Annotated in this window: 56 protein-coding genes (1 of these 56 cut by a window edge); 40 read left to right on the top strand and 16 right to left on the bottom strand. The window is 64.3% G+C overall.

The annotated features are described in order from the left end of the window. Nucleotides 1-3010: the 3' portion of an FtsX-like permease family protein gene (locus QZY67_RS02035; protein WP_295368306.1), read on the top strand. It extends 971 nt beyond the left edge of the window; the window shows 3010 of its 3981 coding nt (coding positions 972-3981); the start codon falls outside the window, past its left edge; the stop codon is at nt 3008-3010. Nucleotides 3011-3139: 129 nt separating this feature from the next. Here the strand turns inward: QZY67_RS02035 and QZY67_RS02030 are convergent, their stop codons facing one another. The 4 genes from QZY67_RS02030 to QZY67_RS02015 form a co-directional block, all read right to left on the bottom strand. Continuing rightward, the gene (locus QZY67_RS02030; RefSeq protein WP_295368305.1) at nt 3140-4489 is read right to left on the bottom strand and encodes an acetyl-CoA hydrolase/transferase C-terminal domain-containing protein; all 1350 of its coding nucleotides are present in this window, start codon (nt 4487-4489) and stop codon (nt 3140-3142) included. Nucleotides 4490-4535: 46 nt separating this feature from the next. After that, nucleotides 4536-5420, bottom strand: coding sequence for a YitT family protein (locus QZY67_RS02025; protein WP_295368304.1), 885 nt, complete (start codon nt 5418-5420; stop codon nt 4536-4538). Nucleotides 5421-5498: 78 nt separating this feature from the next. Further along, nucleotides 5499-5951, bottom strand: coding sequence for a GNAT family N-acetyltransferase (locus QZY67_RS02020; RefSeq protein WP_295368303.1), 453 nt, complete (start codon nt 5949-5951; stop codon nt 5499-5501). Between the two features lie 6 nt (nt 5952-5957). After that, nucleotides 5958-7595 (bottom strand): S-layer homology domain-containing protein, encoded by a 1638-nt coding sequence (locus QZY67_RS02015; RefSeq protein WP_295368301.1) that lies wholly within the window; start codon nt 7593-7595, stop codon nt 5958-5960. Between the two features lie 241 nt (nt 7596-7836). On the opposite strand from QZY67_RS02015, the gene QZY67_RS02010 reads away from it, so the two are divergent. The 19 genes from QZY67_RS02010 to ricT all read left to right on the top strand — a co-directional run bounded on the left by QZY67_RS02010 (nt 7837) and on the right by ricT (nt 28699). Continuing rightward, complete coding sequence (locus tag QZY67_RS02010; RefSeq protein ID WP_295368300.1) at nt 7837-8643, top strand: ParB/RepB/Spo0J family partition protein; 807 nt, start codon at nt 7837-7839, stop codon at nt 8641-8643. 345 nt (nt 8644-8988) lie between these two features. Beyond that, nucleotides 8989-9750 carry a ParA family protein gene (locus QZY67_RS02005; RefSeq protein ID WP_294533096.1) on the top strand — a complete coding sequence of 254 codons (762 nt, stop codon included), beginning with the start codon at nt 8989-8991 and terminating at the stop codon, nt 9748-9750. Between the two features lie 36 nt (nt 9751-9786). Then, on the top strand, nt 9787-10677 hold the full coding sequence (locus QZY67_RS02000) for a ParB/RepB/Spo0J family partition protein (protein WP_294533135.1): 891 nt from the start codon (nt 9787-9789) through the stop codon (nt 10675-10677). Continuing rightward, nucleotides 10674-11258 carry a hypothetical protein gene (locus QZY67_RS01995; protein ID WP_295368298.1) on the top strand — a complete coding sequence of 195 codons (585 nt, stop codon included), beginning with the start codon at nt 10674-10676 and terminating at the stop codon, nt 11256-11258. Before QZY67_RS02000 ends, QZY67_RS01995 begins: the two co-directional genes overlap by 4 nt. 79 nt (nt 11259-11337) lie before the next feature. Next, on the top strand, nt 11338-12639 hold the full coding sequence (gene serS, locus QZY67_RS01990; protein WP_295368297.1) for a serine--tRNA ligase: 1302 nt from the start codon (nt 11338-11340) through the stop codon (nt 12637-12639). A 104-nt stretch (nt 12640-12743) separates the two neighbouring features. Then, entirely contained in the window at nt 12744-13136 is a 393-nt protein-coding gene (mscL, locus tag QZY67_RS01985; RefSeq protein ID WP_366448926.1) for a large-conductance mechanosensitive channel protein MscL, read from the top strand. 10 nt (nt 13137-13146) lie between these two features. Beyond that, a complete protein-coding gene (locus QZY67_RS01980) occupies nt 13147-13518 on the top strand; it encodes a hypothetical protein (protein ID WP_295368295.1) in 372 nt (123 codons plus the stop codon). 4 nt (nt 13519-13522) lie between these two features. After that, on the top strand, nt 13523-14239 hold the full coding sequence (gene rsmG / locus QZY67_RS01975; protein ID WP_295368294.1) for a 16S rRNA (guanine(527)-N(7))-methyltransferase RsmG: 717 nt from the start codon (nt 13523-13525) through the stop codon (nt 14237-14239). A gap of 99 nt (nt 14240-14338) precedes the next feature. After that, nucleotides 14339-15076: a septum site-determining protein MinD gene (gene minD / locus QZY67_RS01970; RefSeq protein ID WP_295368293.1), complete on the top strand. Its 738-nt coding sequence runs from the start codon at nt 14339-14341 to the stop codon at nt 15074-15076. Between the two features lie 94 nt (nt 15077-15170). Next, complete coding sequence (locus tag QZY67_RS01965) at nt 15171-15767, top strand: zinc-ribbon domain-containing protein (RefSeq protein WP_295368292.1); 597 nt, start codon at nt 15171-15173, stop codon at nt 15765-15767. A 16-nt stretch (nt 15768-15783) separates the two neighbouring features. After that, nucleotides 15784-16200, top strand: a complete 417-nt coding sequence (locus QZY67_RS01960) for a methylglyoxal synthase (protein WP_294533082.1) — start codon at nt 15784-15786, stop codon at nt 16198-16200. A gap of 1435 nt (nt 16201-17635) precedes the next feature. Continuing rightward, a complete protein-coding gene (gene hisS / locus QZY67_RS01955) occupies nt 17636-19036 on the top strand; it encodes a histidine--tRNA ligase (RefSeq protein WP_295368291.1) in 1401 nt (466 codons plus the stop codon). 112 nt (nt 19037-19148) lie between these two features. Then, nucleotides 19149-20558: an S-layer homology domain-containing protein gene (locus QZY67_RS01950; RefSeq protein ID WP_295368290.1), complete on the top strand. Its 1410-nt coding sequence runs from the start codon at nt 19149-19151 to the stop codon at nt 20556-20558. 57 nt (nt 20559-20615) lie between these two features. Then, a complete protein-coding gene (gene aspS / locus QZY67_RS01945; RefSeq protein ID WP_295368289.1) occupies nt 20616-22409 on the top strand; it encodes an aspartate--tRNA ligase in 1794 nt (597 codons plus the stop codon). Between the two features lie 494 nt (nt 22410-22903). After that, nucleotides 22904-23725: a tyrosine-protein phosphatase gene (locus tag QZY67_RS01940; RefSeq protein ID WP_295368288.1), complete on the top strand. Its 822-nt coding sequence runs from the start codon at nt 22904-22906 to the stop codon at nt 23723-23725. A 791-nt stretch (nt 23726-24516) separates the two neighbouring features. After that, nucleotides 24517-25851, top strand: coding sequence for an aminotransferase class V-fold PLP-dependent enzyme (locus QZY67_RS01935; protein ID WP_295368287.1), 1335 nt, complete (start codon nt 24517-24519; stop codon nt 25849-25851). 55 nt (nt 25852-25906) lie between these two features. Further along, entirely contained in the window at nt 25907-26230 is a 324-nt protein-coding gene (locus tag QZY67_RS01930) for a cyclic-di-AMP receptor (RefSeq protein ID WP_294534899.1), read from the top strand. After that, on the top strand, nt 26230-27225 hold the full coding sequence (locus QZY67_RS01925) for a DNA polymerase III subunit (protein ID WP_295368285.1): 996 nt from the start codon (nt 26230-26232) through the stop codon (nt 27223-27225). Before QZY67_RS01930 ends, QZY67_RS01925 begins: the two co-directional genes overlap by 1 nt. A gap of 88 nt (nt 27226-27313) precedes the next feature. Next, on the top strand, nt 27314-28699 hold the full coding sequence (ricT, locus tag QZY67_RS01920; RefSeq protein ID WP_295368284.1) for a regulatory iron-sulfur-containing complex subunit RicT: 1386 nt from the start codon (nt 27314-27316) through the stop codon (nt 28697-28699). Nucleotides 28700-28753: 54 nt separating this feature from the next. Here the strand turns inward: ricT and QZY67_RS01915 are convergent, their stop codons facing one another. The 6 genes from QZY67_RS01915 to rpmH all read right to left on the bottom strand — a co-directional run bounded on the left by QZY67_RS01915 (nt 28754) and on the right by rpmH (nt 33120). Continuing rightward, complete coding sequence (locus tag QZY67_RS01915; RefSeq protein ID WP_294534890.1) at nt 28754-29524, bottom strand: AIM24 family protein; 771 nt, start codon at nt 29522-29524, stop codon at nt 28754-28756. 379 nt (nt 29525-29903) lie between these two features. Next, on the bottom strand, nt 29904-30710 hold the full coding sequence (gene jag, locus QZY67_RS01910) for an RNA-binding cell elongation regulator Jag/EloR (RefSeq protein ID WP_295368283.1): 807 nt from the start codon (nt 30708-30710) through the stop codon (nt 29904-29906). A 32-nt stretch (nt 30711-30742) separates the two neighbouring features. Next, nucleotides 30743-32164, bottom strand: coding sequence for a YidC/Oxa1 family membrane protein insertase (locus QZY67_RS01905; protein ID WP_295368282.1), 1422 nt, complete (start codon nt 32162-32164; stop codon nt 30743-30745). Between the two features lie 97 nt (nt 32165-32261). Further along, the gene (yidD, locus tag QZY67_RS01900) at nt 32262-32480 is read right to left on the bottom strand and encodes a membrane protein insertion efficiency factor YidD (RefSeq protein ID WP_294534881.1); all 219 of its coding nucleotides are present in this window, start codon (nt 32478-32480) and stop codon (nt 32262-32264) included. Beyond that, the gene (gene rnpA, locus QZY67_RS01895) at nt 32477-32824 is read right to left on the bottom strand and encodes a ribonuclease P protein component (protein ID WP_294534879.1); all 348 of its coding nucleotides are present in this window, start codon (nt 32822-32824) and stop codon (nt 32477-32479) included. The genes yidD and rnpA overlap by 4 nt, the downstream gene beginning before the upstream one ends. A 161-nt stretch (nt 32825-32985) precedes the next feature. Then, nucleotides 32986-33120: a 50S ribosomal protein L34 gene (rpmH, locus tag QZY67_RS01890; RefSeq protein ID WP_006570963.1), complete on the bottom strand. Its 135-nt coding sequence runs from the start codon at nt 33118-33120 to the stop codon at nt 32986-32988. Between the two features lie 344 nt (nt 33121-33464). Between rpmH and dnaA the strand changes: the two genes are divergently transcribed. The 12 genes from dnaA to gyrA all read left to right on the top strand — a co-directional run bounded on the left by dnaA (nt 33465) and on the right by gyrA (nt 45445). Then, complete coding sequence (gene dnaA, locus QZY67_RS01885) at nt 33465-34787, top strand: chromosomal replication initiator protein DnaA (protein ID WP_295368280.1); 1323 nt, start codon at nt 33465-33467, stop codon at nt 34785-34787. Nucleotides 34788-35124: 337 nt separating this feature from the next. Next, on the top strand, nt 35125-36237 hold the full coding sequence (dnaN, locus tag QZY67_RS01880) for a DNA polymerase III subunit beta (RefSeq protein WP_295368279.1): 1113 nt from the start codon (nt 35125-35127) through the stop codon (nt 36235-36237). 11 nt (nt 36238-36248) lie between these two features. Beyond that, nucleotides 36249-36701, top strand: a complete 453-nt coding sequence (locus QZY67_RS01875; protein WP_295368322.1) for an acyl-CoA thioesterase — start codon at nt 36249-36251, stop codon at nt 36699-36701. Beyond that, a complete protein-coding gene (locus tag QZY67_RS01870; protein ID WP_295368277.1) occupies nt 36688-36900 on the top strand; it encodes an RNA-binding S4 domain-containing protein in 213 nt (70 codons plus the stop codon). Before QZY67_RS01875 ends, QZY67_RS01870 begins: the two co-directional genes overlap by 14 nt. Beyond that, complete coding sequence (gene recF, locus QZY67_RS01865; RefSeq protein WP_295368276.1) at nt 36897-38000, top strand: DNA replication/repair protein RecF; 1104 nt, start codon at nt 36897-36899, stop codon at nt 37998-38000. Before QZY67_RS01870 ends, recF begins: the two co-directional genes overlap by 4 nt. Nucleotides 38001-38419: 419 nt before the next feature. Then, nucleotides 38420-38767, top strand: a complete 348-nt coding sequence (locus tag QZY67_RS01860) for a hypothetical protein (RefSeq protein ID WP_295368275.1) — start codon at nt 38420-38422, stop codon at nt 38765-38767. A 9-nt stretch (nt 38768-38776) separates the two neighbouring features. Further along, nucleotides 38777-39088, top strand: coding sequence for a Tat pathway signal protein (locus QZY67_RS01855; protein WP_295368274.1), 312 nt, complete (start codon nt 38777-38779; stop codon nt 39086-39088). A gap of 3 nt (nt 39089-39091) precedes the next feature. Further along, nucleotides 39092-39355, top strand: coding sequence for an extracellular matrix regulator RemB (gene remB / locus QZY67_RS01850; protein ID WP_294534857.1), 264 nt, complete (start codon nt 39092-39094; stop codon nt 39353-39355). A 43-nt stretch (nt 39356-39398) separates the two neighbouring features. Continuing rightward, on the top strand, nt 39399-39815 hold the full coding sequence (locus QZY67_RS01845; protein WP_294534854.1) for a PH domain-containing protein: 417 nt from the start codon (nt 39399-39401) through the stop codon (nt 39813-39815). Nucleotides 39816-39857: 42 nt separating this feature from the next. After that, the gene (locus QZY67_RS01840; RefSeq protein ID WP_295368273.1) at nt 39858-40655 is read left to right on the top strand and encodes an RsiV family protein; all 798 of its coding nucleotides are present in this window, start codon (nt 39858-39860) and stop codon (nt 40653-40655) included. A gap of 105 nt (nt 40656-40760) precedes the next feature. Continuing rightward, the gene (gyrB, locus tag QZY67_RS01835; RefSeq protein WP_295368271.1) at nt 40761-42710 is read left to right on the top strand and encodes a DNA topoisomerase (ATP-hydrolyzing) subunit B; all 1950 of its coding nucleotides are present in this window, start codon (nt 40761-40763) and stop codon (nt 42708-42710) included. A gap of 182 nt (nt 42711-42892) precedes the next feature. After that, nucleotides 42893-45445, top strand: a complete 2553-nt coding sequence (gyrA, locus tag QZY67_RS01830) for a DNA gyrase subunit A (protein WP_295368270.1) — start codon at nt 42893-42895, stop codon at nt 45443-45445. Nucleotides 45446-45555: 110 nt separating this feature from the next. Here gyrA and QZY67_RS01825 read toward each other — a convergent pair whose 3' ends face one another. Beyond that, on the bottom strand, nt 45556-45996 hold the full coding sequence (locus tag QZY67_RS01825) for a hypothetical protein (protein WP_295368269.1): 441 nt from the start codon (nt 45994-45996) through the stop codon (nt 45556-45558). On the opposite strand from QZY67_RS01825, the gene QZY67_RS01820 reads away from it, so the two are divergent. The 3 genes from QZY67_RS01820 (at nt 45971) to QZY67_RS01810 (ending at nt 47499) form a co-directional block, all read left to right on the top strand. Then, nucleotides 45971-46378: an SHOCT domain-containing protein gene (locus tag QZY67_RS01820; protein WP_295368268.1), complete on the top strand. Its 408-nt coding sequence runs from the start codon at nt 45971-45973 to the stop codon at nt 46376-46378. The genes QZY67_RS01825 and QZY67_RS01820 overlap by 26 nt on opposite strands. Before the next feature lie 372 nt (nt 46379-46750). Continuing rightward, complete coding sequence (gene rnhA / locus QZY67_RS01815) at nt 46751-47191, top strand: ribonuclease HI (protein WP_295368267.1); 441 nt, start codon at nt 46751-46753, stop codon at nt 47189-47191. A 149-nt stretch (nt 47192-47340) separates the two neighbouring features. Then, nucleotides 47341-47499 (top strand): hypothetical protein, encoded by a 159-nt coding sequence (locus QZY67_RS01810; protein ID WP_295368266.1) that lies wholly within the window; start codon nt 47341-47343, stop codon nt 47497-47499. A 52-nt stretch (nt 47500-47551) separates the two neighbouring features. Here QZY67_RS01810 and QZY67_RS01805 read toward each other — a convergent pair whose 3' ends face one another. From QZY67_RS01805 to rpsT, 5 genes are all read right to left on the bottom strand, one after another. Next, the gene (locus QZY67_RS01805; protein WP_295368265.1) at nt 47552-47755 is read right to left on the bottom strand and encodes a helix-turn-helix transcriptional regulator; all 204 of its coding nucleotides are present in this window, start codon (nt 47753-47755) and stop codon (nt 47552-47554) included. Further along, nucleotides 47755-48126, bottom strand: a complete 372-nt coding sequence (locus QZY67_RS01800) for a hypothetical protein (RefSeq protein ID WP_295368264.1) — start codon at nt 48124-48126, stop codon at nt 47755-47757. Before QZY67_RS01800 ends, QZY67_RS01805 begins: the two co-directional genes overlap by 1 nt. A gap of 175 nt (nt 48127-48301) precedes the next feature. Next, entirely contained in the window at nt 48302-48949 is a 648-nt protein-coding gene (locus QZY67_RS01795; RefSeq protein ID WP_295368262.1) for a pentapeptide repeat-containing protein, read from the bottom strand. Nucleotides 48950-49099: 150 nt separating this feature from the next. Next, nucleotides 49100-49987, bottom strand: a complete 888-nt coding sequence (locus QZY67_RS01790; protein WP_294536815.1) for a YihY/virulence factor BrkB family protein — start codon at nt 49985-49987, stop codon at nt 49100-49102. A 166-nt stretch (nt 49988-50153) separates the two neighbouring features. Further along, nucleotides 50154-50417: a 30S ribosomal protein S20 gene (rpsT, locus tag QZY67_RS01785; protein WP_366448924.1), complete on the bottom strand. Its 264-nt coding sequence runs from the start codon at nt 50415-50417 to the stop codon at nt 50154-50156. Between the two features lie 231 nt (nt 50418-50648). On the opposite strand from rpsT, the gene gpr reads away from it, so the two are divergent. The 5 genes from gpr (at nt 50649) to QZY67_RS01760 (ending at nt 56249) form a co-directional block, all read left to right on the top strand. Further along, complete coding sequence (gpr, locus tag QZY67_RS01780; protein WP_295368261.1) at nt 50649-51551, top strand: GPR endopeptidase; 903 nt, start codon at nt 50649-50651, stop codon at nt 51549-51551. A gap of 243 nt (nt 51552-51794) precedes the next feature. Next, the gene (locus QZY67_RS01775) at nt 51795-52556 is read left to right on the top strand and encodes a zinc ribbon domain-containing protein (RefSeq protein WP_294536632.1); all 762 of its coding nucleotides are present in this window, start codon (nt 51795-51797) and stop codon (nt 52554-52556) included. After that, nucleotides 52553-53119 carry a hypothetical protein gene (locus QZY67_RS01770; RefSeq protein ID WP_295368260.1) on the top strand — a complete coding sequence of 189 codons (567 nt, stop codon included), beginning with the start codon at nt 52553-52555 and terminating at the stop codon, nt 53117-53119. The genes QZY67_RS01775 and QZY67_RS01770 overlap by 4 nt, the downstream gene beginning before the upstream one ends. 15 nt (nt 53120-53134) lie before the next feature. Continuing rightward, nucleotides 53135-53647: a shikimate kinase gene (locus QZY67_RS01765; RefSeq protein ID WP_294536636.1), complete on the top strand. Its 513-nt coding sequence runs from the start codon at nt 53135-53137 to the stop codon at nt 53645-53647. A 673-nt stretch (nt 53648-54320) separates the two neighbouring features. Continuing rightward, nucleotides 54321-56249, top strand: coding sequence for a DEAD/DEAH box helicase (locus QZY67_RS01760; RefSeq protein ID WP_295368259.1), 1929 nt, complete (start codon nt 54321-54323; stop codon nt 56247-56249). The last annotated feature ends 263 nt before the right edge of the window (nt 56250-56512 follow it).

The following is a 56512-nucleotide window of genomic DNA, read 5'->3' as shown; positions in this document are numbered from 1 at the left end:
CGAGGCCCTGAAGGAGCTGGAGGACGGCGAGAAGGAGTACGCCGACGGCGTGCAGGAGCTCGCCGACGGCAAGGCCAAGTACTGGGACGGCTTAAAGGAGTGGCAGGACGGCAAGGCCGAGTACGACCAGGGCTATCAGGACCTGCTGGACGGCGAGGCCGAGTACAGCGAGAACTACAAGACTCTCTCCGACGCCCAGAAGGAGTATGACGAGGGCTGGCAGGAGTACCAGGACGGCCTGGTGGCCCTGGAGGACGGCGGCGGTCAGCTGATGGCCGCCGAGGCGGAGCTGGACGCGGCCCGGCGGGCGCTGGAGGCGGGCGCGGCGCAGATTTCCGCCGGTCAGGCCCAGCTGGAGGCGGGCAGGGCCGCCCTCTCAAAGGCAAAAGAGGATCTGAACACACAGCTGGGCACCCTGGCCCAGGTGCTGCCCGTGTTCAGCCCCGGCACCGCCCTCACCAGCGCCGAGGCCATCCTCAGCCCGGAGACCCCCTGGACCGCGGCCGACGGCCAGGCCATTGTCACGCTGCTGAACCTGGCCGGGGGCAGCGGCGCGCTTACCGGCCAGATCCAGGACATGGTGGACCAGGGCCTTATGACCCAGGAGCAGGCCGATGGCCTCATCGCCCAGCTGGACGCCGCACTGGCGGCGGCGGGCGGCACGGATGAGGCGGGCGCCCCGATCTCCCCCGACCCGGAGCCGCTGAAGGCCTTTTTCAGCCAGAGCATTCCAGGGCTCTTTGCCGCCGGCGAGGCCCAGATGGCGGACGCCGAAGCCCAGCTCTCCTCCGCCTCCGCCCAGCTCTCCTCCGGATGGAGCCAGTACAACGAGGGCAAAAAGGCCGTGGACGAGGCCCGGGCTGAGTTTGAGGCCGGCGTGAAGCAGTCCCAGGAGGCGGAACAGACCCTGTTTGAGGCCCGGACAGAGCTGGAGGACGGCTGGAAGCAGCTTGCCGACGGCCGGAAGGAACTGGACGACGGCTGGAGAGAGCTGGCTGACGCCCAGCAGGAGATCTCCGACGGCTGGGCCGAGCTGGAGGACGCCCGGCAGGAAATTCTGGACGGCGAGGCCGAGCTGGCAGACGGCCGGGCCGAGCTGGACGACGGCTGGAAGCAGTACTACGACGGCGTAGCCGATCTGGAAGAGGCCAAGGCCACCCTGCCCGGCGAGCTCTCCGACGCCAAGCAGGAGCTGGACGACGCCTATCAGGAGCTGCTGGACGGCGAGGCCGAGTACGCCGACGGCAGGGCCGAGGCGGAGCAGAAGCTGTCCGACGCCCGGCAGGAGCTCAACGACGCCCGCCGGGAGGTGGCCGAGATTGAGGACTGCCAGTGGTACATCCTGGACCGGGACACCAACGTGGGCTACGTGTCCTACCAGCAGGATGCGGAGCGGATGGGCAACCTGGCCAGCGTGTTCCCCCTGATTTTCTTCCTGGTGGCGGCCCTGGTGTGCCTGACCACCATGACCCGCATGGTGGAGGACCAGCGGGTGGAGATCGGCGGCCTGAAGGCCCTGGGGTACAGCCGCAGCGCCATCGCCCTGAAGTATGTGGGGTACGGTTTCCTCTCCTCCTTCCTTGGGGGCGTGCTGGGCCTGGCTGTGGGCGTCACCGTTATCCCCACTATTATCTTCAACGCCTGGAAGGTGCTCTACACCGTGGGGGACATGGAGCTGTTCCTCCTTCCCGATGTGGCGCTGCTCTCCGTGGGCGCGGCGGTGCTGTGCGTCACCGGTACGGCCTTTGCCACCTGCTTCGCCGCTCTCACCGCGGTGCCCGCCCAGCTCATGAGGCCCAAGAGCCCCAAGCCCGGCCGCCGGGTGCTGCTGGAGCGGATTCGCCCGTTGTGGAAGCGGATGTCCTTTACCTGGAAGGTGACCATACGCAACCTGTTCCGGTACAAGAAGCGGTTCTGGATGACGGTCATCGGCATCGGCGGCTGTACCGCCCTGATTATCACCGGCTTCGGCATCCGCAACTCCCTGTACGACGTGTTTGACAAGCAGTACGACGAGATTACCCCGTACAGCGCCCAGATCAGCCTGATGGACAACATCACCGAAGACGAGCTGACTGAGATCGCCGCCGTGCTGGACGGCAGCGAGCTGGTGTCCGAGTGGATGTCCGTGTCCAACCAGCCCGTCACCGCCGAGAGCGACAGCCGCAGCCTGGACAGCAACGTGTACCTGTTCACCGTGGCCGACCAGGAGCGGTTCAGCGACTTTGTCCACCTGCGCCACCGGCAGGACAACGCGGAAGTGAGCCTGTCCCAGGACGGCGCGGTGATCACCGAGAAGCTGGCCGACATGCTGGACGTGGGCGTGGGCGACACCATCACCCTGGTGGACGGGGACAGCCGCCGGGCGGAGGTCACCATCACCGACCTGACGGAAAACTATGTGTTCCACTACCTCTACATCACCGAGGAATGCTACGAGTCCCTCTTCGGCCAGGCCTCCGAGATCAACAGCCTGATGGTCACCTACACCGACGACACGGAGGAAAACTCCGACGCGGTGGCCGAGCAGCTCATTCCTCTGTCCGGCGTGTCATCGGTCAGCCGCATCGAGAACACCAAGAACACCTTCATCGAGGGCATGAAGGGCGTGGACTACGCGGTGGTAATCATCACCGTGTCCGCCGCCGCCCTGGCCTTTGTGGTGCTCTTCAACCTGACCAATATCAACATCACCGAGCGCATGCGGGAGCTGGCCACCCTGAAGGTGCTGGGCTTCTACACCGGCGAGCTCAACGCCTACATCTACCGGGAGAACATCTTCCTCACCATCTTCGGCATCCTGTTGGGCCTGGTGCTGGGCAAATTCCTCCACCAGTGGCTCATCATCACTGTGGAGATCGATATGGTCATGTTCGGCCGGGACGCGGGGGTTATGAGCTATGTGTACGCCGCAGTCCTGACCGCCCTGTTCTCCTTCCTGGTCAACGTTATCTCACGGAAGAAACTGAAAAAAATCGACATGGTGGAGTCCCTCAAAACAGTGGACTAAGGCCCGGCGGGAGAACGGTCTCTGCGTTTTGTCCTGGTCTCTGGTTACAGAAAAAACAGCCCCGGAGCACGGGCGGCCGTGCTCCGGGGCTGTTCCATTATCCACATATTGCGCCGCCTTTGTGGAAACTCAGCGGCGGTTGGACCGCCGCCAGATGTGCATCTCCTCCGCCGCGGCGATGAGTTCCTCCCGGAAGTCCGGGTGGGCGATGGAGATAATCCCCTCGGCCCGCTGCCAGGCCGACAGGCCCTTCAGGTTCACCATGCCGTACTCGGTGACCAGGTAGTGGATGTTGGTGCGGGTGGTGGTGACTACGCTGCCCGGGGCGATGGTGGGCACCAGGCGGCTGTGGGCCCTGCCCTGCCGGTCCGTGTAGACCGACGAGCAGCAGATAAAGCTCTTGCCCCCCTTGGACCGGTAGGCCCCCAGAACAAAGTCCTGCTGCCCGCCGGAGCCGCTGATGTGCCGGGTGCCCATGGTCTCGGCGGACACCTGGCCGAACAGGTCCACCTCCATGGTATTGTTGATGGAAATCATGTTGTCGTGGGCGGAGATGACGTGGATGTCGTTGACGTAGTCCACCGGGGACACCATGAAGGTGGGGTTGCGGTCAATAAAGTCGTACAGCCTCCGGCTGCCGGCGGCAAAGGTGAACACGGCGCTGCCCCGGTCCAGATTCTTGTTCCGGCCGGTGAGCTTGCCAGCCTCGGCCAGGTCCACCACGCAGTCGGTGAGCATCTCGGTGTGGACGCCCAGGTCCTTTAAATCGGACTGGGCCAGCAGGGCCCCCACCGCGTTGGGCATGCCGCCGATGCCCAGCTGGAGGCAGGCCCCGTCGGGAATGAGGGACACAATCTGCTCCGCCACCGCCTGGTCCTCCTGAGTGGGCTGGGCGGTGGGGAGCTGGTCCAGCTCGTGGCCCTCCCCCTCCACCACCATGTCCACCCGGGAGATGTGGATGGCGGTGCCCAGGCCGCCGAAGGCCACCGGCATCCTGGGGTTGACCTCCACGATGACGGTGCGGGCCCGCTCCAGCATGGCGGCCAGGTAGGTGGTGTTCAGGCTGAAGCTGAAAAAGCCGTGGGCGTCCATGGGTGAGACCTGGATCATGGCCACGTCCACCCGCTCCACATTCTCCCGGTAATACCGGGTCATCTCGGAGAAGCGGATGGGAGCGTAGTAGCAGATCCCCTGCTCCATGAGCCGCCGCTCAATGGCCGAGCAGTGCCAGGAGTTCCAGGTGATGCGCTCCGCCGCGTCAGGCAGGGCGGTCACCGCCGGCTGCCGCAGGGCCAGGCCGCCCCGGAAATTCAGGCCGGTCAGCTCCGGCTCCTCCGCAAGCCGCTCCGCCAGGGCCCGGTCCAGGTCGTAGGGCATCTGGCCGCAGAAGCCGTAGTCAATCCAGTCCCCCGGCTTGATGCACGCCACCGCCTCCCGGGCGGTACGCCGCTTTTTTAAATACAGTTGGATATCATTCATGCAGTTTATTCCTTGTCGTAATCAGAATTTCAGAGTTTCGCCGCCCTCATGCCCGGAGGAAGCCCTTGCCGAAAATCTCGCTGGAGTTGGACACCAGCAGGAATGCGGAGGGGTCGTGCTCCTTCAGGTACCGGCGGAGCACCACCGCCTGGCCCCGGGAGAGGACGGTGAGCACCACGTAGTGGGTCTGGTGGGTGTAGGCCCCCTGGCCCTCCCACACGGTGGCGCCCCGGCCCAAAGTCTTGGTGACGTACTGGCACACCAGCTCGGGCTGGGAGGTAATGACGGTAAGGCTCTTACGCCGGTTGAGGGACTCGATGACGCTGTCCACCAGCACCGACTTGAGCACCAGGCCCAGCAGGGAGAACAGGCCGGTCTCAATGTCAAAGATGAACAGGGCCGCGCCGGCGATGACAACGTCGGACAGGAGCAGCGCCCGGCCCACGTCCATGCCGGTGTATTTCTTCAAAATCATGGCGGCGATATCCGTGCCGCCGGTGGAGGAGTTCAGGTTGAACAGGATGCCCGACCCCAGGGCGGGCAGGATGATGGCAAAGAAGGCCTCCAGCATCTTGTTGGAGGTCAGGGGCGCCGACAGGGGCACCACCGCCTCAAAGAACTGGATAAGTCCGGCGTAGAACAGAGAGCAGTACACCGTCCGCAGGCCAAAGCCCTTGTTGAGGAAGATGAAGCCCAGCACCAGGAACAGGGTATTGATGATGGTGTTGAAGGTGGATGGGGTCAGCCAGGTGGACTGGAACAGGCCGCCCAGCAGCACCGACAGGCCGGACACGCCGCCCATGGAGAAGTTGTTGGGGAACTTGAAAAAGTACACGCCGATGGACACCAGCGAGGTGCCCAGGGTCATCATGATGAACTCCTTGGCCATCTTGGCCGCCTTGTCCTCTTCCCGTGCGGAATTGTGATTCATGTTATTCACTCCTGTTTTTTCTGAGGCGGAACCTGTCGGGGTGGCCCAGGTTCTCAGACGCCGCATTGCGTTTCTTCCTTATTTCTTTCCATACCGGGCAAGCTCTATTTCGCTGAGCTGCGTATTGAGCTGCCTTCGGTTTCCGGTCTCCTGAAAACCCTTCCGGGTGTAGAGCCGGTATGCGCCCTGGTTGATGTTCAGAATCCAGAGGGTGGGCGTGCCCTCGCAGTGGCGGACGGCATAGTCCAGCAGGGCTGTGCCGTACCCTTTGTTCTGCTCTTGGGGCAGGACGTACAGATTTTCAATCAGGCCGCCCCACACCGAGACAATCCCAACCGGGTGGGGGTCCAGCAGCATATAAATCCGCTTCCCGGCGGCTATCTCCCGGCGCAGGTAGTCGGTCTGTGCCTCGGGGGTGTGCCGTGCCACAAACTCAGCGGAACAGAACCCCTTATGGGACTCCTTCCAGCTCTCGGAATGGACATACCCGGCGGCGGAGAGGTTCTCCTCCCCTACGTCTGCAAAGCGCACAGGCCCTTACTCCCCTGCCCGCTGGGTCTGGACGGCGCTCCACACGTCGTAGCTCTGGGCGTCGGCGTAGTTGGGGATAATGCCCAGGCGCCAGATGGACAGGCCGTCCACGCCGAACATGTGGGCCAGGTTTGCCTTGGCCATGATGCTCTGGGCGTCCTCATACCACACCTTATAGTATTCCCCGTCCGCCGAGTAGGTGAGATAGGGGGTGGCGGCAGCGGCGTCCCAGGTGCGGACGGCGTCGGACTGCTTCATCCGGGCGGCCAGGGTGTCGGGCGCGGGGGTGTAGATGTCGGTGGAGGCCAGCAGGCCGTTCTGGTCCACCTTCAGGCCCACGCTGGTGATGGACACGGCCAGCACAATCTTACTCTTGTCCGCCACGCCGGTGTCCGGGTCGGTGATGGATACCAGGGCCTCGTACACCTTGTTCAGGGGGGCGGGGGCGTTGCGGGTCTGGCTGGTGCCCACCCAGCCCTGGGGCAGGTTGGTGTCCTGGTAGTCGTGGGCCATGAGAATGACCTTGCCGCAGATCTCCCCCAGGGCCCTGTAGTCGTACCCGCCGTACCACTCGTCGGGCTGGACGCACACCCACAGCGCCTTCTCCTCCGGGAGGGCGGCGCGGAGGGCGGTCATGAACTGGGTGAAGGGCGTGCGCAGGGAGGCGCCCAGGCCCTCAAAGTCGATGGTCAGGCCGGCATACTCCCCGGCGGCCCTCACCAGCTGCTCCACCGCGGTCTGGCGGTTGCCGGCGCTGAGAATGGCAGTCAGGTCGCTGCCCGCGGCGTAGACGCTCAGGTTGCAGTCCACCCCGGCCTCCTCCAGCGCATCGGTGGCCAGCTCAGCGCCCTGGGGCACCGCCCACTCGTTGCCCCCGGAGGCACTCTGGTTTACATAGGGCGTCCCGCTCTCGTCCAGAGACATGCGGGCCCAGCCCAGGCTCACCGCGTCCATCTCCCCGGCCATGTCAATCTGGCCGTAGGAGCTCATGGCGTAGAAGCCGTGGAGAAACTCAATGTCCGCGTGGTACTTCTCGTACACCCGCACCAGCATGGCCGCCGCCTCCTGGCGGGTGGAGGAGTGGCCGGGCAGGAAGAGCAGGCTGCCGTCGGCCTGGGCCACGCCGTTGATGACGCCGAATTCATAGGCCAGGGCAAGGTACCCCCTGTTCTCCGTCACGTCGGCAAAGGGCAGCTCCGCCGAGGCCTGGGTCAGGGCCAGGTTCTCATACCCCAGGGCCCGCACCAGCATGACGGCCATGTCCTGGCGGCTGATGTCGTCATCGGGGCGGAAGTAGAGCCCCGAATCAATGGCGCCGTTGGCCAGGGCGGTCTCCACGGCGGAGTAGTACCACTCTCCCGGGGGACAGTCGGAGAAGGAGGGCTTCTCCGGGCTCACCATCTCCCAGCCGAACATGCGGCACAGTACCGTCACAAAGGAGGCCCGGTTCATGTACTCCCCGTAGCCGAAGGTGCCGTCCCCCTTGCCCTGAATAAGGCCGTACTCCGTGGCCTTTTCAATGACCTCCGCGGCCCAGTCCCCCTCGGGCACGTCGGAATAGCGCCCGGCGGCGGCGGCAGGGACCGCCAGCAGGGACAGCAGCAGACACACCGTCAGAAAGACGGCGGCAACACGATGCTTCATCGTCAAACTACCTCCATTTCAGGTGGATTCTCTCCTCATGCCGCCCCAAAGCAGGCAGCCCATGCTTGCCTCCATCATAGCATAATCGGCGGCGTGAGGAAAGAGCAAATGCCGGTTTGGCGGCCTGTTCCGGCACAAAATGGAAAATATTTCCCATTCGACCCCGTGCGCCTTGTTTCTCTTTTCTTTGTGGTAAAATATGGATACCAAAACGACCCATTCTACAAAGGAGGTCCTTTCTATGGCACTGCTGCGCAGAAAGGGACTGTATGAGACCAATCGGGTGCATTTTCTTCCGGAGAACCTGATTGCGCCCAACCCGGACCAGCCCAGGAAATACTTCTCCCAGGAGGGGTTGGAGGAACTGGCGGAGAGCATTCGGGAACACGGCGTGCTTCAGCCTCTGTCGGTACGCAAGGCCGGCGGAGGCTATGAGCTGGTGTCCGGAGAGCGGCGGCTGCGTGCCTCCCGGATGGCCGGTCTGAAGGAGGTGCCCTGCATCATCCTGCGGGTGGACCAGGAGAACTCCTCCCTGCTGGCTCTGGTGGAGAACCTCCAGCGCCGGGATTTGGACTTTGTGGAGGAGGCCGCCGCTCTGTCCCGGCTTATTTGCACCTACAACCTGTCCCAGGAGGAGGCCGCACGGCGGATTGGCAAATCCCAGTCCGCTGTGGCCAACAAGCTGCGGCTGCTCAGGCTGCCCCCGCAGGTGCTCAAGCTGCTGCTGGAGGCGGGATGTACCGAGCGCCACGCCCGTGTGCTGCTCCGGCTGGAGGACCCGGAGCTTCAGCTGAAGGCCGCCCAGTACATTGTCCAGGAGCATCTGACGGTGGCCAAGTCTGAGGCCTATGTGGAGTCCCTGCTCTCCCCTGCCCCGCCCAAGCGGCGGAAGCCCACCTATCTGATTAAGGATGTGCGGCTCTTTCTCAACACTGTAACCAAGGGGCTGTCCATGATGAAGACCGCCGGAGTGGACGCGGCCTGTGAGCGAAGTGAGACTGAGGACTCCATTCTCCTCACCATCCGCATTCCCAAGCGGACCGCCTGAGCTGTCCAGTGTTTCACGTGAAACACCGGCGAGTTTTCCACTTGTCCCCACTTTCTTCCACCGGTCTCCCTTTGGTGGGATGTTTCACATGAAACATCCCACCTGCCTCCATGTTCTCCCAACCGTTCCTTGCTGCCCGGAGTGTTTCACGTGAAACACTCCGGACTTTTTTATTGTCCCACATCCCCATCTTCGCATGTTTCACGTGAAACATGGGTAAAATCAGTTGAAATAAGCGGGCTTCAATATTATAATAGGACTTGCTGAACAAACCGCCCGCCGTCCTTTTCCGGCCCGGAGGGTGCTTTGCAGCCCCACAAACGCTGTGAAAAGGCAGGTGCCCCTATGGCTAAAACCATTGCAATCGTCAATCAGAAGGGCGGCGTGGGCAAGACCACCACCTGTGTCAACCTGGCTGCGGCCCTGAAAGAGGAGGGCGCCCGGGTGCTGGTGTGCGATTTCGACCCCCAGGCCAACGCCACCTCCGGCTTTGGCGTGGACAAGACCACCGCCTCCCCCAACATCTACGACGTGCTCATCAACGGCGCGGACGTAAAGCGGGCCGTGGTGGAGACCCCCTATGGCGACGTGATTCCCGCCAACAAGGCCCTGGCCGGCGCTACTGTGGAGATGATCGCCATTGAGAAGCGGGAATATCTCCTGAAAAACGCCCTGGGCCAGCTCTCGGACCGATACGACTACATCCTGATCGACTGCCCCCCCTCCCTGGAGCTGCTCACCCTGGACTCCCTCTGCGCCGCCGACACGGTGCTGGTGCCCGTCCAGTGCGAGTACTACGCCCTGGAGGGCCTCAGCGACCTGCTGTCCACCATCCGCATTGTCAAGCGCTCCCTCAACCCGTCCATCGCCCTGGAGGGCGTGGTGCTCACCATGTACGACGGGCGGACCAACCTGTCCATGCAGGTGGCCGAGGAGGTCAAGCGCCACTTCCCCGGTCAGGTGTACGCCACCGTTATCCCCCGGAACGTGCGGCTGGCCGAGGCCCCCAGCTACGGCAAGCCCGTCACCGCCTACGACAGCCTGTCCCGGGGCGCCGAGGCCTACCAGGAGCTGGCCCGGGAGGTCATGGAGAAAAACAAGGGCTGAGCCCCAGCCCACAGAAAGGAATGATATATTTTGCCGGTGAACAAGGACCGTGGCCTGGGCAAGGGTCTGGGCGCCCTGCTGGGCGACGCCGCCCTGAAAACCCAGGAGGGCGGCTCGGTGATGCTGCCCATCTCCCAGGTGGAGCCGGGCATCAAGCAGCCCCGCAAACGGTTTGACGAGGAATCCCTCAGCGATCTGGCCGAGTCCATCCGCACCCATGGGCTCATTCAGCCCCTCACCGTCCGCCGCCTCTCCTCCGGCTACTACCAGATTATCGCCGGGGAGCGCCGCTGGCGGGCCTCCAAACAGGCGGGCCTCACCGAGGTGCCCGCCGTCATCATCGAGGCCGACGACCGAAAGGTCATGGAGCTGGGCCTCATCGAAAACCTCCAGCGGGAGGATTTGAACCCCATTGAAGAGGCGGGGGGCTACAAGGTCCTGGTGGAGGAGTACGGCCTCACCCAGGAGGAGGTGGCCCGGCAGGTGGGTAAATCCCGCTCCGCCGTGGCCAACGCCATGCGGCTGCTCTCCCTGCCCGACGCGGTGCGCATGCTGCTGGAGGAGGGCAGGCTGTCCGCCGGGCACGCCCGGGCCATCCTCTCCGTCCCCGGCGGGGAGCTGCAGAAGCGGCTGGCCCAGAAGGTGGTGGAGGAGGACCTGTCCGTCCGCCAGACCGAGTCCATGGCCAAGCGCATCAGCCAGGCCGCCGAGGAGGCGGAGGAGACGCCCCCCACCCCCGACCCCATGAAAATCTACCGGGACGCCGCCGCCAAGGACCTGTCCGCCCGGCTGGGCCGCAAGGTATCCATCGTCCAGGGGGCCAAAAAAGGCCGGGTGGAGCTGGAATACTACGGTGACGAGGACCTGACCGCCCTTCTCGAGGCGCTGGAGCACACCTCCGGCGGGAAGGGAGGCACTTCCCTTTGAACCAGCAGGACCACAACCGGGAGGAGCAGGAGATGCAGCACCTCCAGCACGAGGCGGAACACGCCAGACCCCACAAAAAAGTGTCGGTCATGGGATATCTGGCCATCCTCTTTGCCGCCGCCTTTCTGCTGCTTCTCCTCTCCTACTTTATGCAGCAGCGGGCCAACCAGCAGGCCATCTCCGGGCTGGAGGCCACCTCCAGCAACGCCTTCGACTCCATCAACAACCTGATTGCCGAGAAGGACCGGCTGACGGAGCAGGTGGAGGATTTGGAGGGCCAGGTGGCCGGCCTCCAGGAACAGCTGGAGGACAGCCAGAGCCAGCTCTCAATTGCCCAGGACGCCGCCGAAAACGCTCAGACCGCTCAGGACAGCGCCCAGAATGCCCTGGAGGCCATGGACTGGTTCTGGCGGATTCAGCGGCAGTTCTCCCGGGGCTATTACACCGACGCCCACAACATGATGGAGGAGTTTGAAGCGTCCGGCCTGCCCCAGTATCTGCCCCAGGAGGCCCTTACCGGCCGGGAGGGCGACCCCTCCCCCGCTCAGCAGTACCAGGAGCTGAAAGAGGCCCTGAGCTGAGGCCCCTGTTTCACGTGAAACATTCTTTGCGGGACAAGTCCCGCCATAATACAATCTATGATTATGAGGTGTCATTTCCATGCTGGATATTCGTTTTATCCGGGAAAATCCCGAGGCTGTCAAGGAAAATATAAAGAAGAAGTTCCAGGACCAGAAGCTGCCCCTGGTAGACCAGGTTCTGGAGCTGGACGCCGCCAACCGGGCGGCCATGACCGAGGCCAATGATCTGCGTGCCAGCCGCAACAGCCTGTCCAAGCAGATTGGCATGCTGATGGGTCAGGCCAAGAAGGACCCCTCCAAGCTCCAGGAGGCCGAGGCCGTCAAAGCCCAGGTCAAGGCCAACGCCGACCGCCTGGCCCAGCTGGAGGAGCAGGAGGTCAAGCTGGCCGAGGAGATCCGCCACATCATGCTCCAGATCCCCAACATCATCGACTCCTCCGTGCCCATCGGCCCCGACGACTCCTGCAACGTGGAGGTGGAGCGCTTCGGCGAGCCCGTGGTGCCTGACTTTGAGATCCCCTATCACACCCAGATCATGGAGTCCTTCAACGGCATTGACATGGACGCCGCCGGCCGTGTGTCCGGCAACGGCTTCTACTACCTGATGGGCGACATCGCCCGGCTCCACTCCGCCGTGCTGGCCTATGCCCGGGACTTCATGATCAACAAGGGCTTCACCTACTGCGTCCCCCCCTTCATGATCCACGGCAACGTGGTGGAGGGCGTCATGAGCCAGACCGAGATGGACGCCATGATGTACAAGATTGAGGGCGAGGACCTGTACCTCATCGGCACCAGCGAGCACTCCATGATCGGCAAGTTCATCGACCAGATCATCCCCGAGGACGCCCTGCCCCAGACCCTCACCTCCTACTCCCCCTGCTTCCGCAAGGAGAAGGGCGCCCACGGCATCGAGGAGCGGGGCGTGTACCGCATCCACCAGTTTGAGAAGCAGGAGATGGTTGTGGTCTGCAAGCCCGAGGACTCCATGAAGTGGTATGAGCAGATGTGGCGGTACTCCGTGGAGCTGTTCCGCTCCCTGGACATCCCCGTCCGCCAGCTGGAGTGCTGCTCCGGCGACCTGGCCGACCTGAAGGTGAAGTCCTGCGACATCGAGGCCTGGTCCCCCCGCCAGCAGAAGTACTTTGAGGTGTGCTCCTGCTCCAACCTGGGCGACGCCCAGGCCCGCCGCCTGAAGATGCGCGTCAAGGGCGAGAAGGGCATGTACCTGCCCCACACCCTCAACAACACCGTGGTGGCCCCGCCCCGCATGCTCATTGCCTTCCTGGAGAACAACCTCCAGGCCGACGGCTCCGTGAAGATCCCCGCCGCCCTGCGGCCCTACATGGGCGGCCAGGAAGTGCTGGCGCCCAAGAAGTAAGGAGCGGCCTTAGAACCCTCCTCTGAACGACAAACATTGAGGTTATACACTTGAAGAACATCAAAGAGAACATCAGAGAAATCGACCGGAAATCCCGGGGCTTTATGGGCGAGTTCCGCAAGTTCATCGCCCGGGGCAATGTGATGGACATGGCGGTGGGCGTCATCATCGGCGCGGCCTTCAAGTCCATTGTGGACTCCCTGGTCAACGACATCCTGATGCCCTTTGTGGGCATCTTCATCGGCCAGGACACCTTTGCCTCCCTGGTCTTTACCGTGGGCGGCGCCCAGATTGCCTTTGGCAATTTCATCCAGTCTATTGTCAACTTCCTCATCATGGCCTTTGTCATCTTCTGCATCGTCAAGGCCATGAACGCCTTCCGCCGGAAGAAGGAGGCGGCCCCCGCCGCCCCTCCCGCCCCTTCCGCGGAGGAGGTCCTGCTCACCGAGATCCGGGACCTGCTGCGGGAGCAGCGGGACAACGGCAGCGACAAGTAAGGAGCACGTTATGTCTGACGAACGCAACAAGACCCCCGGCAGCAGCCAGGAGGAACAGCCCGGGGAGCCCTACACCCCCGCCTCCCCCCTCAAGCGCATCTGGGCCTGGGTGGGCGTGGTGTACATGGTCATCATCGTGTTTCTCATGACCTATATGTACGGCACGGGCACCTATCTCCAAGGCATTGCCGCCCTGATGCTCGTCCCCGCCCTGGGGGGCGGGGCGGCGTCGGCGGTGTGCCTGTGGCTCACCGCGCCCCAGGAGGGCCGCACCCCCGCCCGACGGGCCATGATGATCCTCATCACCGCCCTGTGCCTGGCCCTGATTGTGGTCAATCTGATCAACGGGATTCCGGCCCTGCTGGCCAACTTCGGAGGTTAACAAGATGGAAGAGCGAATTGCCGCCGGCCTGGCCGCCATGGGCGTCCCCCTTCCCTCCCCCGCCGCACCCGCCATGCTGGCCAGGTACGGACAGCTGCTGCTGGAGAAAAATCAGGTTATGAACCTGACCGCCATCACCGATCCGGACAAAGTGGCCGACCTCCACTTCCTGGACTCCGCCGCCCTCCTCACCCTGGAGGGGGTGGACTTCAAGGGCAAGCGGGTCATCGACGTGGGCACCGGCGCCGGGTTCCCCGGCCTGCCCCTGAAGATTCTGGAGCCCACCCTCTCCCTCACCCTGCTGGACAGCCTGGGCAAGCGGGTCAGCTGGCTGGGCGAGGTGTGCGCCGCCCTGGGCCTGACCGACGTAAACTGCGTCCACGCCCGTGCGGAGGAGCAGGCCCTGGAGAAGGACTGGCGGGACAGCTTTGATTTCGCCGTGTCCCGGGCCGTGGCCGACCTGCGGGTGCTCACCGAGCTGTGCCTGCCCTACGTGAAGCCGGGGGGACTCTTCCTGTCCATGAAGGCGGTGGACTGCGCCCAGGAGCTGTCCGGCGCGGCCAACGCCGTCGCCCGCCTGGGCGGAAAAGTGGAGGCCCTGCGGGACTACGAAATCCCCGGCGCGGGCGTCACCCACCGGGTTGTGCTCATCCGCAAGACCGCCCCCACCCCCAAGGGCTACCCCCGCCGTTGGGCCAAGCTCCAGAAGGCCCCCCTGTAATTTCGTCCAAAGTTTTCTATTGTATTACATTTGCACAAAAAATATTGGAATTTTCACCTCATTATGATATACTAACACCGTATGAACTGGAGGGACGCTATGAGTACCGCCGTTGTGGTCACGTCCGGTAAGGGGGGGACGGGAAAGACCTCCCTGACCGGGGGCGTCTCGTCCTGTCTGGCCGCCCTGGGCCGCCGGGTGCTGTGCATCGACATGGACATCGGCCTGCGCAACCTGGACATCTCCCTGGGCCTCACCGATCGGGCCCTCATGGACTTCACCGACGTGCTGGAGGGCCGCTGCTCCCTGAAGCGGGCGGCGGTGCCCCACCCGGTGATCAAAAATCTCTACCTCCTCACCGCCCCGCTCACCCTGTCTCCGGGCATCAGCGAGGAGCGGATGAAGGCCTTCCTGCGCACGGCCAGAGAGCAGTACGACTACATCCTGATGGACTCCCCCGCCGGCATGGGCGAGGGGTTCCGGCTGGCGGCGTGCGGCGCGGACCGGGGCATTGTGGTCTCCACCACCGACACCTCCGCCCTGCGGGACGCCCAGCGGGTGGTCTCCCTTCTCTCCCGCCAGCTGCCCTCCATCCACCTGGTGGTCAACCGGGTGCAGCCCAAGCTGCTCCGCCGCCTCCACACCACCATCGACGACGCCATGGACGCCGCCGGCCTGCCCCTGCTGGGGGTGGTGCCCGAGGACGAGCAGGTCATGCTCTCCGCCAATCAGGGCAAGCCCATCATCCTGGCCAGCCGGAAGGGCGCCGCCGTGGCCTACCTCAACATCGCCCGCCGCCTGATGGGTGAGCGGGTTCCCCTCATGCACATCCGCTGACCGGCCCCGGCTTTCCCACAGGGTGGGGCAGCCGGGTGGAAATTCCTCCGGGCCCCTGCCCGGGGCCGTGGGCCGGAGCGGCCCGGGAGGCGCTATGTTCTGTACCAAATGCGGCGCGCCGCTGAAGGAAGGGCTGAAGTTTTGCACATCCTGCGGCGCAGAGGTGGAAACTCCGGCGGCTCAGGCCCGGCCCCGGACAAAAAAACAGGGTGGCACCGGCTGGAAGAGACTCCTCGCCTCAGCCGCTCTGGTCCTGATTACCCTGGCCGCGGCCCTGGGGCTCTTTTCCCGGGCCGCCGCACCGGGAACGGACACCCCGGAGGGAGCGCTGGCCCTGCTGGTGGAGGGTCTGTCCCAGGGGGACGGGCCGCGGGTCGCCCGGGCCATGGACCTGACCCTGGGAGAGATGGTCGGGATAGAATCCATCACCGCGGCCCAGGGCCAGGCCGCCCTGCTCGCCTCGCTTCAGCTGCCCCAGGACGAGAATACCGGCCAGGTGCTCCGGTCTGCCCGGCTTATCACCGCGGCCATGTCCTACACCAACTCTGCGGGCACCGCCTGCCAGGGGCCGGCTCTGGTCCGGCTCACCTGGGCCGATGGAAGCCAAAGCACCGCCCTGCTTCCCGGTGCGGCTCTGGAATATGACGGCGGAGGCTGGCATATTGTATCCGGGCTGGGCCCCATAATTTGAGAAAGGATGTATTCCCATGAACATTGCCCTTATGGCCCACGACCGCAAGAAGGAACTGATGGTTCAATTCTGCATCGCCTACTGCGGCATCCTCTCCAAGCACACCGTCTGCGCCACCAACACCACGGGAAAGCTGGTCTCCGAGGCCACCGGGCTGCCGGTCTATCTCTTCCTCTCCTGCGAACACGGCGGAAGCCAGCAGATCGGCGCCCGCATTGCCTACAATGAGATTGATATGGTCCTCTTCTTCTGCGACCCCCAGTCCAGCGACCTGGATGCCGACCTGAACTACATCACCCGCCTGTGCGATCAGTACAACATCCCCTACGCCACCAATGTGGGCACCGCCGAAATGCTCATCCACGGTCTGGAGCGGGGCGATCTGGACTGGCGGGAAATTATCAATCCCAAGAGCAAGCCCTTTACCGTGTAACCCCCGCAGGAAGGCTGCGCCCCGCTCCAGCCCGGCGCGCCTGCGCCGCCAAGCGTTTCGCCGGGGGCGAAACCTTGAAATGGCCGGGATTTACTTTCGGCCATTTGGATTTTGTCCGGGGCCCCCATGGGGCCTGACCCATGGGGCGCGGGGCGACCTGGACTGGCGGGAGATTATCAACCCCAGCGCAAGCCCTTTACCGTGTAATGCTTCCGCCGCGCCGCCCCGTGCCATCGGGCGGCGTGTTCTTTTGCCTTCCCCTGGGGGAAGGTAGCTGGCCTCCCGGGACCCCCGCGGAAGGCGGAACGCCTTTCGTGGGGAGAGGACGAGCAGCAGAGTGAACGAGGCCTGCCGCTTGCGGCGGGTTGAGCGATACGCAGCTTGCGAGGACGATGCCTCCGGCGGGGTACTTTTCTCCGGCGAAAAGTACCCAAAAGCCGCCGGGGACACAGGGGCGGAGGGGCCCTTTCAGGGCCAAACGCCCCCGTTTCCCCGGACCCCTTTCAGAGACGCGTCCGGCGGCGGTGGTGTCCAATTACCCGCCGAACTTGATAGTAGTTGCTTGCCGGTTCGGCTGTCCGGTTTCGTTCCTGCGTCGCCCGAGCAGCGTTACCCGCCCAGACTTGTCAGTTGCTGCAATTCAATTACCCTTCTCAATGCCGCCTCCAGCCTCTGCCTCGTGCTTTGCTCCCTGCCCGAACAACCTTGTTGTATTTTAATAGAATAACTGCCCCTGAATTTCCCGGTTTTGGACCGCAAACGGTTGACATTCGGGGCGATTTGGGATACTATTGTGCTGTATGCAGTGACAAAAACCGCTATGACGGAGCATGAGTACCAGGCCATCCGCCGGACAGAGAAGGACGCCCTCGGCTGAAAGCGTCCCACGGACCGGAACCCGGGAAAGACGGCTCTACCAGCGGGGATGGAGACATCCACGGCCCGCTCCCCGTAACAGGAGCACAGAGGGTGGGACGAAATATCCCGCCGAACATGGGTGGCACCACGGAGGCAGGCGCTTTCGTCCCATTGTCTGGGGACGGAGGCGCTTTTTTGTCTTTCTGTGCCACACCCCAGCGAATCTCTGATTCGCCGGGGACCCCCGATTTGACTCAAATTGCCCGGAGTGAATCCGGTCAATTTCAAGGTTTTGCTGCGCAAAACGCTTGACGCCGCACTCGCGGCGAAGAGTAGCAACGGTCTACCCTATTAAAAAGGAGTTTTTCTCATGGATCGTATCAAGCCCCGCACCCTCTCCGGCTTTATGGAGCTGCTCTCCCCAGCGAATCCCTGATTCGCCGGGGCCCCTGATTTGACTCAAATTGCCCGGAGTGAATCCGGTCAATTTCAAGGTTTTGCTGCGCAAAACGCTTGACGCCGCACCTGCGGCGGCCCGGCAGCAGCGGCCTATTTCCATCAAAAAGGAGTTTTTCTCATGGATCGTATCAAGCCCCGCACCCTCTCCGGCTTTATGGAGCTGCTGCCGGCGGATCAGGTGCTCTTTGACCGCATGACGGACATCCTCCGGGAGAGTTACGCCCTCTACGGCTTCACTCCCCTGGACACCCCCGCCATTGAGGCCAGCGAGGTGCTGCTGGCCAAGGGCGGCGGCGAGACCGAGAAGCAGATCTACCGCTTCCAGAAGGGAGACAGCGACCTGTCCCTCCGCTTTGACCTGACCGTCCCTCTGGCCAAGTACGTGGCCCTCCACTACAACGACCTGAGCTTCCCCTTCCGCCGCTTCCAGATCGGCAAGGTCTACCGGGGTGAGCGGGCCCAGCGGGGCCGGTTCCGGGAGTTCTACCAGGCCGACATCGACGTCATCGGCGACGGCAAGCTGGACATCATCAACGAGGCGGAGATCCCCTCCATCATCTACCGGGCCTTTACCGCCCTGGGCCTGAACCGGTTCAAAATCCGGGTGAACAACCGGAAGGTGCTCAGCGGCCTCTTCGCCCTGCTGGGCCTGGAGAAGCAGGCGGGCGACGTGATGCGCACCATCGATAAATTGGAAAAAATTGGTTCAGATAAAGTGAAGGCCATCCTGACGGACGACTTCGCCGTGCCCGCAGATACCGCCGACACCCTCCTCTCCCTCCTCTCCGCCGCCGATCCCATGGCCGCCCTGGAGCCCTTCCGGGGGAAGAACGAGCTGTTCGACCTGGGTGTGGAGGAGCTGAACACGGTGGTGAAGTACATGGCCGCCTTCGGCGTGCCCGCCGACCACTTCATGGTGGACCTGACCATTGCCCGGGGCCTGGACTACTACACCGGCACCGTCTATGAGACCGTCATGCTGGACCACCCGGAGGTGGGCTCCATCTGTTCCGGCGGCCGTTATGATAACCTGGCGGAATATTACACCGAAAAACAACTCCCCGGCGTTGGCATCTCCATCGGCCTCACCCGGCTGTTCTATGTGCTCCAGGAGCAGAAGATGCTCAACCCCGCCGCCAGCGCCGCCCCCGCCGACGTGCTTATCCTGCCCATGACCGGGGACCTGTCCGCCGCCATCTCCTTTGCAACCGCTCTGCGGGCCCAGGGCGTCCGGGCCCAGCTCCACTGCGAGCAGAAGAAGTTCAAGCAGAAGCTGACCTATGCCAACAAGCTCTCCATCCCCTTCGCCGCCTTCCTGGGCGAGGACGAGGTGAATGCGGGTACCGTCACCGTGAAGAACCTGCTCATGGCCGACGACTTCACCGAGGAGGAGAAGGCCAACCTGGAGAGCCAGGGCATCTACAAGCAGGTGACCCTGCCCGCAGCCGAGGCGGTGGCCTACGTGAAGAACTGCCTCTCCGGCCAGCAGGCCGGCCGCCCCATCCTGGACAAGGAGTAAGCCGGGCCGGGCAGCCCAACCCGCTGCAAAAGGGAACTTTCACCCCCCGGTTTCCGTCTGATACACAGGCGGCGTCCCGCCGCACTCTGACCGCTTACTGGAGGATTTCAATATGAACCGCAAGCTCATCGCCCTGGGCCTGTCCCTGGCCCTCACCCTCACCGGCGCCCCCGCCCTGGCGGCCTCCGCCGGGGACAGCTTCCCCTCCCTCAACCCCTACCCCGGGTACGCCGACGTGCCCGCGGACAGCTGGTTTGCCTCCAGCGCCCAAATCTGCTATGAGACCGGCCTCATCACCGGCTCGGACAAGGGCTTCGAGCCCTACCGCACCATGGCTGTGTCCGAGGCGGCGGCCATCGCCGCCCGCATGGCCGAAATCCTGGACGGCGGCGACGGCCTCTTCGACAACCCCGCCGGTTCCCCCTGGTACGCCGGCGCGGTGGACTACCTGAAGGGCCTGGCCCAGGACGACGCCGTGGTCCTCTCCCTGCTGTCCCAGCCCGATGAGACCGTCACCCGGCTGGGCTTCCTCAAGCTGCTCTCCGCCGCCCTGCCCGCGGATCAGCTCGCCGCCGTCAACAGCATCACCGCCCTGCCCGACACCGGCGACGCCGACGTGCTCCGGTTCTACAACGCGGGCATCCTCACCGGCGTCAACGAGTACGGCGTCTTTGCCGGCAGCAACACCCTGACCCGCAGCGAGGCCGCCGCCATGGTGGCCCGGGTGGCCCGGGAGGAGCTGCGGGTGTCCTTCACCCCCACCTTTGACGCGGTGGTCTGGGCCTCCCTGGACGCCCCCGACACGGTGTACTTCCAGGGCGGCGGCAAAACCGTCACCGCCAGGGACTATCTGAACGCCGTCCTCACCGCCGTGGGCTCCCTGAGCAGCGGCTTCCTGTGGAACGAGCAGCACGCCTCCGGCGTGACCAACGAGGCCTGGGTGGAGAACACCGCCATGTCCGCCCTGGGCGTCACCGGGGATATGGCCACCGAGCACTGCAAGGACCTGGACCTCCAGGTGTTTTACAGCCGCTATCTGGACCTGACCGGCGGCGAAGCCCAGGCCCAGGCCTACACCCTCTACATCGGCACGGAGGACAGCTTTGCCTCCTACGCCGCCGCCCCCACCGCCCTGGACCCGGCCGCCGACAGCGCCGGAGTGGTGCGCCACCTCCTCTCTGAGATGAGCGCCCTCACCGGCTGGAACCTGGACGCCGCCGACATCACCGTGGGCAAGGGGGGCGTGACCGTGGCCTGGGCCTCCACCTGCGCCCTGTACACCGGCCCCGCCGAGCCCCAAAAGGACGAGTTCCACATGTACGGCGCCGACCAGCTGGCCTTTACTCTGCTGGACAGCGTGCAGCGCACCATCCAGTGCGCCTTCTCCCCCGCCAACCCGGAGGGTCTGGACGTGTGGTTCTGCGCCGCCGACGGCAGCGCCCTCAAGCTGGACAACCTGGGCGTCACCCTGCCCATTGACCAGCCCTATTCCCACAGCCTGCTGGCCGATCTGATGGGGTAATTTAAATACAATCCGTTATTTTTAATATTGTATATTACAATTTGGAGTTGATTTTTCATGGATAACGCGCGTACCTGCTACCGCAGCCACTCCTGCGGGGAGCTCCGCATGGAGCACGTGGGACAGACCGTCACCCTGGCGGGCTTCCTGGAAAACTTCCGCGAGGTGGGCGCCAGCCTGGGCTTCGCGGTGCTGCGGGACTTCTACGGCACCACCCAGGTGGTGGCCGAGACCGAGGAGATGGTGAAGGCCATCAAGGCCCTGAACAAGGAGTCCACCCTCCAGGTCACCGGCGTGGTGCGGGAGCGGGACAGCAAGAACCCCAAGCTGCCCACCGGCGACATCGAGGTGGTGCCCCAGACCATCGAGGTGCTGGGCCGCTGCCGCCATAACGAGCTGCCCTTCCCCATCAACCGCAGCCGGGAGGCCGACGAGTCCGCCCGCCTGAAGTACCGCTACCTGGACCTGCGCAACCCGGAGGTGAAGGACAACATTGTCCTCCGCTGCAACGTGGTGGCCGCCCTGCGGCAGGCCATGACCGCCCACGGCTTTATGGAGATCACCACCCCCATCCTGACCGCCTCCTCCCCCGAGGGCGCCCGGGACTACCTGGTGCCCAGCCGGAAGCACCCCGGCAAGTTCTACGCCCTGCCCCAGGCCCCCCAGCAGTTCAAGCAGCTGCTGATGGCCTCCGGCTTTGACAAGTACTTCCAGATCGCCCCCTGCTTCCGGGACGAGGACGCCCGGGGCGACCGCTCCCCCGGCGAATTCTACCAGCTGGATATGGAGATGGCCTTTGCCGACCAGGAGGACGTGTTCGCCGTGCTGGAGGACGTGCTGCCCCCCATCTTCGCCAAGTACGGCAAGTATGATACCGCCTCCTCCGCCCCCTTCAAGCGCATCCCCTACCTGGAGGCCATGGAGACCTACGGCTCCGACAAGCCCGACCTGCGCATCGACCTGACCGCCCAGGACGCCACAGAGGCCCTGGGCTCCTGCGGCTTCGGCCCCTTTGAGGGCAACACCGTCAAGGCGGTGAAGGTCACCGGCTTCTCCGCCACCCGCAAGCAGATCGACAAGCTGTGCGCCGACGTGGAGGTCCAGTCCGGCGGCAAGGTCTACTGGTTCCGCTACGACGAAAACGGCGAGATTGTGGGCGGCATCGCCAAGTTCGTCCAGCCCATCAAGGAGGCCGTGGTGGCCGCCCTGGGCCTGGAGAAGGGCTCCTTTGTGGGCCTCACTGCAAGCAATAAGAAGCTGACCGCCCAAAAGACCGCCGGTGTGCTCATTAAGATGCTGGCCCCCCTGTGCCCCGACCACTTCCACAGGGAGACCTATGAGTTCTGCTGGATCGTGGACTTCCCCATGTACGAGATCGGCGAGGAGAGCGGAGAGCTGGAATTCTGCCACAACCCCTTCTCCATGCCCAACGGCGGCCTGGACATTCTGAAGAAGGCCGCCGCCGGCCAGGTGGACCCCCTGTCCATCACCGCCTATCAGTACGACCTGGTGTGCAACGGCGTGGAGCTGTCCTCCGGCGCGGTCCGGAACCACGACCCGGAGATTATGATTGAGGCCTTCCAGCTGGTGCGGCTGGGCGAGGACGACGTGAAGGCCAAGTTCCCCGCCATGTACAACGCCTTCACCTACGGCGCGCCCCCCCACGCCGGCATTGCCCCCGGCGTGGACCGGATGGTCATGCTGCTCTCCGGCGAGGACTCCATCCGGGAGGTCATCCCCTTCCCCATGAACAAGAACGCCCAGGACCTGATGATGGGCGCCCCCAGTTTTGTCACCCAGCAGCAGCTGGACGAGCTGAACATCGTCTGTACCAAGAAGGAAGAGGATTAATCCCGCGCCCATCATCAGGGGGCCCCTGCCGAGGCATAAGCCTTCCCTTTTGGGGAAGGTGGCCCAGTGCGCACACTGGGGCGGATGAGGGGAAAGCTGTCAGTTCACTTCAAACCCGCAAGAGAACGCCCTTCGGGGAGGTACTTTTCACCGGCGAAAAGTACCCAAAAGCCGCCGGGGACACAGGGGCAGGCGGCTTTTGCAAGCCTTATGCCCCCGTTTCCCCGGACCCCTTTCGGAGTACGTTCTGCGGCGGCGGCGTCCAATGACCCGCCAAACTTGAAAGTCGTTGCTTGCCGGTTCGGTACCCTGCGTACCGTTACTGCCACGCCCGAGCAGCGTTACCCGCCCAGACTTGCCACTCTCTGCAATTCATCGGCGATCTCAACGCCGCACGGAGTCTCTGCGTTGTGCTTTAGCCTTCGGCCGAGGCAAAAAGACGTTTCCCATACGGAGCAATTTCCTGCCGCAGATAGAAAAAGGAGTGACGGTTCATGTCCCAACTGCCCGGTTCCATCGGTCTTACCGGAGTGAAAAACGCCCGCGAGCTGGGCGGTATTCCCGCCGCCGGGGGGAAGAAGGTGCGGCACGGCCTGCTGCTGCGCACCGGCGCTCTCTGTGACGCCACGGAGGAGGACCGCCGCATCCTGGCCCAGGACTACCGTCTGGCCTGGGTGGCGGATTTCCGCACCCTGAAGGAGGCCAATGCCCGGCCCGATCCGGCCTTCCGGGGCGCGTCCTTCTACCACCTGCTGGTGCTGGACGAGAACGGCGGCGGCATGAGCCGGGCCGCCCGGTCGGTGGCCGAGCAGGGCCGCAGCGATTTCGCCGCCCTGCTGGTGGAGATGGCCAGGGCGGGCACCTTCAGCGACAAGTCCTACTGCGAGCTGCTCTTTACCGCCTGGGGCATGGAGGCCTACCGTGCCTTTCTGGATCTGGCCCTGAAAAACGACGGGGAGCACGCCCTCCTCTTCCACTGCACCGCCGGCAAGGACCGCACCGGCATCGGCGCGGCCCTGCTCCTCTCCGCCCTGGGGGCGGACCGGGAGGCCGTCATGGAGGACTTTCTCCTCACCAACCAGTACCTGGCCCATGAGCTCTCCCTGGTGGAGGACTACGTCCGCCGGAGCTGCCCCGGCGGGGCGGATGCCCTGATGCCCGCCATCCGGGCCACTGCCGGGGTGGACCGGCGGTGCCTGGAGCTGATGCTGGAGGAGATTGACCAGCGGTTCGGCTCTATGGACGCTTTTCTCTCCGGTCCCATGGGCTTCAACGGCCGGAAGCTGGAGCGGCTGCGGGCCATCTATCTGGAATAAGGCTGACGAAACCGGCCCCCGGCGGGAAAAATCCCGCCGGGGGCCGTCTTTTTAGAATGTTCACAAATTGCCTGCCGCCGTTCACAAAATGTTCCCAGTTTTTTCAGACTGATTTCAGTTTAATTGGGTATGATATGTGTGTCAACAGAGATGATACCTCTCTCTCTTGACTCTTCCCAAGCCCGGGCGGAGCCTTGAGCAAGTTCCGTCATACGGGCCGCGTTTCTTCTTTCCTTCTTTCCCGGCAAAAAGCCGGCCTGTCCGCAGGCCGGCTTTTTGCCGTGCTTTTTTATCACTGCAAACATGTTCCGCCTTCCCCCATGAAAGGCTTGCCTCGGGTGTGACTGAGACAAAACGCAGAGACTTGGAGCGGCATTGAGATCGCCAATGAATTGCAGAAACTTTCAAGTCTGGGAAGGTAACTCTGCTCGGGCAGAAGGGGAACAGCATGCAGAGCACCGAACCGGCAAGCAACTGCTTTCAAGTCTGGTGGCCGATGAATTGCACCGCCGCAGGACGCGTCTCTGAAGGGGGTACCAGGGGGAAACGGGCGCGTTTGGCCCTGAAAGGGCCCCTCCGCGCCTGTGTCCCTCTGGCGGCTTTTGGGTACTTTTCGCCGGAGAAAAGTACCCCGTCGGAGACCGTTCCTCTCATCCGTCATTTGCTTCGCAAATGCCACCACGGGTTAAGGAAGGGTTCTTTCTGTCTGGGGGAAGGCTGTGGCGCTCCGCCTTGCGGGCCGGGGCGGATTTTGATATACTGGAGGAAACTTTTTTCCGGGAGATGACGCCATGGGACCCACCCCCCTCTACGATGCCCTCCGGGCCTTTGCCGCCCGGGACCCCCTGCGGATGCACATGCCCGGCCACAAGGGCCGCGCCATGCCCGCCCCTGAATTCTCCCCCCTGGCGGCCATCGACTTCACCGAGCTGCCTCCCACCGGCGACCTCTTCGCCGGGGACGGACCAATCCGGGAGGCGGAAAACCTGTGGCGGGACGCTCTGGGGATGGGAGAGTGCCTCTTTCTCACCGGCGGCTCCACCCAGGGCATGCTGACCGCCCTTACCCTCACTTGCCGTCCCGGAGACAGCGTGCTGCTGGACCGGGGATGTCACCGGTCGGTGTACAACGCCCTGGCCCTGCTGGACCTGCACCCCGTCTTTCTCCCCCGGCCCTGGCTGACGGAGTCCGGCGTCACCGGGCCAATTGACCCCCGTGATGTGGAAAACCTGCTGGCTTCCCACCCGGAAGTCAAGACGCTCTGTATTACTTCTCCCACATATTACGGTGTGTTGTCGGATTTGCCCGCTCTGGCTAACATGATCCATTCCCGGGGTGGAAAGCTGGTGGTGGACGCCGCCCACGGCGCCCACCTGCCCTTTCTAGGGTACACGGGCATGGAGAAAGTGGACATCGCCGTGGTGTCCGCCCACAAAACACTCCCCGCCCTGGGTCAGACCGCCCTGCTGCTGTCGGGAAAAGGCAGCGGCCTTACCCACGCCGCCCTGCGGTCCGCCGCGTCTCTGTACGGCAGCTCCAGCCCCTCCTATGTGCTCATGGCCAGCCTGGACCTGGCCCGGGCCTGGATGGAGGGCGAGGGAGCGGCGGCTTATGAGCGGGCCGCGGCGCTGATGGCAGACCTGCGGCGGCGGTTCCCCTCCCTGACCGAGTCCATGGCCCCTCTGGACCCCGCCCGGTTTGTGCTGCGCACCGGGGACGGCTTTGCCGTCCAGGCCGCCCTGGAGGAGCTGGGGGTGTGGCCCGAGATGGCGGACGCCGGCCACGTGGTGTTTATCCCCACCTGCGCCGACACGCCGGCCGACTTCGCCCGGCTCGCCGGGGCCATTTCCCGGGTGAACCCGCCGCCAGCCGGGGACAGCCCCTTCCCGCCGCCGCCCCCCCTGCCCCGGCTGGTGTGCTCCCCCAGGGCGGCCCGCTTCGCCCCCTGGGAGACCGTGCCCTTTGCCGCGGCGGAGGGCCGGGTGTCCGCCGCCCAGATCGCCCCCTACCCGCCGGGGGTGCCCGTGGTGGCGCCGGGGGAGGAAATCGGGAAAAAACATCTCGCATATTTGTCGGAGATAGGTTATAATATGGAAAAAGAGGGCTGCCGGGTGCTCTGCCTGTAAGTGTGTGGCAGGCAGGCCCGCCCTCTCGCTCACTGTTCCTTTAGGAGGGATTACCATGAAACTGATTCTTGCCATCATCAACCGGGACGACGCCAACGCCGTCACCCAGGCCCTGACCAAAGCGGGCTTCTCCTCCACCAAGCTGTCCACCACCGGCGGCTTCCTCATGGCGGGCAACGTGACCATCATGGTGGGCGTGGACGAGGAAAAGGTCCAGGCCGTGATTGATATTATCAAGGAGCACTCCCACAGCCGCAAGGAGCTGATCCCCACCACCACCGAGATGAGCTACGGGTACTACCCCTCCATGCCGGTGGAGGTGCTGGTGGGCGGCGCCACCATCTTCGTGGTGGACATCGAGCGGTTCGAGCGCGTCTGATGAACCTGCGCCTTCTGGCGGGCAACGCCGCCCTCAAGGGGCAGCTGGAGGCCCAGACCGCCCGCCGTGGCCTGTCCCACGCATACATCCTCAGCGGCCCGGCCGGGAGCGGCAAGCGCACCCTGGCCCGGCTCCTGGCCGCCGCCTTTGTATGCCGTGAGCAGGGGGACAGGCCCTGCCTCTCCTGCCCCGACTGCCGCAAGGCCATGGGGGGCATTCACCCGGATATCTCCGCCGTCGGGGATGACGGCAAGGACATCACTGTGGCCCAGGTCCGGGCTGTCCGGGCCGACGCCTACGTCCGCCCCAACGAGGCCGGGCGCAAGGTGTACATTCTGGAAAACGCCCAGACCATGAACGCCAGCGCCCAGAACGCCATGCTCAAGCTGCTGGAGGAGGGACCGCCCTACGCCGCCTTCCTCCTCCTCACCGACAACGCCGCCGCCCTGCTCCAGACCGTCCGGTCCCGGTGCGAGACGCTGGCGCTGTCGCCGGTGACCGAGGCCCAGGCGGAGGACTGGCTCGCCCGCAGATACCCGGACAGGGCCCGGGAGGACATTGTCCGGGCGGCCCGCCGGTGCGAGGGCCTGCTGGGCCGGGCCGTGGCAGAGCTGGAGGGCGCCGGGGATACCGGCGTCCAGGCCCGCAGCGCAGCGCCCGAGCTCATTGCCCGGCTCTCCGCCGGGGACGAGCTGGCATGGATGGAATTCTGTATCTCCCTGGAGAAGTGGGACCGGGACAGTCTGTCCGCGCTCTTCTCCGAGGGGATTCTGCTGCTGCGCCACGCCCTGGTGCTCCGCGCCGGCGGGGACTGCGGCGAGGCCGACCCCGACCGCCGCTCCGCCGCCGCACAGGCAGCCCGGGCCCTGTCTCCCAGGGCCATGCTCGCCGCCACGGACGTGCTGGAGCGGCTGCGCGCCGCCTGTACCTTTAACGTAGGCGCCGGGCACCTGGCCGGCTGGCTGTGCGCCGGCCTGGTCCGCTGCCGGGGATGATTTCCCATCATCCGGCCCTGCGGACCGCTTTCCCCCCAGGGGGAAGGCTTATTCTGAACGTGCGCCCAGGTGGGCGCTGGAGGTACCTATGACCGAAATCATCAGCGTCCGCTTCAAGAGCGGAGGTAAGGAGTACTACTTCGACCCCAGGGGCACCCAGGTCCGGGCCGGACAGGGCGTCATCATCGAGACCTCCCGGGGCATTGAGTACGGCGAGTGCGTCAAGGGCAACACCATGGTGGAGGACGAGAGCGTGGTGGCCCCCCTCCGCCCCCTGGTGCGCATCGCCACCGAAAAAGATCTGGACACCGTGGCCCGCAACCGGGAAAAGGAGAAGAAGGCCTTCCAGATCTGCCAGGAGAAGATCGCCGATCACGGGCTGGACATGAAGCTGGTGGAGGTGGAGTACAACTTCGAGGGAAATAAAATTCTCTTCTTCTTCACCAGCGAGGGGCGGGTGGACTTCCGCGCCCTGGTGAAGGACCTGGCCGGCGTGTTCCACACCCGCATTGAGCTGCGGCAGATCGGCGTCCGGGACGAGGCCAAAATGCTGGGCGGCCTGGGCATCTGCGGCCGTCCCTTCTGCTGCGCCTCCTTCCTGGACGACTTCCAGCCCGTGTCCATCAAGATGGCCAAGACCCAGAGCCTGTCCCTCAACCCCACAAAAATCTCGGGCACCTGCGGGCGGCTCATGTGCTGCCTGAAGTACGAGCAGGACGCCTATGAGGACGCGGTGAAGCGGATGCCCAAGAACGAGAGCTTTGTGGAGACGCCCGAGGGCGTGGGCACCGTGTCCCAGGTAAACCTGCTGCGGGAGACGGTGAAGGTCCGGCTGGACGACGCGCCCGAGTCCCCCCGCTGCTTCCACAACTGCGAGATCTGCGTGGTGCGCAACGGCAAGGGCAAGCGGCCGGAGGGGTACGTGGCCCCGCCGCCCGAGGAGCTGGCCAAGCTGCGCAAGGTGACGCCGCCCCCCGAGGACCCGGAGGAGAAGCTGCGCAGCAGCCTGGGCACCGCCCTCACCGGCCTGGGACTCACCGCCTCTGTGCAAACCGGAGAGGAGAAGCAGGCGGAGGGGGCCAAGTCCGGCCGGAGCCGCGGCCGCGGCCGGAACAAGGGCGGCGAGGGCAGGAGCGAGCAGCCCCCCCGCCAGAACCAGGAGGGCAGGCCCCAGAAAAAGCAGGAGCCCAGGCGCGGGGAACAGAAGAGACAGGAGTCCAGGGCCCTGCCCGAGGGCAAGCCCCGCCAGGAGAAGCGGGCGGACAGGCCCCAGCAGAAGCCCAGGGGGGACAGGCCCCGTCAGGAGCGCCCCCCGCAGCAGGCCCAGCAGCCCAAGGCCAAGCCCGCCGAGGCAGTGAGCCCGGCGCCAGCCGCCGAGGGCGGCGAGAAAAAGCCCACCCGGCACCGCCACCGCCGGTACCGTCCCCGGCCCAAGGGGGAGGGCGGCGGCAATCCCCCCGCGCCCCAGGCATAAAAAAGATAGAAACGCGGCGTCTCGTTCTTGAGACGCCGCGTTTTTGCAGGGATATTACGCAAAGCCGTGGATCACTGGGGCCATCAGCACCTTGCCGCTGCCCCGGTACACATTGACCAGTCCCTCGCCGGAGGCCGCCGAACCGATGAGGCTCTTGCCCGACCGCTCCACCGTAAAGTCCAGGCTGCCGCTCCAGGCCACGGCCATGTTGCCGTCAATCTTCAGCACATCGTTGTGGAGGGTGATCTCCACCATCTCCTCCCTGGGGCACTCCGACTCCAGGCAGAGCACGCCCTCGCCCATGATGCCCAGGTTGAACAGCCCCTCGCCGCCCGCTGCCGCAGAGGAGATGTTGGAGCGCATGACCGCCTTGTGCTTCAGATTGGAGTCGCAGGCCAGGAACAGGCCGTCGTCCAGCACCACCGAGCCGTTCCACTCCCGCAGGTCCAGCAGAACAATATGCTTGTAGGTGGGCTCCAGCACCAGCAGGCCGTCGCCGGTGTACTCCGGCTTAATGGCCGACTCGCCGGTAACCCTGCCCCGCACGGCCTTGCCGAACAGGTCCCCCACGCCCTTGATGCCGGTGGTGGCGTTTACATTGCCCAGCATCCACTGCATGGCTCCGGCCTGAAGGGTGATGTTGGCCTTGCTCAGGTCGCAGATGACCTGCCGCTTGCGCACATTCATGGCGTTGCAGTAATAGGCCATCTGGGCGTCCCCGGGCAGGACGCTCAGGTCGCGCTGATATTCGATCACCGTAAAGGGTCCCATGGAGGTCAGGGTTTTCACATCGTCGTTGTTCTGAAAGTTGGAAATCTCGTACATGGCGCGCTCCCCTTTCTGTTTTGGCCCCGGCGGCTTTCCCTCCGCCGGGCTCCGCTTCCCGCAGAGGCGGGCTGTACCTCCATCATAGCCGGGCGGGGTGCGGACGTCAAGCCCTCTATATTTCCATGTGAAAAAACGCGGGGGACTCCTGTCCCCCGCGTCAGCGTGTCGAAAAACCTCCCAGAAGGGGAAGCCTCGCAGAGTTCCGTCATCCGCAGATGACGGAATCAAATGAACTCATGAAATTTTTGCCGACAATTTCATCAGAAATCGAGGTGAAAATTTCATGAAGCTCCTTCGAAAAAGTGGCGGAAGCCACTTTTTCGACAGACTGACGCGGGGGACTCCTGTCCCCCGCGTCTCCGTGTTCTGTATGAAATTACGCGCCCCGGTGCTCGCCCCGGCTGTAGGCCACCACGGTGCGGCGGTTGGGCTCGGTACCGGTGGAGTAGGTGGTCACGTCGGGGTAGTCCTGGAGGGCGGTGTGGATGACATGGCGCTCATAGGCGTTCATGGGCTCCAGGGTCACATTCCTGCGGTACTTGACTACCTTGCCCGCCACCTTCTGAGCCAGGCGGGTCAGGCTCTCCTCCCGCTTGGCCCGGTAGCCCTCGGCGTCCACGTGGACCCGGACCCGGTGGGACTGGCCGTGGTTCACGGCGTAATTGGTCAGCTGCTGGATGGCGTCCAGGGTCTCACCCCGGCGGCCGATAAGGCCGCCCAGGTGCTCGCCCAGCAGCTCCACCTCGTAGGTGTTCTCCTCACCCAGGGTGATGGAGGGGACGGCGTCCGACCCCATGTGGGCCAGCAGGCCGGTGAGGAAGGCGTGGATGCGCTGGGCGCGCTCGTCATCCCCCACAGGGGCGGGGGCGGGCTTGTCCGCTGCGGGGGCCTTCTCCTCCGCGGCAGGGGCGGCGGGCGCCTCATGGACCGCCTTGAGCGTTTCCTTCGCCACAGGGGCGGCCGGAGCGGGCTGAGCAGGCCTCTCCTCCTCCGCAGGCTCTTCGTCGGGGGCCTCGTAGGTCACCTTCACCTTGGCCGGGCAGGCGCCGATGCCCAGAAAGCCGGTCTTGGCCCGCTCCAGCACCTCCACGGATACGTCGTCCCGGTCCATTCCCAGCTTCTGAAGGGCGGCCTCGATGGCGGCCTCCTCAGTGCGGCCGGTGCTCTCAATATATTTCAGCATGGGCTGTTTTCTCTCCTTTTCGAGGAAAAGTATCAGGACTGCTTTCCGTCCTCGGCGGAAGCGTCGTAGTCGGGGGCGTCATAGCGGGGAGTCTCAAAGCCGGGGGCCTGGGTGGTGCCGGCGTCCCCGGCAGGGGCCTCGGTGGGGACCTGAACGGCCTGCTCCGCCTTCAGCTCGTCCACGATCATCTGGTCGGCGGCCTCCTCCAGGGCGGCCTCCTCCCGGCGCTCGGACTTGCGCTCCAGCTTCTTGTCCTCCGCATTCTCGGTCACAGCGCCGTCCAGCTCATGGTAGGGGGTGGGGCCGTCGGGGCTGAAGCGGTAGGGGTCGTAGGCCCGGCCCCGGGCATAGGCCCGGATGCCCACCCGGCTGGCCTCACGGACAGAGGCGGGAATCTTGTTCTCATCCGCATCCTTGGCCTTGGGGCCCTTCTTCTTGCCCTTGTTGTGCTTGGCCTCCTCGATGCGGCGGGTGCGCTCGGCCCGCTCCTCCTCCCGGCGGTGCTTCTCCTCCTCTTTCTCCTCGGCCTCCCGGCGGGCGGCCTCGACGGCGGCCTTTTCATAGTCCTTTTTCAGGATCTTGCCGGCCAGGAACTCCTGGAGCATGGACAGCACGTTCTGGCTGATCCAGTACACCGACAGGCCCGCCGGCATGGCAAAGCCGATCCACAGGGACATGAGGGGGGAGATGATGAGCATGGTCTTATTGGTGGAGTTGGCGGCGGCGTTCTGGCTCTGCTTGTTGACCGCGTTGGTCTTCATCATAATCAGAGAGAACAGCAGGCCGGATCCGGCGGACACAATGGGCATGAGGAACAATCCGATGTGGGCCCAGTCCACCACATCCCAGGTCCAGAACTCCCACTGGGGCATCTGGGCCAGGTTCAGGCCCAGGAAGTTAAAGTTGATAACCCGTGCGCCCTCGGCCACGGCCTGGACGGCGCTGATGTTGTCCGGGGTGATGAGAGACGCCAGGTACAGCTGGTTGTAGCCGGTGTTGACGAAGTCGGCGGCCTCCCGGATCCAGCCCTGGGCCACCGCCTCGGTGCTCCAGTTGACCACCTGGGCCACCTCAGCGATGACGTCGGGGGTCAGGTTCATCAGGTAGGTCAGGGGCTGGCGGATAATGGCGTACAGGGGGAAGAGGATAAGCACGGGCAGCATGCTCCAAAGGCAGCCGCCCATGGGGTTGACCTTTTCCCTCTCGTAGAGCTTCTGAACCTCCAGATTGTACTTGTCCCGGTTATTGCCGTACATTTTCTGGAGCTTTTGCATCTGGCCGTTGAGCATGTTCATCTGGATCATGGACCGCTTGGCCTTGATGGACAGGGGGAACAAAATGACCTTGACCAGCACGGCGAAGAGAATCAGGGCCACGCCGTAGTTGTCAAAGAGCTCGTAAAAGAGCATCAGGACCCATACAAAAGGGGTCAGGAGAAGCTGAATTCCTTGCATTGAATGGCCTCCAAAGTGAATTTTCGGGGCTGAAGCGGGGGATTTTCTCCGTCAGGACGCCAAAAGGGCGGCCCGGCGCCGGGGCGGACGGACCGCCTCATGGGACCGGGTCGTACTCAATGGACTTCTGCCGGTGAAATGGGTGGCACCGCAGCAGCCGCCGCAGGGCCAGCAGCCCGCCCTTGACCGCGCCGTACTTCTCCACCGCCTCCAGAGCGTACTCCGAGCAGGTGGGGATAAACCGGCAGCAGGGGGGCCGCAGAGGGGAGATGCTGCGCCGGTAGAACCGGATCATCCGCAGCAGCAGCCCCTTCATGTTCCGCTTCCCTCCAGAAGGCCCAGCTTGTCCGCCGTGCGGAGGAACTGCCGCTGCAGCTCGGCGTACCGGCTGTGGCAGGCCCGGACCCGGGCCACCACCACAATGTCGTACCCCGGGCGGATCTTGTCCTCGTTGGTGCGGTATACCTCCCGCAGCCGGCGGCGGACACGGTTGCGCACCACCGCCTTGCCCAGCTTGGTGCCGGTGGTGAAGCCCAGCCGGTTGTAGCCCAGCCGGTTCTTCCGGCAGTACACCGCCATGCAGGGGTTCACGGCGCTCTTTCCCTTGGCGTAGAGCCGCCGGAATTCGTGATTGAGTTTGAGAGAGACCGTGTGATCCATGCTGCGCCTTCCTTTAAGAGACGGGTTTTGGGGAGGGAGTACTCCCTCCCCGCCGGGAAAATAGGGAAAACAGGGCCAATTTGTCCGTATGCTGCGCAGGGGCGGAAGGATTAAGCTCCTCCGCCCCTCAATAAAGCCCTATTTCCTTGTGTGCCTTCACCTTAGTGGGTCAGGCGGGCGCGGCCCTTCGCACGGCGGCGGGCCAGGACCTTGCGGCCGTTGGCGGTACGCATACGCTTGCGGAATCCGTGCTCCTTGGAACGCTGGCGCTTCTTGGGCTGATAGGTACGAACCATCGTGTTACACCTCCTGTTCGTTTAAAAAGCGGCCGGAGCCGCCCTCCACAACGGCCGGAAATTTGCCCGGCCGCGGTCGTCAATTGCCATGCCTTTACACCCCAAAACCGGGTATAATAGCGCACTGGGTATTATAACCGAAAACAAAATCCCCTGTCAACTACTATTTTTGGAAGAAAAACAAGAAAATTTTCTCCATCCCACTATATCTTGTGGGTGTACAGAGAGATACCACAAACCCACTTATTTCTTTTAAGATGTGTAGGCGCAAAAAACATTGCTAGGGAGGTATTTTTTTGGTATACTCAAAGAGACGCATTTTTTTGCAAAAGGGGGTTTCACCCGTGAATTCACCGGCCGACATATGGGCCAAGGTTCTCTCCCTCATGGAAGCGGACATGACCGCCACGGCGATCAACACCTGGTTTGACGACTGCACCGCCGTGGCCCTGGAGGAGGACCGCTTCGTCATCCACTCGCCCACCAACTTCAAGCGGGACATCATCCGCAAGCGCTATGTCCCCAATATCCAGAAGGCCCTTCACGAGCTCTTTGCCGCCGACTTCCAGGTGGAGGTCCTGGGCGAAGGGGAGCTGGACCACTTCACCGAGGCCGCCAAGCCCGTGGACAGCACCTTCCTCCCCGGCACCGAGGACTATACCTTTGAGCGCTTCGTGGTGGGCTCCTCCAACAAATTCGCCCACGCCGCCGCCCTGGCCGTGGCCGACAACCCCGGCAAGAGCTACAACCCGCTGTTCATCTACGGCGAGTCCGGCCTGGGCAAGACCCACCTGCTCTACGCCATCGCCCACAAGATCCACGCCACCCGCCCCGACTTCCGGGTGGTGTACATCAAGGGCGACGCCTTCACCAACGAGCTGATCCAGGCCATCCGGGAGGGCCGCAACCAGGAGTTCCGGGAGAAATTCCGCTCTGCCGACGTGTTCCTCATGGACGACGTGCAGTTCATCGCCGGCCGGGAGAGCTCCCAGGAGGAGATGTTCCACACCTTCAACACCCTCTACGAGGCCGGGCGCCAGATCGTCTTTACCGCCGACCGCCCCCCCAAGGAGATGCTGCGGCTGGACGACCGGCTGAAAACCCGGTTCGAGTGGGGCCTGCCCGTGGACATCAAGCCCCCCGACTACGAAACCCGGGTGGCCATCATCAAGAACAAGGCCATCCGCCGGGGCATGAATCTGCCCGAGCCCGTGCTCAAATACATCGCCGACAACATCACCTCCAACGTCCGCCAGATCGAGGGCACCGTCAACAAGATTCTGGCCTTCCAGGAGCTGATGGGCGAGAGCGTGGACGTAAAGACCGTCACCCGGGCCGTCCAGGACATGTTCAAGGAGAAGGCCGAGTTTCTCCCCTCCGCCGACGTGATCATCGAAGAGGTCTGCAAATTCTACAACATCGACAACGACGCCCTCCGGGGCCAGGGCCGCACCAAGGACACCGCTCTGGCCCGGCAGATGGCCATGTACCTCATCCGGCGCATGACCTCCCTGTCCCTGAAGGAGATCGGCAAGGAGTTCGACGGCCGGGACCACACCACCGTCATGCACTCCATCGAGCGCATTGAGAACCTGATGAAGTCCAACGCCGAGGTGGCCGAGATCATCAAGGACCTGAACACCAACATCAACGCCCGGTACGAATAAGCCCCCGGGGCCCTTTTTGCGCTGCGGAAAGGGCCTGGCCCATCACACCCTCTGATGCAGGATTTCCTGCATCCATCCGATTACAGCGGGCAATCAGATTTATCAACATTCTGTGGACATGTGGAAAAGCCTGATGTGGACAACTTTTCTTCTCCCCGCGCCCTGTGGAAAGCCGCAGATTTTCTCCACACCCCCTGTGGACAGCCAAAGCCCTCCGGCCCTAAGGCTCCCGCCGTTTTTCCACATCCACATTCCCTACTACGGTTACTACGAATCTATATAGCCTCTCCTCTCCTGATCGCGCCGAGAGGAGAGACGGAAACGGAGGTTCCATCCCATGAAATTCACCTGTGAGAAGGCCCTGCTCCAGTCCGCCATCTCCACCTCCAGCCGGGCCGTCTCCCCCAAGAGCTCCATCCCCGCCCTGGAGGGCATTCTGCTGGAGGCGGGCAGCGAGCTGCGCCTGACCGGCTATAACCTGGAGACCGGCATCCGCACCATTGTGCCCGCCGACATTCAGAGCCAGGGCTCCCTGGTGCTCTCCGCCCGGCTCTTCGGCGAGATCGTCCGCAAGCTGCCCGACGACACCGTCATCTTCACCGCTGAGAACTATATGGTGAACATCAAGTGCGGCATGAGCGAGTTCAATATCCTGGGCACCGATCCGGAGGAGTTCCCCGAGCTGCCCACCGTGGAGTATCAGAACTCCTTTGTCATCACCCAGGAGCGGCTCAAGGCCATGATCGGCCAGACCCTCTTCGCCGTCAGCGACAACGAGAGCCGCCCCATCCATACCGGCTCCCTCTTTGAGGTGGATGAAAACGGCCTGACCGTGGTATCGGTGGACGGGTACCGGCTGGCCCTGCGGCACGAGCCCATCGACAAAAAGGAGGGGGAGGCCGCCTTCTCCTTCGTGGTGCCCGGCGCGGCCCTCAGCGAGGTGGAGAAGATCTGCTCCCAGGTGGACGAGCCCGCCTCCGTCACCCAGGGCGCCCGCCACGTCATGTTCAAGGTGGGCGACACCATGCTGGTCTCACGGCGGCTGGAGGGCGAGTTCCTGGCCTACCGCCAGGCCGTGCCCCGCAACAACCCCATCCACATCGAGGGGGATACCCGGGCTCTGCTGGCCTCCATCGACCGGGTCTCCCTCATCATCAGCGACAAGCTCAAGAGCCCCCTGCGCTGCGTCTTTGAGGAGAACCTGCTGAAAATCTCCACCAAGACCGCCATCGGTGACGCCCGGGACGAGTGTCCCGTGTCCGGCGACGGCAGGGGCCTGGAGATCGGCTTCAACAACAAGTACCTGATGGACGCCCTCAAGGCCGCCCCCGCCGACCGGGTGCGGCTGGAGCTGTCCACCGGCGTGTCCCCCTGCGTCATCCTGCCCGACGACGGGGGAGACAGCTTCCTCTATATGGTGCTGCCCGTCCGGCTGAAGGCGGGCGAATAACCGTGGAACCCATGGAAATCAGGCCCTATCTGCGCAAGGTCCAGTTCTACGAGACCGACGGCATGGGCATCGTCCACCACGCCAACTATATCTACTGGATGGAGGAGGCCCGCACCGACCTGATGGACCAGCTGGGCTGGGGGTACGACAGGGCGGTGGAGGCGGGCATCGACTTCGCCCTCACCGAGGTAAACTGCAAGTACCGGTCCATGACCCCCTTCGGGGAGACGGTGGCCATCACGGTCACCGTCACCAGGCTCACCCCCGCCCGGGTGGACCTGCACTACGACATCACCAGCGCCGCCGACGGAACCCTCCGGGCCCAGGGGGAGAGCAGGCACTTTTTCTACGACCGGGCCAAGGGGGCCCCGGTGGCCCTGAAAAAGGTCCTGCCTGAGGTCTATGGGCGGCTGGCCGCCCTGCTGGGCCACCCGGAAGAGAGGAAAGACAATGGAAAAGCATGAAGTGAAGATCACCACCGAGTTCATCAAGCTGGAGGGTCTGCTCAAGTTCGCCGGCGTGGCTGAGACCGGCGGTGAGGCCAAGAACATCATCCAGGCCGGAGAGGTGTCCGTCAACGGCGAGGTGTGCACCATGCGGGGCAAGAAGGTCCGTCCCGGCGACGTGGTCACCCTGCCCGGCCTGGAGCTGACCGTGGTATGATAGTAAAGTCCATTACCCTGGACTTTTTCCGCAACTACCCCCACCTGGAGACCCCCTTCTCCCCTGCCGTCAACGTGATCTGCGGGGAGAACGCCCAGGGCAAGACCAACCTGCTGGAGGCCATCGGCTACCTGTCCACCGCCTCCAGCCGCCGGGCCCGGTATGACCGGGAGCTGATAGCGTTCGGCGTGGACCACGCCCTTGTGAAGGCGGAGGTTTTTTCCCGGGAAAGGGACTTCACCCTGGAGGCCCGGCTGTCCCGGGGCGCCCGGCGGCAGCTGCTGTCCAACGGCGTGAGACTGAAGACCGCCGGAGAGCTCTCGGGGATGCTCAACACCGTGTTCTTCTGTCCGGAGGATCTGACGCTTATCCGGGAGGGGGCGGCGGAGCGCCGCCGGTTCCTGGACGAGTGCATCTGCCAGCTCCGGCCCCGGTACGCCGCTGCACTGGCGGAGTACCGCCGCCTCCACGAGCAGAAGACCCGCATCCTCCGGGACTGGGAGGAGAAGCCCTCCCTGCTGGACGCCTTGGACGACTTCAGCCTGAGAATGGCCCAGACCGGGGCCGTCCTCATCCACTACCGGGCCCACTTTGTCCGCCGGCTGCGGGAGACCGCCCCGGCCATCCACCGGGAGTTCTCCGGCGGGCGGGAGGAGCTGGGGCTGAAATATGAGACGGTGAGCACAGTCCAGGACCCGGAGGGGGGCGTGAAGGACATCCTCTCCGCCCTTATGGCCCACCAGGAGCGCCACCGCCGGGCGGAGCTGGAGTCCCGGCAGTGCCTGTCCGGGCCCCACAAGGACGACCTGACCGTGGAGCTGGGGGGCGTGGCCGCCCGGCAGTTCGCCTCCCAGGGCCAGACCCGCACGGCGGCGCTGTCCCTGAAGCTGGCCGCCCGTGAGATTTTTCACGACGATACCGGAGAGTGGCCCGTGCTGCTGCTGGACGACGTGCTCTCCGAGCTGGATCAGCGGCGGCAGAGCTTTGTTCTCAACCGCATCAAGGGCGGGCAGGTGTTCATCACCTGCTGCGAGGACGAGAAGCTGGAGCACCTGGAGGGCGGCAAGGTGCTGCGCATTCATAACGGCGCGCTGGTGTGAGCAGAACCTGAAATATGGTGCAGAGACCCCGTGCGGCATTGAGAAAGGTTCTTGAATTGCAGGGACTTACAAGTCTGGGCGGGTAACGCTGCTCGGGCGACGCAGGAACGAAACCGGACAGCCGAACCGGCAAGCAACTGCTTTCAAGTTCGGTGGCTACTTGAACCCCACCGCCGCAAGCCGCATCTCCGAAAGGGGTCCGGGGAAACGGGGGCATTTGGCCCTGAAAGGGCCCGCTGCCCCTGTGTCCCCGGCGGCTTTTGGGTACTTTTCGCCGGTGAAAAGTACCTCCCCGAAGGGTGTTCTCCTGCAAGCTATGTGCCCACTGAAAGCCTTCCCCTCATCCGTCATTTGCTTCGCAAATGCCACCTTCCCTCAGGGGAAAGCTACGAAAACCCCACAAAAAGGAGGTTTCCGGCATGTTCCATCTGCTTCTGGCAGCCCCGGTGCTGGCGGTGTTCGGCGCGGCGGCGGTGTTTGTGCTGTCCCTGCCCTTCTGGGCGGGAGGCCTGCTCCAGCTGGCGCTCACCATATTCTGCCGGAGAAAAATCCTGTATGCCATCCCGGCGGCTCTTGGGATTGTGGGCGTCATTGCCTCCGCCGTGGAGCTGGCGCCCGCCGTGGGCGCGGGCCCGGTGGCAATATACTGGCTGCTGTATTTTTTGGAGCTGCTGGCGATTTTTCTGGTGGTATATAACATCAAACGTGCCGTTTTGAGACTGATAGAGAAGAAAAAGGCGGGGAAAGACGCCAAAAACGGCGGATAAGGGAGCGCTATGCCCATTCTGATTTTGTTCTGCCTGCTGCCGCTGCTGCTGGGCGCGGCGGCGGAGTACGCGGCATACCGGTTTGCCCGGCGGAAGCTGTGGCGGTGGGCGCCGCCTCTGGTCTGCCTGGCGGTGACGCTGGCGGTGTTTTTCGCCCGGTTCTTCGGCTGGTCGGACGCCGGCGGCGCGCCCATTGAGACCCTGCTCTTTGTGCCCGGCCTGCCGGCGGCGCTGGCATTTCTGGGGATGTACCTGGGGCGGCGGCTGTACAAGCGGCTGTGGGACCCCAGGGTCATTGACGACGACGGAAAAGGAGGTTAAGCCGTGTATCTGCATTTGGGACAGTCGGTGGTGGTGCCCTACCGGGACATCATCGGCCTGTTTGACCTGGACAACGCCTCCTCCTCCCATCTGACCCGCAAATTTTTAGAGCGGGCGGAGAAGGAGGGCCGGGTAGAGGCGGTTGGCGACGACATCCCCAAGTCCTTTGTGGTCTGCGGGGACAAACGGCGGGGGCAGACCGTCTACCTCTCCCAGATGGCCACCGCCACCCTGCTCCGCCGGGCGGAAAACAACAGCTTTGAGTAAGCCCGGGGCTCCCCCGGGCGCGCGAAGGAAAGGAGCGCGGACTATGGAACCGATTACCTATCTGTGGAAGGATCGAAAGCGAATTCTGGGCCTGCCCATCACCTTTACCCGGTACCGGCTCAGCGAGGACCGGATCTTTCGGGAGACCGGCCTGCTGAACCTGAAGGAAGAGGAGGTGCTCCTCTACCGGGTGCGGGATCTGGAGCTGAAGCGCTCCCTGTTCCAGCGGATCTTCGGCGTGGGCACCGTGTGCGTCCACTCCTCGGACAAGACCACCCCCCATCTGGACCTGCTGAACATCAAAAATCCCAGGGAGGTCAAGGAGCTGCTCCACCGGCAGGTGGAGGAGAAGAAGCTGTCCCGCCGCATGCGGACCACCGAGCTGCTGGGCGGCGAGGAAGGCCAGGAGGGCGCTGAACCGGACGGCTTTATGGACGAGAACGAGGATTGTCTGGACTGACGCTCCGGCAGCGCCTCAAGAAAAAGAGATGGAGGCAGAGACATGAAGCGGCGATATCTGGCCCTTTTTCTTGGCCTGGCGCTGGCGCTGAGCGCCTGCGGCGCGGGGGAGAATGCGGGGGCGCCCGGGCAGAGCAGCCCGCCGCCCTCCCAGACTGCCCAATTGCCCGAGCCGTCCGTGCCGGCTGCGGCGGCGCCCGGAGCTGTGCCGGCGGCGGACGGGGCGACGGAGACGGCGGGCTATTCCATTGAGCGGCAGGACAGGTCGGTCCACAACAAGGACGGATCTCTGTCCCTGTCCTGGTATTATGACCTGGTGCAGCTCACCGGGGACACGGACCAGGCCCAGGCCATCAACGAGAGCCTGGGCGGCTACTGCGACAGCTTTTTTGCCGACAGCAGCGGGGAACTCCCTCTGGAGAAGCGGGCGGACGACGTATGGACCAACACAGTGGACGCCCGTGTCTCCCAGAACGGGGACGGGCTGTTCAGCGTGAGCCTGACCTGGTCCTGGTATATGGGCGGCGTGGCCAACAGCAACTGCCTGGGCCATACCTACGACCTGGCCACCGGGGAGGAGCTGGGGCTGGCCGATCTGACCAGCCAGGACCCGGACGCACTGGCGGCCACCCTGCGGGAGATTGTAAAGGCCTACATGGCCAGCCACCCGGAGGTGGACTGGTTGGAGGACGCGGCGGACATTGTGGACAGCCGCAGCCTGGAGGACATGCTCTTCTGGGTGGACGGCGGAGAGATTGTCCTGTGCTTCTCCACCTACGACCTGTCCCCCGGGGCCTGCGGCCCCACCTTTATTCCCACCGGGGTCATGGCCGAGCACTGAACCATATTGAAAACCAAAATCAGCTGTGTGTGGCGCGTGGGAGCGGACAAGGCCCGTTTCCAGGCGCCACACCCAGCGCGTATCGAAGAACAAGCGGAGGTTATTATGTCTGACGAGTTAGAACTGGAACAGAGCGCCACTCAGGTGGACCACGAGTATGGCGGCAGCGAGATTCAGGTGCTGGAGGGCCTGGAGGCCGTCCGCAAGCGGCCCGGCATGTATATCGGCTCCACCTCCTCCTCGGGCCTGCACCACCTGGTGTATGAGATCGTGGACAACTCCATCGACGAGGCCCTGGCCGGCTACTGCGACCGCATCGACGTGGCCATCCTGGAGGGGGACGTGATTTCCGTCACCGACAACGGCCGGGGCATCCCCGTGGACGTGCAGCCCCAGACCGGCCTGCCCGCCCTGGAGGTGGTGTTCACCATCCTCCACGCCGGCGGCAAGTTCGGCGGCGGCGGTTATAAGGTGTCCGGCGGCCTCCACGGCGTGGGCGCCAGCGTGGTCAACGCCCTCTCCGAGTGGCTGGAGGTGCGGGTCCACAAGGACGGCAAAATCCACGAGATGAAGTTCTCCCGTGGCAAGGTAACCCAGCCCATGACCATCGTGGGGGACACCGACCGCCACGGCACCGAGGTGGTCTTCAAGCCCGACCCCGAGATGTTTGAGGACACGGTTTACGACTATGAGATCCTCCACACCCGCATGCGGGAGGAGGCCTTCCTCAACGCTGGGCTGAAAATCGTCATCCAGGACCGCCGCCCCGGCATGGAGCAGGAGGACACCATGCACTACGAGGGCGGCATCCGGGAGTTTGTGTCCTTCATTAACAGGAACAAGACCCCCATCCACGACGGCGTCATCTACATGTCCGGCATGAAGGACGACTCCATCGCGGAAATCGCCATGCAGTACACCGACACCTACAACGAGATCCTGGTGTCCTTTGCCAACAACGTTCACACCCCCGAGGGCGGCATGCACGAGACCGGCTTCAAGCAGGCCCTGACCAACGTGCTCAACGCCTACGGCAGGAAGATGAAAATCCTCAAGGACGAGGAGAAGGTGTCCGGCGAGGACTGCCGGGAGGGCCTGACGGCGGTCATCTCGGTGAAGCTGACCGAGGCCCAGTTCGAGGGCCAGACCAAGGCCAAGCTGGGCAACGCCCACATCCGTACCCTGGTCAGCAATCTGGTCAGCGAGAAGCTGGAGGAGTTCCTGGAGGAGAACCCGTCGGTGGGCAAGGCCATCCTGGACAAGGCCCTCACCGCCTCCCGTGCCCGTGAGGCGGCCCGGAAGGCCCGGGAGTCGGTGCGGCGCAAGACCGCCCTGGGCGGCGCCGCCATGCCCGACAAGCTGCGGGACTGCAACGAGGTCAACCCCGAGCTTACCGAGCTCTACATCGTGGAGGGCGACTCCGCAGGCGGCTCGGCCACCCAGGGCCGGGACTCCCGCTTCCAGGCCATCCTCCCCCTGTGGGGCAAGATGCTCAACGTGGAGAAGGCCCGGGCCGACAAGGTCTATGGCAACGACAAGCTCCAGCCCGTCATCACCGCCCTGGGCGCGGGCATCGGCGACGAGTTCGACGTGACCAAGCTGCGCTACCACAAGGTCATCATCATGGCCGATGCCGACGTGGACGGCGCCCACATCCGTACCCTGCTGCTCACCTTCTTCTTCCGCTTCATGCGGCCCCTCATTGAGCACGGGTACGTCTACTCGGCCGTTCCCCCCCTCTACAAGCTGACCCGGGGCAAGACCACCCGGGTGGCCTTCTCCGACGAGGAGCGGGACCGGGTGTCCGCCGAGCTGAGGGGGGACAACCCCAACGCCAAGGTGGATATCTCCCGCTTCAAGGGCCTGGGCGAGATGAACCCCCACGAGCTGTGGGAGACCACCATGGACCCGGAGAAGCGCACCCTCCGCCGCATCGAGCTGGACGACGCCGTGGCCGCCGACGCCACCTTCAACGTGCTCATGGGCGAGAAGGTGGAGCCCCGGAAGGAGTTTATCGAGAAAAACGCCAAGTACGCGGTGAATCTGGACTACTAATAGAAGCGCGGAGGCGTGCGGAGCAGCACGGATGGACCGAAGCGAGGGCGGGAACCCAGGACCGGCATGCCGGGCCGGTTCACGCCCGAGTCGGAGGGAAGCCGTGCGTCGCGCAGCCGCCGCAGCGTGACAGACCCAGTGTGGAGGATAAAGAAGGCCTCTAACAAGGAGGAAATAAATTCATGAGCAAGAAGCCCCAATACGACCCGGAGGAGATCCGCTACCCCAATCAGCACATTGAGGTGTCTCCCCTGGTGCCGGAGATGGAAAAATCCTATATTGAGTACGCCATGAGCGTCATCGTGGGCCGCGCCCTGCCCGACGTGCGGGACGGCCTGAAGCCGGTGCACCGCCGCATCCTGTACGCCATGTACGAGGACAATCTGACGGCGGACAAGCCCTTCAAGAAGTCGGCCACCTGCGTGGGCGACGTGCTGGGCCGGTACCACCCCCACGGCGACGCCAGCGTCTACGACGCCCTGGTCCGCCTGGCCCAGGACTTCTCCATGCGCTATATGCTGGTGGACGGCCACGGCAACTTCGGCTCCATCGACGGCGACCCCCCGGCCGCCTACCGCTACACCGAGGCCCGGCTGAGCAAGATCTCCGACGAGATGCTCCGGGACATCGAGAAGGACACGGTGGACTGGGACCCCAACTTCGACGAGAGCCGCAAGGAGCCCAAGGTGCTCCCCTCCCGGTTCCCCAACCTGCTGGTCAACGGCTCCAGCGGCATCGCCGTTGGTATGGCCACCAACATCCCGCCCCACAACCTGACCGAGGTCATCAACGCGGTCATCTGCGTGCTGGACAACCCGGAGGCTGAGCTCTCCGACCTGATGGAGCACATCAAGGGCCCCGACTTCCCCACCAGGGGCATCATCATGGGCCGGTCCGGCATCCGGGCCGCCTACGCCACCGGCCGGGGCCGGCTGTGCGTCCGGGCCCGCACTGAGTTTGAGGAGTTCGGCAAGGACCGCGTCCGCATCATCGTCACCGAGATCCCCTACCAGGTCAACAAGCGCATGCTCATCAAGAACATGGCCGACCAGGTGGAGGACAAGCGGCTGGACGGCATCAGCGACATCCGGGACGAGTCCGACCGCAACGGCATGCGCATCGTCATCGAGCTCAAGCGGGACGCCAACCCACAGGTGGTGCTCAACCGGCTCTTCGCCCAGACCCAGCTCCAGACCACCTTTGCCATCAACATGCTGGCCCTGGTGGAGACGGGCGGCAAGCTCCAGCCCCGGATTCTCTCCCTGCGGCACATCCTGGACGAGTACATCGCCTACCAGGAGCAGGTCATCATCCGCCGCACACAGTACGACCTGAAGAAGGCCCAGGAGCGGGCCCACCTGCTGGAGGGCCTGCTCATCGCCCAGGACAACATCGACGAGGTCATCCACATCATCCGCACCAGCTACGACGACGCCAGGGATCGGCTGTGTCAGCGCTTCGGCCTGGATGAGGTCCAGGCCCAGGCCATCCTGGACATGCGCCTGAAGGCCCTCCAGGGACTGGACCGGGAGAAGCTGGAGAACGAGTACAAGGAGCTGGAGGCCCGCATCGCCTACTACCAGCAGCTGCTGGGCTCTGAGGAGATGCTGCGGGGCGTGCTGAAGGACGAGCTCACCGCCATCCGGGACAAGTACGGCGACGAGCGCGTCACCGAGATTCAGGACGTGGAGGACGAGATCGACATCGAGGATCTCATCGAGGAGGAGGAGTGCGTCTTCACCCTCACCGCCGGCGGCTATATCAAGCGCCTGCCCGCCTCCACCTACAAGACCCAGCGCCGTGGCGGCAAGGGCATCACCGCCATGGCAACCAAGGAGGAGGACTACGTGGACACGGTCTTTACCGCATCCACCCACGACTTCATCCTCTTCTTCACCAACAAGGGCCGGGTTCACCGGAAGAAGGGCTACCAGATCCCCGAGGCGGGCCGCACCGCCAAGGGCACCAATCTGGTGAACATCCTGCCCGTGGAGAGCGGCGAGAAGGTCACCGCCATGATCCACCTGCGGGAGTTCCCCGAGGACCGGTATCTGGCCATGGTCACCCGGAACGGCACCGTCAAGCGCATCCAGCTCTCCGCCATCAACACCGCCCGCAAGGCGGGCATCCGCTGCATCACCCTGGACGAGGGGGACGAGCTCATCGCCGTCCGGGAGACCGACGGCGACCAGGCCATCCTCATCGCCACCCACGACGGCATGTCCATCTGCTTCAAGGAGACCGACGTGCGCTGCATGGGCCGGGACGCCTGCGGCGTCCGGGGCATCAAGCTCCGTAAGGGGGACTACGTCATCGGCGCGGCCCGGGCCAAGCATGACCACCAGGTCCTCATGGTCACCGAGAACGGCTACGGCAAGCGGACCGACATGGACGAGTATATCCGCTCCGACGGCCCCCAGAACCGGGGCGGCTACGGCCTGAAGGGCTATAACGTCACCGAGAAGACCGGCCCCGTGGTGGGCGTCAAGGTGGTCAGCGACGCCGACGACATCCTTGTCATCAACGACGCGGGCGTCATCATCCGTATGGCGGTGTCCGGCATCTCCACCTACGGCCGCGCCGCCCAGGGCGTGAAGCTGATGAACCTGGATGAAGGTGTAAAGGTGATCTCCTTTGCAAGAACAGACCACGAGGAGGAAGAGTCCGACCAGGAGGCAAAAAATTCCAGTACTGACGCCTCCGTTTCCACACCTTCCGACAGCGCTGTGGAGTAAAAAGCAGCGGCTATAACGCTTCCGGCGACCGTGGGCGGGGCTGAACGCCCCGCCCCTGGATGGCGCAGAGCGGTTCTGTCCCCAAAACCCGGCCCTGATGTGGAAAAAAATCAGGCTCTGACGAAGAAAGGAGCATGGAGATGGAGGAGCTTCGCCGCCTGAAGCGCCGTCTGCTGATGGTGCTGCCCGGCGGGCCCTGCACCGCCGCGGGCATCCTGCTGCTGCTGTCCGACTGGAAGAAGCTGCGCCCCCACCGGGACGTGCTGCGGCAGCTGGGCCTGGTGCTGCTGGCCGTGGCCGGCGGCATGGCCTGCCTTGCGGGCGTGGTCTCCTTCCTGATGAAGGGCGGCGGTGAGCTGGCGCTGGATCTGCTGCTGCTGGGGGTGCTGTCGGTGGTGTCCGGCGTGTGGGAACTGCGTGAGGCCGCCGCCGGAGGCCAAAACCTGTTTTCCAAGCCCCAAAAGAAGAAAAAAGAAAAAAGCGCCGCTGAAACGCGGCGCCCGCCGTGGAGAAAAGGAGGAGCCTATGAACCGCCGCAGACGCAGACGCATGACAGTCCGCCCCAGCAAGAGCATGATCACCTTCAGCCGGGTGATGGCCGGAGTTTTTGCCGTCATCGGCCTGGCCTTTCTGACCCAGAGCGTGCAGATGATGGGACAGTTCGGAGGCGGCTTGGGGCTGATAGGGGTGCTGGTGCCCCTGGTATTTGTGGGCGTGGGTATTTTCGGCGCCTGCAACAAGAAGGGCCTGTATTTCTCCTACGAGTGGAGCATCGACGAGGAGACCGAGGGGGATTCCCCTGCGTCCTCGGGCGGCGCTTCCGCTTCCAGCGCCGAGGAGCGGCTGGCCGAGCTCCAGCGGCTCTATGACCAGCGCCTCATCACCGCCCGGGAGTTTGAGGAGAAGCGGCAGGAGATTCTCCGGGACCTGTAAGCGCCTGCGGCCGTCGGAAAAGGTGCGGGCACCTTTTCCGCGTGAGATGCAGTCCGCCGCGCGCAGTATTTGTCCGCTCAATGCGGACAAATACCACACTTGCGGCCTGAGCAGTGTTTTCTCCGAGGCATATGTCCCCGGAGAAAACAGATTTCACTTTCTTCGCGCCTGCGGGCGCGAACTCTGCGAGGCTTTTTTAACAAGCTGAGCCTTCCCGTGGGAAGGCAGAGATAGGAGCACTATGAAAACCGTTACCATCTATACCGACGGCGGCATTTGCTGCGCAAATGCGGGAAATGTCCGGCCCGGATCCCGCCGCAGGCGGCGGAACCGCCGGGTATGGACAACAGGCGCCGCCGGAAGGGAGCGAGCATGAAAACCGTTATCATCTACACCGACGGCGCCTGTTCGGGCAACCCCGGCCCGGGGGGCTGGGGGGCCATTCTGATGTACGGCACGTTCAAAAAGGAGCTCTCCGGCGGCGAGAGCCACACCACCAACAACCGCATGGAGCTGACCGGGGTTATCACCGCCCTGGAGGCCCTGAAGGAGCCCTGCGTGGTGGAGCTGTACTCCGACTCCAAGTACGTCATCGACGCCCTGGAGAAGGGCTGGGCCAGGAGCTGGAAGGCCAGGGGCTGGGTGAAGGCGGACAAGAAGCCCGCATTGAACCCGGACCTGTGGGAGCGCCTACTGGAGCTGTGTGAGCGCCACACCGTCAACCTCCACTGGGTCAAGGGCCACGCCAGCAACCCGTACAACAACCGCTGCGACGAATTAGCGGTTGCAGAGAGCAAGAAGTACAAGGCCTGAGGCCCTTGACCCACATTGGGGTCCCCGCACGAGCCCAGCGCAGCGGGTCGTGTGGAAATGGGGCCCCCAGAAAAGAGCCTTGCGCTTTTCTGGGGAGAGGAGGGGCAGCGAAGCGAGCGAGTTTTTCCGTTTACGGGGAAACGAGGGATGTGGAGCTTGTCCCGACGATGAGCGGCGGAGTGAGCGAGGCCTGCCGCCTGCGGCGGGCTGAGGGATACGGAGCTTGCGACGACGCGGGCCACGCCAGCAACCCGTACAACAACCGCTGCGACGAATTGGCGGTGGCGGAGAGCAGGAAGTATAAATAACAAAACAGCCTGGATCGCTGGAAATATCCAGCAATCCGGGCTGTTTTATCAATTATTCAAAGAAGAACAGGGACTCAATGGGGGTGGCAAGTACCTTGGAGATATCCATGGCCAGCTTGAGGGAGGGGTTGTATTTCCCGGCCTCCAGCCGGAGGATGGTCTCCCGGCGCACACCCACCCTGGCGGCCAGCTCCTCCTGGGTCAGGCCGGCCAGGACGCGGTATTTCTTAATCTCACAGCGGAAGGGCTCGCCCATCAGTCCACCGCCCTGTCCAGCACCAGCGTGAGCACCGGCGAGAGGATCATCCCCAGGGCGTACCCCAGGGAGCCCACCAGCAACACGGCGTCCGCCCCCACGCCCCGATCCAGCAGAAAGAGCAGGAGGAAGGAGAGCAGGGTAAAGAAGGTCAGCAGCAGCATGCCCGCCCGGCGGCGGTTGGAAAGCAGGCGCTCGTCCACGCCCCCTTTCTCCAGCAGATGCCAGAAAAAGAAGGCCAGAAAGCCGAAGAAGATGAAAAAGAAGTAGTTGGGGCTGCCATCGTGCTTGGGCAGGAAGCCCAGCAGGCCAAACAGGCTGAAAAGGCTGAACCAGGGCGACACGGCGCGGATAGTACGGGCGCGATCCATAAAGCTATCTCCTTCCATATGATAAATATATCACTTTATATGATAAATATATCACATCACGCCGGATCTGTCAACCGCGGATTTGGCCGAAATGGACGCGATGATACAACAAAAACGGGGTGGATCACCGGAAATTCAGGTGATCCACCCCGTTTCTGATCAGAAAGTGCGGTTTTTATTCCTTAATGATAACCCCGAACCGGCGGGCCAGCTGAGCGGCCTGAAACAGGTCCATGACCGCCCCCCTCACCTCCCCGGCGGAGGCGGAGAACACCGGCTCCGTCAGGGTGCAGGAGGTCAGATCCACCCCGGCCAGGGGGGTCTGGAAAAAGTTGACCCGGGTGAGGGCGCACCGCTCCAGGGTCAGGCCCTTCACCCGGCAGCCGGACAGGGCAGTCTCCTCCATGGAGCAGTCCCGAAAGGCCGCGTCCCGGAGGGCGGCGGCGTTGCAGTTGGTCAGGTCCAGCCGGCAGCGGGAGAAGGACACGTCCCGCAGGCCTGCGCCGGAGAAATCCGCCCCCAGGGCCTTGCAGTCCTCAAAGGCGCACCGGGTCAGGCTGGCCCTGGTGAAGCGGCACCGGGACAGGTCGCAGTCCTGAAACAGCACATCCCGGAAGGTGGCGGCGGCAAAGCCGCACCCGGTCAGCCTGCACCGGACAAACCGGCAGCCGGACAGCTCCACCCCGGCCAGATCATTCCCCGTGACGGTCTGGCCCACAAAGTCCATGCCCTCCAGCCACTCTCCCTCCTCAATGGCCGCCGGGGCCTGGGAGAGAAACACCCCCGGCTCCCCTGCCGGGGGCAGAACCGGTGCTTTTGCCATATGTACCCCTCCCTTTTCCTATACCAACAGGGTACCACGCCCGGCGGGAGAATACAAGCCTGGACAAAAGACCCCGGGAACAGCCAGATTTTGGCTGTTCCCAGGGCTGAGACGGATATTCCACCATTTTGCGGTCTGATGTGGAAAACGTCACCCCAGCTGATCGGGGGAATAGGCGTCCCGCTTCAGTTTCTGGAGGTAGCGGACCTTTTTCCGCCGGTACCACACGCAGTTGAACACATTGCCCAGAATGAGGATATTGCCGCACAGGTAGAGCCACAGCAGCAGGATGACCACCGAGGTCAGGGACCCGTACACCAGGGAGTACCGGGAGGACATGCCGATAAACCAGGAGAACAGCACTGAGGAGGCCACCAGGGCGGCGGAGGCCAGGACGGCCCCGGTGAGGAGAGGGGGCCGGGGCCTGCCCCTGGGGGCGGCCATGCGGTACACCAGCAGCACGAACAGCAGCACCAGGCAGAACAGGATAAGAAAGCGGATCCATTGCCAGTCCCAGGGCAGAGCGCCGGGGTCGAGGTGGAAGAAGTCCTCCACCAGAGTAAACAGCCAGCTCCCTGTAAGCACCACCACCAGAGACAGGTAGATGGTGACCAGGAACAGCACGGAGAAGAGTACGCTGGCGATAATCTGGAAGATTCCGGTGTAGGTCTTGCGCTCGTAGATGTCGCTCATGATGTTCATCAATGCCCGGAAGGCGGCGGAGGCGGAGAACAGCGTGGCGGTCAGGCCGGCCACCAGCATGCCGGTGGACTGGTTGGTGCTGATATACCCCACGTACTCACCCACCACGTCCAGAGTGCCCCGGGGGAGAAACTCCTCAATGCCGCTGAGCAGCTCCACCGGGTCCAGCCTCAGCAGTCCCACAAAGCCGTTGACGCAGATAAGCACCGGAAAAATGGTGAGAATCAGAAAATAGGCCAGCTCTGCCGCAGAGCGGGACACGTTTTTGCTGAAATACATCTCCACCATTTCCCGGATAAACCGCACCGGACTGGACTCCCAAAGCGCTCTCATCATACAACCGCCTCCCTTCTCCGGCCCCGGGGCGGGCCTCCGATATGACAGTCCTGATTCTATCATATTCCCCGACTTTGGACAAATTACACTTGAAAAAGGGAGAAAAGACAAAAAACCGCCTGCTTCAAAAGCAGGCGGCTCTTCATTCCGCTCTCTCTAAGCGCGCTCAGGCCAGCTTGTTGAGCTTGATGGTCATGCTGCTCTTCTTGCGCGCGGCGTTGTTGCGGTGCAGCAGGCCGTGACCCACAGCCTTGTCCACAGCCTTGACAGCCACCTTGTAAGCGCCCTCGGCCTCGCTGCGGTTGCCCTCGGCCACTGCGGCCTCAAACTTCTTCAGATCAGTCTTCATGGCGGACTTTACGGCCTTGTTCTGCGCGGCCTTGGTCTCGTTGACCAGCACACGCTTCTTGGCAGACTTAATATTCGGCAAACCAAACACCTCCTCCGATGACGATTAACGTATCTGCAATACGCATAGTTTGCCCGTAGCAGATTTATATTGTACCAGCACAAGAGGAAAAATGCAAGAATAAATTAAAAAAATTTGTCCACTTTTTGAATAGACAGGGCCCAGACGCTAAAAATAGTGCTTACATACGAAAAAAATACCATATGTAGAGGGCGGCGGAGCCTCTGATTTTGGAGAAAGGGTGAAAAAGAAGTGCTTGGACGGAGAACGGACCTGGCGCTGGAGGCCAAGGCCATCTGGGAAGAGGGCGCCTGCGGGGGCGAGCTGAAGGGGGTGGAGACCCGGGAGACGGAGCGGGAGGGCTTCGCCGTGACCCGGGTGGACATTCTGGACGGCCGGGGGGCCCGGGCCCTGGGCAAGCCGGAGGGGGCCTATGTGACGGTGGAGCTGGACCGCCTGGAGCGCCGGGAGAAGGACGCCTTCGGACGGGCGGCCCGGGCGGTGGCGGCGGAGCTGCGGGCGCTGCTGAAGCTGAAGCCGGGGGAGAGCGTGCTGGTGGTGGGTCTGGGTAACCGGGCCATCACCCCCGACGCGGTGGGCCCCCTGGCGGTGGGGAACACCCTGGTCACCCGCCACCTGGTGGAGAAGCTGCCGGAGCACTTCGGGTCCTTCCGGCCGGTGTCCGCCCTGGCGGCGGGGGTGCTGGGCACCACCGGCGTGGAGAGCGGCGAGCTGGCGGCGGCGGTGGCGGCGGCGGTCCGTCCCGCCCGGGTGGTGGCGGTGGACGCCCTGGCCTCCCGCAGCCTGTCCCGGCTGTGCCGCACGGTCCAGATTGCGGACACCGGCATTGTCCCCGGCTCCGGGGTGGGCAACGCCCGGGCCGCCCTGAACAAGGAGACCCTGGGCGTGCCGGTCATCGCGGTGGGGGTGCCCACGGTGGTGGACGCGGCCACCCTCTGCGCCGACGTGCTGGCGGAGGCGGGCCGGCCCGGCCTGGACCCGGGCGCTCTGGGGAGCGGCGGCAGAGGGGTCATCGTCACCCCGCGGGAGATTGACAGCCAGGTGGCCGACATCTCCAAGGTCATCGGCTACGGTCTGAGCCTGGCCCTCCAGGAGGGCCTCACCGTGGACGACGTGGAGATGTTCCTCAGCTGAGGGGGCACTTCCATTTCCCGGGGAAATTTGGTATAATAGCCGCAAAGCGGCTCAGCCCGTCAAAAAGCCTTGGTTGAACAGAATCGGGCTGTGTCGGGGCGGGGGAGCGCGAGGGGACAGCCGCCCGCCTCGCGTGGAATCGAATGCCCCAGAAACCGGCTGATGATACCATTCATGGAATTATCACAAAGCCGCAATCAGCCGCCCGGTCCGGCCGGGCGGAAGACCGGAGGAATTCCACCAGTGAAACGGATCAAGTGCGACAACTGCGGCAAGCGCTACGACGCCGGCGCCCACGACTTCTGTCCCAGGTGCGGCCGCCGGGCCCCCCGGACGGAGACCGGGGGCAACACAGGCCATTTTCAGTTCACCGAGCCCCCGGTCCGGGAGCCGGACCAGCCGCCTGTGGAGCCGCCCGGGGCCGCTGCGTCCCGGCGCGGCGGCGTCCTGGTGCTCCGCCTGCTCATTGTCCTGGGGCTGGCGGTCTGCGCGGGGCTCATCGTCTGGGGCGTGGCGCGGAGCATGCCGGCAGCTCCCCAGGCCATCGCCCTGGTGGAGGAGGCGGAGAGCCCCTTTGCCGTGGGCGCGCTGACGGTGGAGGTGGAGGATGTGTCCTGGGTGGACCTGGACCGGAACTCCCGGCTGTGGTGGTCCGGCTTTGACCTGCTGGCGGTGGACGTGACCGTCACCGGCGGGGACGAGGTGGACTGGGACTACCCCACCGGCGAGATCTACCTCTCCCTGGAGGGCGGGCACTACCTCCCGGTTCTGGAGGACTCCACCGCCATCGAGATGCTCTCGGACATGGGCGTGGAGGCCATGACCGCCTACGACCTGACATGGTGGGAACCTGCGGAGGGCTCTCTGCTGTTCTACGTGCCCAAGGGCTTTGAGCGGGCGGAGCTGTGCCTGGAGGAGCGGACTGGAAGGGATGAAAAGGAGCGGGTGGAGGCCATCCATACATACAGCCTGACCCTGCCCGCACGGGAGGAGGAGACGCCGTGAGAAAGCACTGTGCCCAATGCGGAAAGAGCTGGCTGGGCCGGCGGAGCACCTGCCCCCGGTGCGGCTCCGGCCAGGTCTATGAGAGCGGCGGCGGCTGGGAGAAGCCGGCGCTCATCGCCGTGGCGGCGGCCGTTGTGCTCATTGCCGCGGCCCTCTTTGCCACCAGGGAGGACGGCTACTGGCACGAGACGGCCATCTCCGCCCATATGGTCTCCGCCGTGCGGGAGGGGCCCTCGGAGGAGTACGAGGACGAGAGCCTGTGGCGAGTCCAGGTGGAGGTGGAGAACCAGGGAAATTTTGACGCCTGGATCAGCCTGGACTACTTCGATTTTTACGACGAAGAGGACTGGTGGCTGGAGTGCGAGCCGGACTACCCGGTCTATGTGGCCGACGAGGACCGGCAGGCCTGGCATGAGGTGTGGCTCCCGGCCGGGCGGAGCACCCAGCTGGCGTGCACTGTCTCCGTGCCCGACGGGGCGGAGGAGCTGGTGATGGAGTACTCCACCCAGAACTACGGCACCGGCCGGGCCAGGACATCCCTCTCCCTGACCGGGGGAACGTAAAAAGGAGCGAAGCAAGTGGATAATATCATTCTCATCGGCATGCCCGGCTCAGGCAAGAGCACCGTGGGCGTGCTGCTGGCCAAGACCCTGGGCTATGGCTTTCTTGACACCGACCTGACCATCCAGCAGCGGGAGGGGGCCCTCCTCCAGGAGATTCTGGACCAGCGGGGGCTGGAGGCCTTCCTGGACGCGGAGGAGGCGGCCATCTGCTCGGTGAAATGTGCCGGGACGGTCATCGCCCCCGGGGGCAGCGCGGTGTGCCGGGCGGGGGCCATCGGGCACCTGAAGACGCTGGGGACGGTGGTGTACCTGCGGGTGTCCCTGGAGGAGCTGGAGGGGCGGATTAGCAATATGAGCACCCGGGGCATCGCCCTCTCCCCCGGCCAGACCCTGGCCGACCTGTATCACTACCGCGCGCCCCTGTACGAGAAGTACGCCGACGTCACCGTGGACGCCAGCGGCCAGACCCTGGAGGAGACGGTGGCCGCCGTGCTCCGGGCCCTCATCGCCCGCCGGGACGGGGAGTAACGAAGCCTTCCCCCGGGGGAAGGTGCCCCAGTGCGCACACTGGGGCGGATGAGGGGAAAGCTGACAGAATGCATCTAGCTTGCGGCGACGATGCCTCCGGCGGGGTACTTTTCTCCGGCGAAAAGTACCCAAAAGCCGCCAGGGGGCAACAGGCGCAGATCGGCTTTGACAAGCCTTATGCGCCCGTTTCCCCCTGGTACCCCCTTCGGAGACGCGTCCGGCGGCGGTGGTGTCCAAGCAGCCGCCGAACTTGAAAGTAGTTGCTTGCCGGTTCGGCTGTTTGGCGTCGTAACTGCTTAGCCCGAGCAGCGTTACCCGCCCAGACTTGAAACTAGTTGCGGTTCAAGAACCTTTCTCAATGCCGCCCAAAGTCTCTGCGTTGTATTTCAGCGTTTACCCGAGCGGGTCTGGCGGGTAAAGGCATCCCCGCATCTCCACTGGTAATATTCCGGGATATGTGTTATACTAAGTAAAGATACGGGGCGGTGCGGAGCCGCCCCGGCCGGTACGCCGCAATACGGGAACCGCCAGACACCCCCGCCGGGAGGCCCTTTTTCCGGGGGGTGTCTTTTTGACGGCCTGCCGGCGGCGGCGGTCCGGGCCCCGGCCATGGCGCCGGCAGGCCAGACGGAACCGCCCTCCGCAAATATTTGACAAAGGAATTGTGTGTTGTATGACCTTTCGTGAACTGGGCCTGACCCAATCCATTCTCAAGGCCCTGGCCGAGCTGGGCTATGAAAAGCCCTCCCCCATCCAGGAGAAGGCCATCCCCCCCGCCCTGGCCGGGCGGGACGTGCTGGGCTGCGCCCAGACCGGCACAGGCAAGACCTGCGCCTTCGCCGCCCCCATCCTCCAGCGGCTCAGCGGGACCGTCCCCGCCGGGCGGCCCATCCGCTCCCTCGTCCTCACCCCCACCCGGGAGCTGGCCCTCCAGATTCAGGAGAGCTTTGAGGCCTACGGCAGGCACCTGCCCCTCCGCTCCGCCGTCATTTTCGGCGGCGTGGGCCAGCAGCCCCAGGTGGACAAGCTGAAAAAAGGCGTGGACATTCTGGTGGCCACCCCCGGCCGCCTGCTGGACCTCCAGGGCCAGGGCTATGTGGACCTGTCCAGGCTGGAGATTTTCGTCCTGGACGAGGCCGACCGGATGCTGGACATGGGCTTCATCCACGATGTGCGCCGGGTGCTCAAGCTGCTGCCCGCCGTGAAGCAGACCCTCTTTTTCTCCGCCACCATGCCCCCCGAGGTCATGGACCTGGTCAACGGCCTGCTGAAAAACCCGGTAAAGGTGGCGGTGGACCCGGTGTCCTCCCCGGTGGAGATCATCGACCAGAGCGTCTACCTGGTGGACAAGGGCAACAAGACCAGGCTCCTGGCCTGGCTGGTGGAGGGGCTGGACGTGAAGAACGCCATCGTATTCACCCGCACCAAGCACGGAGCCAACAAGGTGGCCGGGGACCTGGTGAAGGCGGGCATCACCGCCGCCGCCATCCACGGCAACAAGAGCCAGACCGCCCGGCAGCAGGCCCTGGCCGACTTCAAGGCGGGCAAGGTGCGGTGCCTGGTGGCCACCGACATCGCCGCCCGGGGCCTGGACATTGAAGAGCTGTCCCACGTGTTCAACTACAACCTGCCCGAGGTGCCCGAGACCTATGTCCACCGCATCGGCCGCACCGGCCGTGCCGGCCGGGGGGGTACCGCCGTGTCCTTCTGCGACTTCGGCGAGCAGGAGTATCTGAAGGGGATTGAAAAGCTCATCGGCCGCAAGGTGCCGGTGGTCAGAAACAACCCCTGGCCCATGGAGGTCTTTGAGGCCCCCAGGGACGCCAAGGGCCGCCCGGTAAACGCCGACGACGCCGAGGCCCGTGCCGCCGCCAAGGAGCGCCGCCGCGCCCGCGACGCGGCCAACAAGGCCGCCGCCGGGGCCCGCAAGGCAAAGCAGCAGGCCGTTTCCGCTCCGGTGGAGGAGCCCATCCCCGCCCCTGAGGCGGCGGAGGCGGCCGCCAAGAAGCGCCGCCGCCGGAAGAAGAAGGCGGGCCAGAGCGGAGAGGCGGAGCAGGCCCTCCCTGTGGCCGTCCAGGCCCCCGGGCCCGGACCGGAGCCTGAGCAGCCCAAAAAGAAGAGCCGCCGGGGCGTCCGGCAGCAGCGGCTGGAGGACACCGTGCCCGCCCAGCCCAGCCAGCCCCAGACCGATTTCTATAAGCCCAACCCCCTGGACGGGGACGTGATTCTGGACGCCACCGCCCGCCTCCTGGCCCCCCGGCCCCGGACACTGAGCCGCCCCGCCGCCCCCCGCGGGGAGGAGGAGAAGAAGGCCCCCCGGAAGAAGAAGGCGGCGCCCCAGGCGTCCCCCGACCGCCCCAGACAGGAGAAGAAGGCCCAGGAGCAGGCCCCCGCCCGGCCCAGGAAGGAGAAGCGGACGGAGAAGCCCGCCGCCATCAGGCAGGAGCCGTCCAAAGGCGACGGCCGCCGGGAGGACAGCAGGCGCCGCAGCCGGGGCCGCCGGAACGGTCCCCCGGAAATGATGTTCCGCCGGGACAGCCAGAAGGACTCCACCGAGCAGCCCAGCCTGATGAAGCCCTACTATATGACCCCCAACGACTGAGTAGGCGGTACAAGCGCAGCAGAGAAGAGCGCCCCCCGGAGCGGAGACAATATCCGCCCCGGGGGGCTGTATTTTTGCGCGGATGGGGCGGAAAACCCCATGCAGCCGGAATGCAGAAAAATGCCGGGCCCCTCACAGGGCCCGGCATCAGCGTGTCGAAAAAACTCAGTTTAAAAGGACCCGCCTGAACTGGGGCGGGGGAGCGCGAGGGGGCAGCCGCCCGCCTCGCGTGGAATCGAATGCCCCGCAATGCCTTGCCGCGC

The organism is uncultured Pseudoflavonifractor sp. (genome assembly GCA_904419835.1).
Taxonomy (GTDB): domain Bacteria; phylum Bacillota; class Clostridia; order Oscillospirales; family Oscillospiraceae; genus Pseudoflavonifractor.
The sequence above is the reverse complement of the archived record's forward strand: the minus strand, read 5'-3'. Positions and strand labels throughout refer to the sequence as shown.

Excerpts from the sequence above, each read along its gene's own strand:
- QZY67_RS02030 (WP_295368305.1), bottom strand. The coding sequence starts at position 4,489 with ATGAATGATATCCAACTGTATTTAAAAAAGCGGCGTACCGCCCGGGAG.
- QZY67_RS02025 (WP_295368304.1), bottom strand. The coding sequence starts at position 5,420 with ATGAATCACAATTCCGCACGGGAAGAGGACAAGGCGGCCAAGATGGCC.
- QZY67_RS02015 (WP_295368301.1), bottom strand. The coding sequence starts at position 7,595 with ATGAAGCATCGTGTTGCCGCCGTCTTTCTGACGGTGTGTCTGCTGCTG.
- QZY67_RS02010 (WP_295368300.1), top strand. The coding sequence starts at position 7,837 with ATGGCACTGCTGCGCAGAAAGGGACTGTATGAGACCAATCGGGTGCAT.
- QZY67_RS02005 (WP_294533096.1), top strand. The coding sequence starts at position 8,989 with ATGGCTAAAACCATTGCAATCGTCAATCAGAAGGGCGGCGTGGGCAAG.
- serS (WP_295368297.1), top strand. The coding sequence starts at position 11,338 with ATGCTGGATATTCGTTTTATCCGGGAAAATCCCGAGGCTGTCAAGGAA.
- mscL (WP_366448926.1), top strand. The coding sequence starts at position 12,744 with ATGGGCGAGTTCCGCAAGTTCATCGCCCGGGGCAATGTGATGGACATG.
- QZY67_RS01980 (WP_295368295.1), top strand. The coding sequence starts at position 13,147 with ATGTCTGACGAACGCAACAAGACCCCCGGCAGCAGCCAGGAGGAACAG.
- rsmG (WP_295368294.1), top strand. The coding sequence starts at position 13,523 with ATGGAAGAGCGAATTGCCGCCGGCCTGGCCGCCATGGGCGTCCCCCTT.
- minD (WP_295368293.1), top strand. The coding sequence starts at position 14,339 with ATGAGTACCGCCGTTGTGGTCACGTCCGGTAAGGGGGGGACGGGAAAG.
- QZY67_RS01965 (WP_295368292.1), top strand. The coding sequence starts at position 15,171 with ATGTTCTGTACCAAATGCGGCGCGCCGCTGAAGGAAGGGCTGAAGTTT.
- QZY67_RS01960 (WP_294533082.1), top strand. The coding sequence starts at position 15,784 with ATGAACATTGCCCTTATGGCCCACGACCGCAAGAAGGAACTGATGGTT.
- hisS (WP_295368291.1), top strand. The coding sequence starts at position 17,636 with ATGGATCGTATCAAGCCCCGCACCCTCTCCGGCTTTATGGAGCTGCTG.
- QZY67_RS01950 (WP_295368290.1), top strand. The coding sequence starts at position 19,149 with ATGAACCGCAAGCTCATCGCCCTGGGCCTGTCCCTGGCCCTCACCCTC.
- aspS (WP_295368289.1), top strand. The coding sequence starts at position 20,616 with ATGGATAACGCGCGTACCTGCTACCGCAGCCACTCCTGCGGGGAGCTC.
- QZY67_RS01940 (WP_295368288.1), top strand. The coding sequence starts at position 22,904 with ATGTCCCAACTGCCCGGTTCCATCGGTCTTACCGGAGTGAAAAACGCC.
- QZY67_RS01935 (WP_295368287.1), top strand. The coding sequence starts at position 24,517 with ATGGGACCCACCCCCCTCTACGATGCCCTCCGGGCCTTTGCCGCCCGG.
- QZY67_RS01930 (WP_294534899.1), top strand. The coding sequence starts at position 25,907 with ATGAAACTGATTCTTGCCATCATCAACCGGGACGACGCCAACGCCGTC.
- QZY67_RS01925 (WP_295368285.1), top strand. The coding sequence starts at position 26,230 with ATGAACCTGCGCCTTCTGGCGGGCAACGCCGCCCTCAAGGGGCAGCTG.
- ricT (WP_295368284.1), top strand. The coding sequence starts at position 27,314 with ATGACCGAAATCATCAGCGTCCGCTTCAAGAGCGGAGGTAAGGAGTAC.
- QZY67_RS01915 (WP_294534890.1), bottom strand. The coding sequence starts at position 29,524 with ATGTACGAGATTTCCAACTTTCAGAACAACGACGATGTGAAAACCCTG.
- jag (WP_295368283.1), bottom strand. The coding sequence starts at position 30,710 with ATGCTGAAATATATTGAGAGCACCGGCCGCACTGAGGAGGCCGCCATC.
- QZY67_RS01905 (WP_295368282.1), bottom strand. The coding sequence starts at position 32,164 with ATGCAAGGAATTCAGCTTCTCCTGACCCCTTTTGTATGGGTCCTGATG.
- yidD (WP_294534881.1), bottom strand. The coding sequence starts at position 32,480 with ATGAAGGGGCTGCTGCTGCGGATGATCCGGTTCTACCGGCGCAGCATC.
- rnpA (WP_294534879.1), bottom strand. The coding sequence starts at position 32,824 with ATGGATCACACGGTCTCTCTCAAACTCAATCACGAATTCCGGCGGCTC.
- rpmH (WP_006570963.1), bottom strand. The coding sequence starts at position 33,120 with ATGGTTCGTACCTATCAGCCCAAGAAGCGCCAGCGTTCCAAGGAGCAC.
- dnaN (WP_295368279.1), top strand. The coding sequence starts at position 35,125 with ATGAAATTCACCTGTGAGAAGGCCCTGCTCCAGTCCGCCATCTCCACC.
- QZY67_RS01875 (WP_295368322.1), top strand. The coding sequence starts at position 36,249 with ATGGAAATCAGGCCCTATCTGCGCAAGGTCCAGTTCTACGAGACCGAC.
- QZY67_RS01870 (WP_295368277.1), top strand. The coding sequence starts at position 36,688 with ATGGAAAAGCATGAAGTGAAGATCACCACCGAGTTCATCAAGCTGGAG.
- recF (WP_295368276.1), top strand. The coding sequence starts at position 36,897 with ATGATAGTAAAGTCCATTACCCTGGACTTTTTCCGCAACTACCCCCAC.
- QZY67_RS01860 (WP_295368275.1), top strand. The coding sequence starts at position 38,420 with ATGTTCCATCTGCTTCTGGCAGCCCCGGTGCTGGCGGTGTTCGGCGCG.
- QZY67_RS01855 (WP_295368274.1), top strand. The coding sequence starts at position 38,777 with ATGCCCATTCTGATTTTGTTCTGCCTGCTGCCGCTGCTGCTGGGCGCG.
- QZY67_RS01845 (WP_294534854.1), top strand. The coding sequence starts at position 39,399 with ATGGAACCGATTACCTATCTGTGGAAGGATCGAAAGCGAATTCTGGGC.
- QZY67_RS01840 (WP_295368273.1), top strand. The coding sequence starts at position 39,858 with ATGAAGCGGCGATATCTGGCCCTTTTTCTTGGCCTGGCGCTGGCGCTG.
- gyrB (WP_295368271.1), top strand. The coding sequence starts at position 40,761 with ATGTCTGACGAGTTAGAACTGGAACAGAGCGCCACTCAGGTGGACCAC.
- gyrA (WP_295368270.1), top strand. The coding sequence starts at position 42,893 with ATGAGCAAGAAGCCCCAATACGACCCGGAGGAGATCCGCTACCCCAAT.
- QZY67_RS01820 (WP_295368268.1), top strand. The coding sequence starts at position 45,971 with ATGAACCGCCGCAGACGCAGACGCATGACAGTCCGCCCCAGCAAGAGC.
- QZY67_RS01825 (WP_295368269.1), bottom strand. The coding sequence starts at position 45,996 with ATGCGTCTGCGTCTGCGGCGGTTCATAGGCTCCTCCTTTTCTCCACGG.
- rnhA (WP_295368267.1), top strand. The coding sequence starts at position 46,751 with ATGAAAACCGTTATCATCTACACCGACGGCGCCTGTTCGGGCAACCCC.
- QZY67_RS01805 (WP_295368265.1), bottom strand. The coding sequence starts at position 47,755 with ATGGGCGAGCCCTTCCGCTGTGAGATTAAGAAATACCGCGTCCTGGCC.
- QZY67_RS01800 (WP_295368264.1), bottom strand. The coding sequence starts at position 48,126 with ATGGATCGCGCCCGTACTATCCGCGCCGTGTCGCCCTGGTTCAGCCTT.
- QZY67_RS01795 (WP_295368262.1), bottom strand. The coding sequence starts at position 48,949 with ATGGCAAAAGCACCGGTTCTGCCCCCGGCAGGGGAGCCGGGGGTGTTT.
- QZY67_RS01790 (WP_294536815.1), bottom strand. The coding sequence starts at position 49,987 with ATGATGAGAGCGCTTTGGGAGTCCAGTCCGGTGCGGTTTATCCGGGAA.
- QZY67_RS01760 (WP_295368259.1), top strand. The coding sequence starts at position 54,321 with ATGACCTTTCGTGAACTGGGCCTGACCCAATCCATTCTCAAGGCCCTG.